This window comes from Marinilabiliales bacterium, from assembly GCA_007695015.1.
Lineage (GTDB): Bacteria > Bacteroidota > Bacteroidia > Bacteroidales > PUMT01 > PXAP01.
The window spans coordinates 1-57,157 of record REEN01000075.1 but is presented as its reverse complement, the minus strand read 5'-3'; the positions used below and the strand labels follow the sequence as shown (position 1 = coordinate 57,157).

42 protein-coding genes are annotated in these 57,157 nt (G+C 49.4%); 20 read left to right on the top strand and 22 right to left on the bottom strand.

What is annotated here, in order from left to right; genetic code table 11:
* Positions 1 to 169: 169 nt before the first annotated feature.
* Positions 170 to 2,593: a tetratricopeptide repeat protein gene (locus EA408_11340; GenBank protein TVR70488.1), complete on the bottom strand. Its 2,424-nt coding sequence runs from the start codon at positions 2,591 to 2,593 to the stop codon at positions 170 to 172.
* Positions 2,594 to 2,746: 153 nt separating this feature from the next.
* On the opposite strand from EA408_11340, the gene EA408_11335 reads away from it, so the two are divergent.
* From EA408_11335 to EA408_11310, 6 genes are all read left to right on the top strand, one after another.
* Complete coding sequence (locus EA408_11335; protein TVR70487.1) at positions 2,747 to 3,982, top strand: dicarboxylate/amino acid:cation symporter; 1,236 nt, start codon at positions 2,747 to 2,749, stop codon at positions 3,980 to 3,982.
* Positions 3,983 to 4,164: 182 nt separating this feature from the next.
* Entirely contained in the window at positions 4,165 to 5,190 is a 1,026-nt protein-coding gene (locus EA408_11330) for a hypothetical protein (protein ID TVR70486.1), read from the top strand.
* A gap of 202 nt (positions 5,191 to 5,392) precedes the next feature.
* Positions 5,393 to 6,682: an AmmeMemoRadiSam system radical SAM enzyme gene (gene amrS / locus EA408_11325; GenBank protein TVR70485.1), complete on the top strand. Its 1,290-nt coding sequence runs from the start codon at positions 5,393 to 5,395 to the stop codon at positions 6,680 to 6,682.
* Positions 6,630 to 7,982 (top strand): AmmeMemoRadiSam system radical SAM enzyme, encoded by a 1,353-nt coding sequence (amrS, locus tag EA408_11320; protein TVR70484.1) that lies wholly within the window; start codon positions 6,630 to 6,632, stop codon positions 7,980 to 7,982. The genes amrS (EA408_11325) and amrS (EA408_11320) overlap by 53 nt, the downstream gene beginning before the upstream one ends.
* 22 nt (positions 7,983 to 8,004) lie before the next feature.
* On the top strand, positions 8,005 to 9,210 hold the full coding sequence (gene amrS, locus EA408_11315; GenBank protein TVR70483.1) for an AmmeMemoRadiSam system radical SAM enzyme: 1,206 nt from the start codon (positions 8,005 to 8,007) through the stop codon (positions 9,208 to 9,210).
* 143 nt (positions 9,211 to 9,353) lie between these two features.
* Positions 9,354 to 11,807, top strand: coding sequence for a spermine synthase (locus EA408_11310; protein TVR70482.1), 2,454 nt, complete (start codon positions 9,354 to 9,356; stop codon positions 11,805 to 11,807).
* Here EA408_11310 and EA408_11305 read toward each other — a convergent pair.
* Together EA408_11305 and EA408_11300 are read right to left on the bottom strand one after the other, a co-directional pair.
* On the bottom strand, positions 11,797 to 12,882 hold the full coding sequence (locus EA408_11305; protein ID TVR70481.1) for a site-specific DNA-methyltransferase: 1,086 nt from the start codon (positions 12,880 to 12,882) through the stop codon (positions 11,797 to 11,799). The two genes, EA408_11310 and EA408_11305, sit on opposite strands and share 11 nt — an antisense overlap.
* Positions 12,883 to 12,887: 5 nt before the next feature.
* Entirely contained in the window at positions 12,888 to 13,580 is a 693-nt protein-coding gene (locus tag EA408_11300) for a hypothetical protein (GenBank protein ID TVR70480.1), read from the bottom strand.
* Positions 13,581 to 13,800: 220 nt separating this feature from the next.
* On the opposite strand from EA408_11300, the gene EA408_11295 reads away from it, so the two are divergent.
* From EA408_11295 to EA408_11280, 4 genes are all read left to right on the top strand, one after another.
* Positions 13,801 to 15,351 (top strand): hypothetical protein, encoded by a 1,551-nt coding sequence (locus tag EA408_11295; protein TVR70479.1) that lies wholly within the window; start codon positions 13,801 to 13,803, stop codon positions 15,349 to 15,351.
* A 23-nt stretch (positions 15,352 to 15,374) separates the two neighbouring features.
* A complete protein-coding gene (locus EA408_11290; protein ID TVR70478.1) occupies positions 15,375 to 17,006 on the top strand; it encodes a sulfatase in 1,632 nt (543 codons plus the stop codon).
* 2 nt (positions 17,007 to 17,008) lie between these two features.
* Complete coding sequence (locus EA408_11285) at positions 17,009 to 18,370, top strand: quinonprotein alcohol dehydrogenase (protein ID TVR70477.1); 1,362 nt, start codon at positions 17,009 to 17,011, stop codon at positions 18,368 to 18,370.
* 171 nt (positions 18,371 to 18,541) lie between these two features.
* On the top strand, positions 18,542 to 19,663 hold the full coding sequence (locus EA408_11280) for a hypothetical protein (protein ID TVR70476.1): 1,122 nt from the start codon (positions 18,542 to 18,544) through the stop codon (positions 19,661 to 19,663).
* A gap of 36 nt (positions 19,664 to 19,699) precedes the next feature.
* Here EA408_11280 and EA408_11275 read toward each other — a convergent pair whose 3' ends face one another.
* From EA408_11275 to EA408_11265, 3 genes are all read right to left on the bottom strand, one after another.
* On the bottom strand, positions 19,700 to 20,635 hold the full coding sequence (locus EA408_11275; GenBank protein TVR70475.1) for an NAD(P)-dependent alcohol dehydrogenase: 936 nt from the start codon (positions 20,633 to 20,635) through the stop codon (positions 19,700 to 19,702).
* Between the two features lie 292 nt (positions 20,636 to 20,927).
* Positions 20,928 to 21,857, bottom strand: coding sequence for a glyoxylate/hydroxypyruvate reductase A (locus EA408_11270; GenBank protein TVR70474.1), 930 nt, complete (start codon positions 21,855 to 21,857; stop codon positions 20,928 to 20,930).
* Positions 21,858 to 21,927: 70 nt separating this feature from the next.
* The gene (locus EA408_11265; GenBank protein ID TVR70473.1) at positions 21,928 to 22,800 is read right to left on the bottom strand and encodes a tetratricopeptide repeat protein; all 873 of its coding nucleotides are present in this window, start codon (positions 22,798 to 22,800) and stop codon (positions 21,928 to 21,930) included.
* A 99-nt stretch (positions 22,801 to 22,899) separates the two neighbouring features.
* On the opposite strand from EA408_11265, the gene EA408_11260 reads away from it, so the two are divergent.
* From EA408_11260 to EA408_11250, 3 genes are all read left to right on the top strand, one after another.
* On the top strand, positions 22,900 to 23,688 hold the full coding sequence (locus tag EA408_11260; protein TVR70472.1) for a carboxypeptidase regulatory-like domain-containing protein: 789 nt from the start codon (positions 22,900 to 22,902) through the stop codon (positions 23,686 to 23,688).
* Between the two features lie 132 nt (positions 23,689 to 23,820).
* On the top strand, positions 23,821 to 24,672 hold the full coding sequence (locus EA408_11255) for a deoxyribonuclease IV (GenBank protein ID TVR70491.1): 852 nt from the start codon (positions 23,821 to 23,823) through the stop codon (positions 24,670 to 24,672).
* A 165-nt stretch (positions 24,673 to 24,837) separates the two neighbouring features.
* Positions 24,838 to 25,938 carry a Fic family protein gene (locus EA408_11250; protein TVR70471.1) on the top strand — a complete coding sequence of 367 codons (1,101 nt, stop codon included), beginning with the start codon at positions 24,838 to 24,840 and terminating at the stop codon, positions 25,936 to 25,938.
* A gap of 269 nt (positions 25,939 to 26,207) precedes the next feature.
* Here the strand turns inward: EA408_11250 and EA408_11245 are convergent, their stop codons facing one another.
* Together EA408_11245 and EA408_11240 are read right to left on the bottom strand one after the other, a co-directional pair.
* On the bottom strand, positions 26,208 to 26,684 hold the full coding sequence (locus EA408_11245) for a hypothetical protein (protein ID TVR70470.1): 477 nt from the start codon (positions 26,682 to 26,684) through the stop codon (positions 26,208 to 26,210).
* A gap of 302 nt (positions 26,685 to 26,986) precedes the next feature.
* Entirely contained in the window at positions 26,987 to 28,390 is a 1,404-nt protein-coding gene (locus EA408_11240) for a TlpA family protein disulfide reductase (protein ID TVR70469.1), read from the bottom strand.
* A 187-nt stretch (positions 28,391 to 28,577) separates the two neighbouring features.
* Here EA408_11240 and EA408_11235 point away from each other — a divergent pair, with 187 nt between their 5' ends.
* Entirely contained in the window at positions 28,578 to 30,077 is a 1,500-nt protein-coding gene (locus EA408_11235; protein ID TVR70468.1) for a hypothetical protein, read from the top strand.
* Between the two features lie 107 nt (positions 30,078 to 30,184).
* On the opposite strand, the gene EA408_11230 is transcribed toward EA408_11235, so the two are convergent.
* The 3 genes from EA408_11230 to EA408_11220 all read right to left on the bottom strand — a co-directional run bounded on the left by EA408_11230 (position 30,185) and on the right by EA408_11220 (position 34,356).
* On the bottom strand, positions 30,185 to 31,399 hold the full coding sequence (locus EA408_11230) for an MFS transporter (protein TVR70467.1): 1,215 nt from the start codon (positions 31,397 to 31,399) through the stop codon (positions 30,185 to 30,187).
* A gap of 187 nt (positions 31,400 to 31,586) precedes the next feature.
* Positions 31,587 to 32,828 carry a PQQ-dependent sugar dehydrogenase gene (locus EA408_11225; GenBank protein ID TVR70466.1) on the bottom strand — a complete coding sequence of 414 codons (1,242 nt, stop codon included), beginning with the start codon at positions 32,826 to 32,828 and terminating at the stop codon, positions 31,587 to 31,589.
* A 157-nt stretch (positions 32,829 to 32,985) separates the two neighbouring features.
* Positions 32,986 to 34,356 carry a TlpA family protein disulfide reductase gene (locus EA408_11220; protein ID TVR70465.1) on the bottom strand — a complete coding sequence of 457 codons (1,371 nt, stop codon included), beginning with the start codon at positions 34,354 to 34,356 and terminating at the stop codon, positions 32,986 to 32,988.
* Between EA408_11220 and EA408_11215 the strand changes: the two genes are divergently transcribed.
* Both EA408_11215 and EA408_11210 read left to right on the top strand, forming a co-directional pair.
* The gene (locus EA408_11215; protein TVR70464.1) at positions 34,268 to 34,432 is read left to right on the top strand and encodes a hypothetical protein; all 165 of its coding nucleotides are present in this window, start codon (positions 34,268 to 34,270) and stop codon (positions 34,430 to 34,432) included. The two genes, EA408_11220 and EA408_11215, sit on opposite strands and share 89 nt — an antisense overlap.
* Positions 34,433 to 34,570: 138 nt before the next feature.
* Positions 34,571 to 36,772 carry a DUF4954 family protein gene (locus EA408_11210; protein ID TVR70463.1) on the top strand — a complete coding sequence of 734 codons (2,202 nt, stop codon included), beginning with the start codon at positions 34,571 to 34,573 and terminating at the stop codon, positions 36,770 to 36,772.
* A gap of 118 nt (positions 36,773 to 36,890) precedes the next feature.
* Here EA408_11210 and EA408_11205 read toward each other — a convergent pair whose 3' ends face one another.
* Complete coding sequence (locus EA408_11205; GenBank protein ID TVR70462.1) at positions 36,891 to 38,546, bottom strand: GDP-mannose dehydrogenase; 1,656 nt, start codon at positions 38,544 to 38,546, stop codon at positions 36,891 to 36,893.
* Between the two features lie 214 nt (positions 38,547 to 38,760).
* Here EA408_11205 and EA408_11200 point away from each other — a divergent pair, with 214 nt between their 5' ends.
* Entirely contained in the window at positions 38,761 to 39,732 is a 972-nt protein-coding gene (locus tag EA408_11200; protein TVR70461.1) for an aldo/keto reductase, read from the top strand.
* 99 nt (positions 39,733 to 39,831) lie between these two features.
* Positions 39,832 to 40,968 carry an endo-1,4-beta-xylanase gene (locus tag EA408_11195; GenBank protein TVR70460.1) on the top strand — a complete coding sequence of 379 codons (1,137 nt, stop codon included), beginning with the start codon at positions 39,832 to 39,834 and terminating at the stop codon, positions 40,966 to 40,968.
* A gap of 93 nt (positions 40,969 to 41,061) precedes the next feature.
* On the opposite strand, the gene EA408_11190 is transcribed toward EA408_11195, so the two are convergent.
* The 6 genes from EA408_11190 to EA408_11165 form a co-directional block, all read right to left on the bottom strand.
* Positions 41,062 to 41,781, bottom strand: a complete 720-nt coding sequence (locus EA408_11190; protein TVR70459.1) for a DUF1080 domain-containing protein — start codon at positions 41,779 to 41,781, stop codon at positions 41,062 to 41,064.
* Positions 41,782 to 41,804: 23 nt separating this feature from the next.
* Complete coding sequence (locus tag EA408_11185; GenBank protein ID TVR70458.1) at positions 41,805 to 42,032, bottom strand: hypothetical protein; 228 nt, start codon at positions 42,030 to 42,032, stop codon at positions 41,805 to 41,807.
* Positions 42,033 to 42,061: 29 nt separating this feature from the next.
* On the bottom strand, positions 42,062 to 43,063 hold the full coding sequence (locus tag EA408_11180; protein TVR70457.1) for a hypothetical protein: 1,002 nt from the start codon (positions 43,061 to 43,063) through the stop codon (positions 42,062 to 42,064).
* A gap of 115 nt (positions 43,064 to 43,178) precedes the next feature.
* A complete protein-coding gene (locus tag EA408_11175) occupies positions 43,179 to 45,947 on the bottom strand; it encodes a carboxypeptidase regulatory-like domain-containing protein (protein ID TVR70456.1) in 2,769 nt (922 codons plus the stop codon).
* A gap of 2 nt (positions 45,948 to 45,949) precedes the next feature.
* On the bottom strand, positions 45,950 to 47,011 hold the full coding sequence (locus EA408_11170; GenBank protein TVR70455.1) for a DUF4249 domain-containing protein: 1,062 nt from the start codon (positions 47,009 to 47,011) through the stop codon (positions 45,950 to 45,952).
* Between the two features lie 30 nt (positions 47,012 to 47,041).
* Positions 47,042 to 49,735 (bottom strand): TonB-dependent receptor, encoded by a 2,694-nt coding sequence (locus EA408_11165; protein ID TVR70454.1) that lies wholly within the window; start codon positions 49,733 to 49,735, stop codon positions 47,042 to 47,044.
* A 290-nt stretch (positions 49,736 to 50,025) separates the two neighbouring features.
* Here EA408_11165 and EA408_11160 point away from each other — a divergent pair, with 290 nt between their 5' ends.
* Positions 50,026 to 50,844: a methyltransferase domain-containing protein gene (locus tag EA408_11160; GenBank protein ID TVR70453.1), complete on the top strand. Its 819-nt coding sequence runs from the start codon at positions 50,026 to 50,028 to the stop codon at positions 50,842 to 50,844.
* Entirely contained in the window at positions 50,841 to 52,187 is a 1,347-nt protein-coding gene (locus tag EA408_11155; GenBank protein ID TVR70452.1) for an amino acid permease, read from the top strand. Before EA408_11160 ends, EA408_11155 begins: the two co-directional genes overlap by 4 nt.
* A 184-nt stretch (positions 52,188 to 52,371) precedes the next feature.
* Here EA408_11155 and EA408_11150 read toward each other — a convergent pair whose 3' ends face one another.
* The 4 genes from EA408_11150 to EA408_11135 are packed head-to-tail and all read right to left on the bottom strand — an operon-like array spanning position 52,372 to position 57,042.
* Positions 52,372 to 53,994 carry an NAD(P)/FAD-dependent oxidoreductase gene (locus EA408_11150; protein TVR70451.1) on the bottom strand — a complete coding sequence of 541 codons (1,623 nt, stop codon included), beginning with the start codon at positions 53,992 to 53,994 and terminating at the stop codon, positions 52,372 to 52,374.
* A 19-nt stretch (positions 53,995 to 54,013) separates the two neighbouring features.
* Entirely contained in the window at positions 54,014 to 55,609 is a 1,596-nt protein-coding gene (locus EA408_11145; protein ID TVR70490.1) for an NAD(P)/FAD-dependent oxidoreductase, read from the bottom strand.
* Positions 55,610 to 55,617: 8 nt separating this feature from the next.
* Positions 55,618 to 56,580: an SDR family NAD(P)-dependent oxidoreductase gene (locus EA408_11140; GenBank protein TVR70450.1), complete on the bottom strand. Its 963-nt coding sequence runs from the start codon at positions 56,578 to 56,580 to the stop codon at positions 55,618 to 55,620.
* 9 nt (positions 56,581 to 56,589) lie between these two features.
* Positions 56,590 to 57,042, bottom strand: coding sequence for a nuclear transport factor 2 family protein (locus EA408_11135; GenBank protein ID TVR70489.1), 453 nt, complete (start codon positions 57,040 to 57,042; stop codon positions 56,590 to 56,592).
* Positions 57,043 to 57,157 lie beyond the last annotated feature (115 nt).

Sequence of the window (57,157 nt, the reverse complement as noted above, 5' to 3'; positions counted from 1 at the left end):
ACCCTCATGCTTTATACATGTTATTTTGTCTGCCGAAGGTTGATGCGGGTTTCATACGCCTGGAATTTAATGTGATGCAATATTGCCGATAAGTTAAGGCATTTTCATTAGATTCCAGCGGTTTTTACCGGTTAATTGCAGCTTTTTTTGCCGGGATGTCCGTTGACGGTTAACCTGAAAGCAAATACCTGAGCTGGTCGAGCATGATGGGTATGTCATCACTGTCAACTCCCTGGTTCACCAGGTGTGGAATATCTTCCTCGAAAACCGCCAGGAACTCGGCCTCAGAAAAGGTTGCGGGCGGACTTATCCCGGCTGTTCCGGCCGCCTGCTGTTTTGCCGGTCCTGCCCCCCGTCCCGTGGTCTGTTCCGCCTGCTCTCTTGCCGGTCCTGCCCCCCGTCCCGCGGTCTGTTCCGCCTGTTCTGATGCCCTCCCTGCAGCCTGCTCCTTCATGGGTCCCTTAGCCGGTTCTCCAGGCCCGGCATCTCCAGGTTTTGCAATGGCCCTCCGGTAATATTCCAGGGCCTCACGGCGCCGTGCCAGGCTCCACTGCACGTGTCCCATATTGACAAGGTCATGCGCCGTTGGCTGCTCCTCCATCAGTTTGAGGAAGTATTTCTCTGCCTGTTCTTTCTTGCCCGTGAGGAAGGAGCACCATGCTATCGGCCTCCACACCTTGCTGTTGCCTGGCGTAAGGTACTCAACCCTGAAATAGGATTGCAGCGCTTCATCATACTTGTCAAGCTCCAGCAGGCAGTGCCCTATGCTGAGATGGACAGACAGGTTTTCGGGGTCAAGCTTTTCTGCCTCCCGGTAATACTCAAGGGCTTTATCAGGTTTCTTAAGGTGACGGTAGCAGAATGCTATCTTCCTTGTGTTCCATATCTTGTTTACCTCGTATAGCTCCGCTTTCAGGTAGTTGTCGAGCGCAATCCTGAACTTGCCCCTCTTCTGGTTACACCAGGCGACCTTCTGGTAAAGCTCACCGTTCTTTTCCTGCTCAAGCAGGCTGGTGAATATCTCTGCCGCCTCCCTGTAATGATCTTTCGCAAAATAGTATTCGCCTATGTTTCTCAGCACTTTGTCATCTTCCCTGAGAATGTCGCCCAGCACCAACTTGTTGTGAAAATCAAGCCGCCAGCCGAAAATATCCTCGAAACCGGCCTTTCCGGGAAACAGTTTATAGAACCTGTAAAGGTCCTGTATATACTGGTTGGATACAAACTCCTCCCGCCTGCCCGGGTCAAGGAGCTCCTCATCCTCCTTCAGCTCTTCCACCTGTTCCATCTCTGCCTTCATAGCCTGTGTCATGAATTCGAGGTTCTCCCTGGGTATCCTGCTGATGCTGAAGCAAAAGGAGTATTTGTCGGAGTTACACAGGATGGGAGCCTTCCCTATAGACTTTACCATCTGACGTATTACAGGATCGCCTGAGTCAAGATTGCCGGCCAGATCGGTATTGCCTGAAAAGAAAGGTATAAACCAGTTGGACATTTCATTAAAGAAGGGGAAAGATTTGAGCATTGAAAATGATCCCATAAACACATCCGAACCTTTCATCTGCATCTCAGAAAACTCCTCCATCTTGTTGAGCAGTCCGGGAGAATCCTTTAATATATCCTCCCACTCGGGGTTCTTCCCTTCCGAAAGGCCCTCCTCCATCAGGCTGTCGAGGTTGATCTTGCTCCTGAGGTTGGGGCTTATCTTTATCATTTCAGGCAGGATCTCATCGCGGATACGCTTTTGCAGCTTCTCTGTCTCCTTGCTCCTGACAAGCTGGATGATGATACGTTCAAGGTTTCGCTTGAAAGCGGGGTTTTCATTGAATATTTTGAGCCTGCCAGTTATCTGCGGGTAGAAGGGCATCCTCTCATCGTACCGGTAAAGACAGACAAGCAGTCCGACCAGTCCCCTCTGGCTTATACCGGCGTCGCCCGATTCATAGCTTTGAAACAGCAGTGTGAACTTTTCGGGATCAAAGAACCGTTGAAGGCTGAGCATTATCGCCGTGACCATGAAGGATCTGTATTCGGACGGCACCATGGGGTTTTGCAGGAATTTCCCGTACCGGCCGGTCTCTTCGGGTGACAGTTTGTCACTGTACCAGATGTGGTAGAACAGCCCCTGCATTTTTTTATGTTGTTCTGACGCTTTCGCGGAAGGATTCGTGCCCGGCACCGGCTCCTCCTCATCCCGGGATGACTGGTCATTCTCAACATAATAGTTCTCCAGCTCTGAAAGATATTGCCCGGTATCAGTGATTGCCTTATGTCTCAGGGCCCTCTTCCCATTGTATTCGGCCGAGGTTGAAAACCTCATGCGAAGCTCTTCATTGACCAGGTCTGCCAGTTCAAAGGCCGACACAATCAACTTATGGTAAACCTTTTGTCTTTCCGGGTCGGATACGCCTTCGACCGTGTACCTGAGCATGTACTGGTAGGTCTCTTCCAGGTTCCTTTGCCGGTCGTGCAGCACCCCCAGTCCGTTTTCCGATATGAGGATCCCGAGCCGGTCGAAAGCAGGCTTGAGCTGGCGGCCGGCAATACTGCCGGTCACCTCGCCGTATATCTTTTTCAGTTCGTTGTCGGTCATTTTTCAAAGATAAGTCAAACAGATCATTCCCGGTAAACAGATCAGCAAAAACCAATCCAACTTTTAGGTTATCTTAAAAACCAGTCCGTTTTGCCCCAATAATATTTTTTTTACTTTTAAGGTTCCGTGAACACTAAAAACTGACAATTCAGCATGGCCCCAAAAAAAAGGTTCACCCTCACAATATGGATATTTGCCGGGTTTTTCCTGGGGATCCTGACCGGCGCCCTGGCCGGCGAACCGGTTCTCCCATACACTGATGTGCTTGCCGATATCTTTCTCAGGCTCCTGAGGATGGCCATACTGCCCCTGGTCATCACCTCCGTTATAAGTTCAATAATTCAGGTGGGTTCGGCGGGGGGACTGGGAAGGATGGGGTTGCGCACCATGGGGTATTACCTGTCTACCAGCCTGCTGGCGATCTTTACCGGGCAGATACTGGTCAATCTCTTCAAGCCCGGTGAAGGTGCCGGAATAGTACTCGAAGAGAGCCCCGAAACAATTGCTGCTGCGGAGCGGGGACTTGGCCGGCTGTTCCTTGAGATCATCCCCGAAAACCCCTTTGCCGCTGCAGCTTCGGGTGACGTTTTACCGGTAATTTTCTTTTCCATACTGTTCGGCCTTTTTGTCACGCAGCTTAAAGCCGACCAGAGAAGCCTGCTGGGCGGATTTTTCGAAGCCGCTTTCGAAGCCATGATGAAGATGACCTCCTTTATCATCTGGTCGGCGCCATTCGGAGTGTTTGGCATTATCACGGGCATTGTCGCCACCTCCGGGTTCTCAGCGTTCAGGTCGCTGGGTTTCTACTTTTTGATAGTGCTGGGGGGACTGGCAATTCATATGTTTTTTACACTTCCCCTGCTGCTATGGACTCTGGGCAGGGTGAGCCCGGTAAAACATTACAGGGGCATGATCCCGGCGCTGCTTACGGCATTCTCAACCTGCTCCACCATAGTGACGCTTCCCCTGACACTCAAAGCGGTAACTGAAAATTCGGGAGCTTCCCGCCGGGCGGCCGGTTTTGTGCTGCCGATAGGCGCCACGGTCAACATGGACGGCACGGCGCTTTACGAATGCGTTGCCGTGATCTTTATCGCCCAGGTTTACGGATTTGACCTTTCCCTGGGAGGACAGGTTACAGTGGCGGTGACAGCGGTGCTGGCCTCGATCGGTGCGGCAAGCATACCCATGAGCGGGATGGTGATGATGTCGATAATACTTGGTGCGGTCGGACTTCCTCTTGAGGGAGTCGCCATCATACTTGCCGTAGACCGGATACTTGATATGTTCCGTACCACGGCCAATGTTTTCAGCGACAGTTGTGGTGCAGTCATAATCTCGAGGTTCGATAAACGGGATAGCAGCACCCCTCCGGTTCAGTCCGGCTGACGGAACCTGATCCTATGTCGAGGCGCCATCAGCCCCGCTGATTTTAATGATCGGCATTAGATCTCTGCACAAATAACGCCGGGTAATTTTAAATTTCTCTGCTTATAGTATGACGCGTTATTATTACTTATATTCGCAAAAAATTTCCGGATCTGAAATAATAATAACTTTAATTATCTGCGATGAAAAACAGGATTATTCTTTTTATTGCTGCCTCTGCTGTCTTGACAGTATCTGCGGGCAGATGGACCCAGGCACAGGATGAGCCGCTTGCCGGGCAGATAAGGGACCTGGTCCAACACGAGGCGTTCAGGCTGAACCTTCTCGTTCAGTCCGGCTTCAGGTACTCTCTTTATGATGACGATTTCCAGGGTGGCAGGACCTTTGAGGTGGCCAATGCAAGGGTCAGTCTGAGGGGTGAGATCGACAACAGGTTCTACTACCGGATATTTGTCAGTATGGGAAGGGAGCCCAACCTCCTTGATGCCTATGCTGGCTACAGGCACAGTGATGCACTGAGGATAACAGCCGGTGCGATGAAGCCAAGCCAGACGGCGGACTTCATACCGGGGCCTCATGAGACAGATTTTGTCGACAGGGCAAGGATCACGGGACAACTGGTGCAGTCGCGCGAGATCGGACTGGCCGCCGAGGGCGACATCAACGGCTTCTACTACTATTCAGGAATATTCAACGGCAGCAGGCTGACCGACAACAATAACAACAAGTTTTACGGTATCGGGAGGCTGCAGTACACCTTTGAGGATATTGTCCCGGGTACGCTGCAGGTTGCTGTTTCAGGGTCACATGGCAATTCGCGGGGTATAAGGAGCGGCAATGCGGGTCCGGTACTTAGGGGCGAACGATCAATTTACGGCGCTGACGTGAGGATGGAGACGGCCTCAATACTGCTTGCTGCAGAATACCTTGCAGGGAACGTGGAAATAGCAGAGTTTCCTGACAGGAAAGAGCATATAAGCGGGTATTACCTGACCGGCGGGTATCGGTTTATTGAAAGCACGATGGCCCTTGTACGCCTGCAATCGTGGGGATACAGGGAGAGGGACTTCCGTGACAACCAGCTTACATTCGGCATAAACCATGATTTTACGGGAATAACGAGCTTCCAGGCAAATATTGATGCCTATTTCCCTGACGTGGGCGACAACCGTTACGGACTCTCGCTGATACTGCAGGTCTACTTCTGATCTGCCCGACCTGCCAACTTCGGTCCCGGGTTGCTTTATTGCCCCGGGCCTGCTTTATTTGATCGCGATCCGTACTCCATGATCATGGCCCGTTCTCCCGCCTGACGGCAGTGAGTTGGTTTTACACCAAACCGGCCGTTTGCCCGTTGTAAAATAGTGAACCGATTATTATCTTGCAGATTGTAATCGTTGAAATTCAATTATGAACTGTCAGCGCCGGCGTAGTTTTGTCAAAAAAGCTTTTATCGGGTGTGCAGGGTTTATCTCCCTGGGGTGCCTGCCGTTCGTCAGGGGTGTTGCAACGGCAACCGGCAATCCGGGACCTGGCAGGGGGGCTCCGGGTAGCAGCTCAGGAAGCTCTTTAAGGGCACCCGGGGAGGGTGGCCTGCAGGGTGATTTTGCTGGCGGGGACATGGGGCGTGGAGAATCAGCCGGTGGGCACAGCGGGCGCGGTGATGTGCAACAGGCGCAGGGCACCGGTGGCACTGAGGCGATGTTTTACCGCAAGCTTGACAATAACTTGGTGCAATGCCAGCTTTGTCCGCACCGTTGCAAAATTGAGCCCGGCAACAGCGGATTCTGCAGGGTGAGGCAAAACAGGCGCGGCACATTGTACAGCATGGTTTACGGCAGGCCCTGCACGGTCGATACCGGTCCGATAGAAAAGGCGCCCCTGTACCATTTTGTGCCCGGCCACCGGCGATTGTGCCTTGCCACGGTAGGCTGCAACCTCAGGTGCAGGTACTGCCATAACTGGCACATTTCGCAACGGGCACCCGGCGAGGTGAGGGAGCTGCGGATGAGCGCTTCACAGATTGTCGATGAGGCAGCAAGGCATGGAGTGCGTTCCATCTCGTTCACCTATACAGAGCCAACAATATTTTATGAATATGTTCATGATATAAGCAGGCTGGCAAAGGAGAGGGGACTCAAAACAAGCATAGTATCCAACGGGTACATAAACCCCGAACCGATGCGAAGGCTGCTGCCATACCTCGATGCGGTGAAGATAGACCTGAAGGCGTTCAGCGATTCGTTTTACCGCGAAATCTCGTCGGCCAGGCTTGATCCCGTGCTGCAGACACTAAAGTTGCTCAGGGAGGAGGATGCTTTTTTTGAGATCGTGTGCCTCGTGGTGCCAACGCTCAACGATGATCCGGGTGAGATCAGAATGATGTGTGAATGGATAGCCGGCAACCTGGGAAGGGACGTGCCGGTCCACTTTACCAGGTTCGCTCCTTCATACCGGCTCACTAACCTGCCCCCGACCCCGGTAAGGACCCTGGAGGCTGCAATCGGCACCGCGCTCGGAAGCGGCCTGCAGTACGTGTATATAGGCAATGTTCCCGGCCACATGAATAATTCAACGTATTGCGGGCGGTGCGACGAAAGGCTTATTCACCGCACCCATTTTACGGTGCTGGAGAACAATATTGAAAATGGTAAATGCAGGTACTGCGGTTATGCGATACGCGGTATCTGGGAAGTATAGAAACCGTTGCCCGGGTACCAGGAGGCCGGGCACACTGATCTGCTGGTTTATGACAGACAGGAGCCGCAGGAGGTTTATTGCAAAGGCTGCCAGGGGCTGTGCTGCCGCGATGGCTGCCGGCTGCATTGTGCCGGGGGGTGCGAATCCCTTTCTGCAGGGAACAGTGGATTCGCTCCTGGAGACTACCGGGTATTCCCACCTGCCCGAAGCCGCTGTTTCTCCGGGGGTGAAAGGACCGGCATCAGGGCGGGTTTCGCGGGACTCTTACAATTCCGGCATTTCAGCAGGCAGGGAAGCTATGTTCTATACCCGGCTTAACGGCAACAGGGTGAGGTGTGAGCTGTGTGCCCGCAGGTGTGAGATAGGGCAGGGCAGGAGGGGGTTCTGCCGGGTGAGGGAGAACAGGAGGGGAACGCTGTTCAGCCTGGTGTACGGCAGGCCGGCCGGACTGCAGGTTGATCCGGTGGAGATGGAACCGATGTACCACATGGTGCCGGGACACAGCAACCTGTGCGTCTTTACCGCTTCATGCAACTTCAGATGCAGACACTGCCACAACTGGCACGTTTCACAGAGGGGTCCTGAAGAAGTTGCATCATCTGAGATCACCCCGGCAGGCGTGGTGGGCGAGGCCGTAAGGCGCGGGTGCAGGTCGGTTTCGCACAGCATAAACGAGCCCACTATCTTTTATGAATACATGTACGATATAGCCGGGCTTGCAAAGGAGCGGGGACTGATGACCCTTTTCCATACCAACGGCTATATCAGTCCCCAACCCCTGCGGAGGCTGCTGCCGTTTATGGACGGGGTTACGGTCGACCTTAAAGGGTTCAGTCCGGATTTCTACCATGAAGTGTCGTCGGCTGAACCCGGCCCGGTACTTGAATCCCTCAGGATAATAAGGCAGGAGAGGGTACACCTCGAAATAGTGAACCTGGTCATACCCACCCTGAACGATGACCGGGGCCATATTGAGGCCATGTGCTCGTGGATTGCAGAAAACCTGGGCGACGACGTGCCGCTCCATTTCAACAGGTTCTCTCCTTCGTACCGGCTGACGGGACTGCCGCACACTCCCGTTGAAACACTGGAGGATGCGGCCGGGATTGCTAACGGACGGGGACTGAAATATGTGTATATCGGTAATGTGGCAAAACACAGGAACAGCTCCACGTGGTGCCCTCAATGCGGGACAAGGCTGATACACCGCACCCACGTGGCGGTGCTTGATATCGATATGGTGAACGGGAGGTGCGGTGGCTGTGGTTTCCGGATAGCAGGCATTTGGGATGAACAATGACAACGACATAAAATGAATCATTATGACAAAGAGCCGGCGTGAATTTATTGTCAAGGCAGTGCTTGGCGGCGCTGCCGCCGTATCGGCGGGATGTATGCTGCTGAGCGGTGTACGGGGCAGGTTACGTGATGGTCCTGCCCTGGCGGCTGCAACCCTGCTGCCGTCTGACAGGGGTGGCGCGGACTTCCGCGAAAGCGAAATTATTAATGAGAATCCGGAGGGAATAGAGGCGATGTACTATTCGGTGGCCGACAGGAACAGGGTGCGATGTGAGCTGTGCTACCGCAACTGTGTTATTGCCCCGGGCAGAAGGGGGTTCTGCCGCAACAGGGAAAACAGCGGGGGAAGCTTGTATAACGTGGTTTACGGCAGGCCGTCGGCGGTTCATGTCGATCCGGTGGAGAAGGAGCCCCAGCACCACCTGCTGCCGGGGGCCGAGATGCTGAGCATCGGTACGGCGGGGTGCAATTTCAGGTGCCTGCATTGTCATAACTGGCACCTGTCGCAGCGGTCGATCGAAGAGATAGGACGCTACCATGACCTGCCTCCGCGCGATGTTGTAAATACCGCCCGGGAACTTGGTGTGAGCATTATCTCGTCCACCTATAACGAGCCGACTGTCTTTTATGAGTATGTACTTGATACGGCCAGGATAGCAAGGCGGGAGGGGTTTAAGATACTGTGGCACTCAAACGGCTACATGAAGCCTGAGCCGCTGGTTGAGATTCTGCATCATACCGATGCGGTGACGATCGACCTGAAGGGTTTTTCGAAAAGGGCCTATGACAACTCGTCGGCCGAGCTTGAGCCGGTGCTGGAAACGCTGAAGATCATCAGGGAGGAGGGCGTATGGCTCGAGATAGTTAACCTGGTGATACCGGGAGTGAACGATTCGATGGCGGAGATAGGGGAGATGTGTACCTGGATAAAGGACACACTTTCGCCTGAGGTGCCGCTCCATCTTTCCCGGTTCTTCCCCAATTACAAGCTTACCAACCTTTCGCCCACACCTGTGGCAACCCTTGAAAGGGCTTTTGACACTGCAAGGAGGGCCGGACTTGATTATGTTACCCTGGGTAATGTTCCCGGACATGAATATAACTCCACATTCTGTCCCAGGTGTGACGGGATGCTTATTAAGCGGGTCCATTTCAAGGTGACTGAGAACAACATAAGTGACGGCAGGTGTGCATCATGCAGCCATCCAATTCCCGGGGTGTGGAGCTGAGGGGGGAGGTTAATGGCAGGAACCGGGAGGTGTCAGGGAAAATGGCTGGTGTGCCGGTTTTGGAGCTTGTCACCGGCCCTGACCGGGTACCCGGGAAGAGTGCGGGCTGGTAAAGGATATGTACGGCAAAATCTTCAGCAATAATGAAGCGAAAAATTGTTTCTGCAGTTGTGTTGATGGGGTTTAGCGGACTGGTAGCGCAGATAGTGCTGCTGCGGGAGCTTATGGTGGCTTTTCACGGTAATGAGCTTTCCATTGGCGTGGTGCTGGCCAACTGGATGCTGCTTGAGGCGGCAGGTGCTTTTTTCCTTGGCAGGAGGATCGCGTATTCGCCTCAACGGAGGTTGCTGTTCATAGGTGTGACCGTGCTGTTTTCGCTGTTTTTCCCTGCTGCCGTTTACTGTGCAAGGGTGTTCAAGGAGTTCCTGGACCTTGTGCCGGGAGAGGGCCTTGGCATAATGCCTATGTTCTACGTTTCGTTCCTTATTCTGCTTCCCGTGAGCGTGATGCACGGGGCGCTCTTTACCGCCGGATGCAGGCTTTACTCCCAGCTGGCGTTACCCGGCAGAGAGGGGGAGACTGGCGGGCAGGGGACCGTTCAGGGTGAGGTCAAAAACGGGGAGCAGGATGCCGGACACGATGCCGGCCGTTTTGGCGGACGGGGTGATGACAGCTGCGGCGATAATGATTCCGGGCACGAGGCGGGAAGCATTGCCAGTGTCTACATCTATGAGACGGTGGGGACGCTGGTTGGGGGACTGGTACTGACTTACCTGCTGATACCTCATCTTCACTCCGTGAAAATAGCCGTTCTGACCGCCCTTTTTAACTTCGCTGTTTGTGCCTGGTTGCTGAAGCCGTTCCGGAGTCCGGCAGCATCTTTTGCAGACCGGGGGGGATGGGTGGTGCTTTCTGCCCTGATCCTCCTTTCAGGTAACCTGGTGTTCATGGGAGGAGCCGACCGCCTGCATGAAAATTCGGTCAACAGGCAATGGAGAGGGCAGAACGTTGTGCATTACCAGAATTCACATTACGGCAATATCGTGGTTGTGGAGAGTATGCAGGAGTATACCTTTTTTTCGGACGGACTGCCGGTGATAACCACGCCCAATCCGGATATTGTCTTTATTGAGGAGTTCGTGCACTTCCCTATGCTGTCACATCCTGATCCGCGGGAGATCCTGGTGCTGAGCGGCGGAGCCGGCGGTGTTGTGAGCGAGATACTGAAGCACGGTGTGCACAGGGTTGATTATGCCGAGGTTGACCCGCTTATTCCCGAGGTTATCGGCAGGTTCCCCACTTCGCTTACCAACCGCGAACTTGGAGATGAGCGTGTTAAAGTGAGGTATGCCGACGGACGGTTCTTCCTGAAACGTACTGAACAGAGCTATGATCTGATATTCAGCGGATTTACAGATCCCTCTTCACTGCAGTCGAACAGGTTTTTTACCCGTGAGTTTTTTTCTATTGCTGAAAGCAAGCTTTCGCAGGAAGGACTTTTTGTGCTCGCCCTGCCGGGGTCGCTTACATACATGAGTCCGGAGCTTGCTGTGCTTAACGGACTGGTGCTTGCAACACTGGAGGATGTATTCAATGTTGTGAGGGTTATACCCGGCGACGGAATAAACCTCTACCTTGCTTCATCTTCGGTTACCGGCGACATTGTTGATGCCGGAACTATGATGGAGAGGGCGACTGAACGCGGCATCACATTCAGCTTGATAACCCCCGGCTACCTTGAGTACAGGCTGCATGAGAGGTGGCTGGAATGGTTCAGCGACAATCTAGGGCATGCCGGCAGCATCATTAACCGTGATTTCAGGCCGCTGGGTGTTTTTTACAGCCTTGTCTGGTGGAACGAGAAGTTCTCGCCGTCGTTCAACAGGATTTTCAGGCAAAGTGAAGGGATAAGCGTTTGGATGATGTCAATTGTTTTCCTGGTGCTGACCGGTTTGGCACTGGCTTACTCTTCACGCCTGAAGCAACCTTTGAGGCCCGCGCTGTCGGTCTGTATCGTCTCAACCGGTTTTGCCGGCATGCTGTTCGACCTCATCCTGATCTTTGCCTTCCAGGTGATGTTTGGCTATATTTTTTACTGGCTCGGACTGCTTGTTACGGCGTTTATGGCAGGTGTGGCTGCCGGTGGAATATGGATGGCACGGCGTCTTAAGAGTATGGATAGCGCGCTGCCCGGCATCATCAGGCTGGAGATGTTGATTATACTTTTTGCTTTGGTACTCCCTTGGATATTCATATTTTCTGCACCACTCCTGGTTCATCCCTGGTTTGATCTCCTGCTCAGGATCGTATTCCTGGTACTCTCCTTTTTGTCGGGTCTGCTCGTGGGGGCTGAGTTTCCACTTGCCAACAGGGAGTACATGAAGATGTCGGGCGACCTGGGTGGTACCGCCGGATTGCTCTATAGTGCCGATCTTTGGGGAGGATGGATAGGCGGTATCCTGGGCGGGGTGGTATTGCTGCCGGTACTCGGACTGGTACAGACTTCGCTGGTGATTGTGATGTTCAAGGTGAGCGGACTGGCAATGCTGATGTTTGCAGTTCGGAGGAGCAGCAAGGCTGGCTCAGCTACTTTATAAACTGCCTGGCGTATTCGTCGCGAAGTTTGTCAATAATGACCAGCTCGCCGTTCCGTTCCACATACCAGTAATTCCAGCCGTTATTCTTTTCCCTGTTCAGCAGTTCAGCGCTGACTTTGTGAATGGAGCCTGCTATGCCGTTGCACAATACAGAGGCGTCTGCCAGCACAAGGGCACTGTATTTTCTGTCGGCGGAGTAAAGCGGTTCGCCGATGGCCACAAGCCCCTTTTCAACGAGACTGCCAAAGGGCACCCTGGGTCTTTTTCTTCCGACATGGTATTCGAGCAGGGGGCTGTCAAGCGGTTCAACCTTTTCAAGACGGTCATTTGCTATCTTTATGTATTCCTGCTCACGCTCTAAGGCGATATATCTCCTGCCCAGCCTTTTGGCCACTGCTGCTGTTGTGCCGCTGCCTGAAAAGGGGTCGAGCACCGTATCTCCCGGATTGGTTGTGGACAGTATCACCCTTTGCAGCAGCTCCTCCGGCTTCTGGGTGGAGTGCGCCTTCCGGCCGTTGGCCTTGATCCTCTCGCTTCCCTGGCAGACAGGTATGAGCCAGTCGCTGCGCATCTGCAGGTCGTCATTCATCACCTTCATTGAGTGGTAATGGAATGTATACCTGGAGTTGGCCGACCTGGCGGCCCAGATAAGGGTCTCGTGTGCATTGCTGAACCTGGTGCCCATGAAATTTGGCATTGGGTTGGTTTTGACCCAGACTATATCATTGAGTATCCAGAACCCAATGTCCTGGAGGATCTTTCCCAGCCTGAAAATATTATGGTAAGTGCCGATAACCCAGAAGCTGCCTGTATCCCTGAGAACCCTCCTGCATTCAACGGTCCATGCCAGGGTGAATTTATCGTACTCCTCCAGTGAACTGAACCTGTCCCATACATCGTTCACTGCACTGACCTTCGTCTGATCGGGCCTGTAAAGGTCACCTCCCAGCTGAAGATTATATGGCGGATCGGCAAAAACAAGGTCTACTGAACTGTCAGGCAGCTCTTTCAGCAGTTCAACACAATCTCCCCGGTGGATCCTGTCCAGCCAGGACCGGCCTTGGTTATCGGGCATTATTTTTATTTGCCTTTTTCTTCCAGTTGCGGGAGTTCGGGCATACCTTCATACTTTACAACGTTCCCGGGTTTGCCGCAATAGACGAAGCTGTTGTTCATATGATCGCGCTCATCAAGACCTATCCTCCTGAAAACATCGCCCCAGTTGTCAAAATCGCCGTACTGCCTGACAAGTTCCGATTTTACAGGCTGTGAATCAAGCTCGGGGTTATCTTCAACGAACTGAGCGTAAATGTGCTCAGCATGATCTTCAAACTCGGCATTGAAAAGGAATGCCCTTTTAATATTGAAGAACGCCATCATTCTCGACATGACTGCCCATGTGCCCACCATGAAGCACCTTACGAACCCGCAAAGGTACCAGGCGTCTTTCATGTTGTCCTCCTTCATCTTCTCGTTGATGACCAGCAGGTGCCAGTACTCATTGTCCTGTGCCTCCCTGCCCCAGTGCACTATATCCTGGGCTGAACCGACAAGCTTCTCATTTTTATACTTGCATGTCAATCGTTTATACTGGCGGGTTTCCCATGCACGGTAGGGAATGCTCGCAAGCGATTCAAGCAGCTTCGCTTTTGACGGGGTGGTTTTCCTGCCGGTAACCATATCCATCATGAAGAAAAAGAATTTGGATGCGAAAGAATACTTGTAATGATCACGTGCGAGGGTTGCCTTTTGTTCCTTTTTAAGATCGACCATAATTTATTATTGTTAATTAATGTATTGGTAGTGTATGGAAAAAGCTGAGTAAATATATAACTAAATAAAAATAATTTAAGCAGTTGATTGCCAAAAAAAAGTTATTTATAAAGGAATTAAGTATAAATAAAAAAGAGGATGCTGATGCAGGCAGAAACTGTTGCGGCGTGTCTGTTTTATTCGGATATTTGACCTGACGCATCTGGTTAATAGTTTAATATTGATAAACCTGTTGGTGATGAGACTGATAGTTGTAATGACGGCAGCAATAGTTATGGTCGCCGCCTCTTGTGGGAGCGGAGAACCTCCCCTTCCTGAAAGGGTATATGTATCTGATGACGGCCATGCCATCCTGTTTGATACTGAAAAGGAAGATTCTGTGGTGCTAACAGGCTGCAGCGATTACGTTTTTGCTGTTTTTTATGAGAGCAGTACCAGGGAGTGGATCATTGCTGAAAGGGCCCCTGCCATAGCCGGGCCGGGAAGGGTTGAGACGGAGCACCTTCTCTTTAATGTACCCCGCCGCCTGCTTGTTGATGTAACCGGTTATGACGGTGAGCTTAGCGGCTACGGCATCTTTTTTAAAATGGATGAAGGGATGGAGGTACTGGTTGCCCTGAACAGTGAAACATGGGAAGAGGTCACTATCCCTCTTGAAGAGTTGCTGAGCACAGACGGTGATTATATAAGGCCTGCAATGGCCGGCGAGGATGTGGCCAGTCCGGCAGCCGGCCGGGTTACTGATCCGGCTGATCGGCATCATGACGACATGCCACATGATTTCGGTGGGGTGACTGGCTCACCGGAAGGCAGGTGTGAACTGCTGTTTGAACTGGTTATTGAACTTGGTGAAGATGATGAGCAGATTGGACAGGGGGTTACAGAGAAATGGCTTGAGATGGGACGCCTTATCTACGCTGCACCCTCATTTGCTGTTCATGACGGCATTCTCTACCTTGTTGATGCAATAAATTTCAGGGTGATGGTATATGATATTCCCGCCGGTGGCGAATTGTTGCATTACATGTATTATCCGGACAATAACCGGGAAGGCAGCATAATGGTGATGAGGGATATTGCTGTTGATGACCGGTTTATATACCTGCTTTCGGTTTATGATTATGCAGTATATGTTTTTGATGCAGTATCACACAGCCTGGTAAACATTATTGACGGCTCCGGAACTCCGGCCGGCACTTTTGGCGACTTGAGGTCTGTTAATGTTGACCATCACGGGAACCTGATCATCTTCGATGCTTATGACAATATGCTCTATACATACAGTGAAGGACAACAAGTTCCTGCGGCCTCTGATGCATCAGTTAAAGAACCGGCTTTTGTATTTAGCAGAGCTGTTCCCATTGAGCATGGTGGACAACTGGTGGCAGGGCCGGATGGAACAGTTTTCAGGGCCATGCCAACGGTAAATGGTTTTGAGGTAAGCAAAGAAGATGGTGTAACGGTTGGTGTTTTTGAAACCGTCAACATGGCTGAGAATGCTGTTGTTGCCGGCACCTGTATAAACGGGAATATTTACGTGCGGGTGGCAGAGAACGGTATGTCGCAATATGGGGGCACGGTGTTTCTCTATGTTATTTCATCAGGCGGAAAGATGCTGCGTAAATGTGAACTTGAGGGATGGACCGGGGGGCCGATGCAGAGAAACCTTGTGGTGACCCTGGAAGGAGAGGTCTGGGAAGCGCTGTTCGATGGCGATTCCGGTGATCCCGACAAGCCGCCTGCAAGTATTGCCGTAAGAAGGATATTTTAACAGTCAGCAAGCTTATTCAGAAGATGCGGGTTTCAATAACCTTTAATTATATTGCAGTGAAATCAACCAATATACCAGCCATGTCAATTACTCTGAGAAAACTTCCTTTAGGTGTCATACCTTTTGCAATGTTCTCATGCAGTGAGGCAGAGCAGGATAAACTACCTGAATTCCGGAATGTTGTCGTTATAATAAGTGACGATCATGCCTGGCACAGCCAGGGAAGCTACGGTAACGAACATATCCGGACTCCGCAGCTGGACCGGCTCGCCTCCGAAGGTATCTTGTTCACAAATGCCTATTGCAACTCCCCGATCTGCTCGGCCTCCAGGCAATCAATGCTTACCGGCAAGTATCCGCAGGCTACAGGTGTAACACTGCTGTTCACCCCATTCAGGGAAACCGGGAATACCACTATTGCTCATCACCTGGGTAATCATGGATTTAAATCAAAGCTTATAGGTAAAACTCATTTTAACCACTGGATATGGTATCCTGTCTGGGAAGAGTGGCCGAAAATGGGTTTTGATTCGATCATGGAAGCCGGGGTACACCGCAACTGGCTGAGTGATAAGGAAAGGCAACCCCTTCCTGAAGGAATGGATTTTTATGAGAGGATCAGTCCCCTGATCGATCCTGCTGGTTTCTGGAATGCCGGCAACCTGCCGCATCCTGTTTATGACGGGGAGTCAGAGGGAGTGTTCTTTGCACGTGAAGCAATTGAATTTATGGAGGCAAATAAAGATGGACGGTTCCTTCTATGGCTTTCCTTTAATGAACCACATGCGCCGTTTCACTACCCGGTTGAATTTGCCGGAAAATATGACCCTTCGGAAGTACCCCTGCCGGCAGGCAGTCCGGAAGACGAGAGATGGGTGCCGGAGATTTTCCGGGACCTGACCGAAGATGAGCGCCGCGGTATCATGGCCGCCTACTATACCTGCGTGGAATACATGGACAGGAACATTGGAATGGTGATAGATGCTCTTGAAGACATGGGTATAAGGGAAAATACCCTGATAGTTTACCTGAGTGACAACGGCTACCTGCTGAACCATCACAGTCGGTTTGAGAAACACACCATGTGGGCCGAATCGGTAAAGATACCATGGATCATTTCCGGCAACGGGCTTCAGCAGGGTGTTGTGAGCGATGCCATTATTGAAGGAGTTGACCTTGTTCCCACCATTTGCGACCTGCTCGGTCTGCCCCCGATTGAGGAAGCGCAGGGCATAAGCTACCGCAGCCTCCTCGCAGGCAGCCGTGAAGAACTGAAGAAGTATGCCTATTCAATATACCTGGAAGATAATATGGCAATGGTAAGCAGCAAGGAGTGGAAATATGTGTTTATGACAGGCAAGCGGGATCTGGGTCTCGAATATGCAACCGGGTATGGCGCCCCGGGTATCACTCATTTTCTTTATGACCTGAAAAATGATCCTGGAGAAACCAGGAATCTTGCAGCCGAACCCGACCGGCAGGAAATCCTTGCTGATATGCAGAAAGAGCTGCTGCGATGGTTTCTTGAAACCCACCCGGATGCCGGGGTAATGCCGGAAAGGCTTTCCATGGAAGGCAGGCTGGCCTGGTTCTGTGAACCAAGGGATGTCGGTGCCGAACACGGCGGCACCCCGCTGAGGGTTTTCCGGGATTAACAATGTTAAAATTGCTCTTAAAGCATAAAAAGCAGATCTTGTTTTTTAATTTAGCGGTACTCACCAATACCCAGGCAGCAATGAAAAGGCTCTCATTAAGAATACTGATTTTGATATTCCCGGCAATGTTATACTCATGCAGCGGACCAGTCAAACAGGAAAACTGGACCCATTTCAGGGGCAGCGATCTCAGGGCCATAGCCGCTGTTGAACATGTTCCGGTAACCTGGGACGAGGAGACGAACATTGCATGGAAAGTACCAATTCACGGCAGGGGATGGTCATCTCCCGTGGTTTACGGAGACCAGGTATGGGTGACGACTGCCAACAGGGAAGGCACCGAATTGTCGGCTGTTTGTGTAGATTTCGGCAGCGGCAGGATAATTCATGACATTCTTGTGTTTTCATTTGATGATGCGATAAGGAAACATGACATAAACAGCTTTGCCTCACCCACTCCTGCAATCGAAGAGGGATTCGTTTATGTTCATTACGGAAGCATGGGTACGGCATGCATCAATACGGCCGACGGGTCGGTGGTATGGACACGGACCGATCTTGAATGTAATCACATACAGGGGCCGGGCTCATCGGCATTCCTCTACAATGATCTGCTCATTCTGCACTACGAAGGTGTTGATGTCAGGTTCCTGGTTGGACTGGACAAACGCACCGGAGAGACGGTATGGAAAACACACCGGCAGGAAGAGCCATACGAGGCAATTCCATGGATAGGCACCAAGGCTTACGTAACTCCCTTACTGGTAAATGTTAACGGCAGAGACATGATCATTTCCAACGGTTCTGCCATTATCAATGCTTTTGATCCGGGTACAGGCGAAGAGATATGGAGCATAATCAGGGGTGCCGAGTCAACAGTTGCCATGCCTTTTGAGGAAGACGGAATTGTCTATTTCGAGACCGGGTTCAAGGTTCATGAGGGAAGGGACAGGTTCTCGGAGATGTGGGCAGTCGATCCTGACGGAAGGGGAGATATTGCCGAAACCAACGTGTTGTGGAAAAAACGGATTCCGCCAATGCCTCTTTCCACCCCGGTGATAATTGACGGACTGATCTATACTGTTGATGCCTCAAGGGTTATGAGATGCTTTGATGCCAGAACGGGCGATGATGTATGGGAGCACAGGCTGAGGAGCCAGTTCAACTCTTCCCCGGTTTATGCTGCCGGAAAAATCTATTTCAGCTCGACAAGAGGTGAAACCATCGTAATTGAGCAGGGAAGAGAACTCAATATTGTGGCTGAGAATAAACTTGACGGCGAGATATGGGCGACGCCCGCATTTTTGAGGAACAGCATAATTTTGCGGACTGACTCACACCTGTACCGGATTGCAGAGATCTGATGGCCGGTTGATAATCAGTGATCAGTGACTGTGGGAATGTAACCCAAAGAGGGGCTCTGGTTTTTATGATTTTAAGCCCAGAAATGATAACTTTTGGCCCGTAATTTGATAATATGGGTTTAAATTGCACTCAGTCCAGTTGGTGTACTAAACCTCTAATTATCAGATTAAATGAAATCCAAATCCTTAGCCGGTGGAAGAAAGGAAAAGATTTTTCCTGTTGCCGCACTGCTCCTTGTTTCCATAATACTGTCCGGAGCCTGTACCCGTAACGTGTACGTACCTGTTTTGATGCCTGCGCCGGTGGATATCGGAGCACATATTCAGACTGTTGCTGTTGTTGACCGAACCACCCCGGGTGAAGGTGCCGGCAGCAAACAGGGCGAAAGCCAGTCCGCCCGGCAAAGCAGCCTTCACAGGGAGGCTTCTCAGAAGGCTGTTGAGGGACTTGTGCGGACACTCGAGGTTTCACCCAAATATACTGCTGTAACCAGGACTGCTGAGAGGCTGACCACCCCGGCTGAAAAGGGAAGCTGGCCTCCTCCACTGAGCTGGACCGAGATTGAGAGTCTGGCCGAGAGGTACGACAGTGATGTAGTTCTGGTGCTTGAGACTTTTGACACGGACTTCATGATTACCGATGGAGGCATTATGTCAGCATCAACGGGAACTCCGCGTTCGGTAAGTAATGCGGGAGACGGATCCCGCAGCAGGGACAGGGGAGGCAGTGACTTATCCGGCAGCAGGGTCCGTGCCGGCGGCATGGCCGGTATAAAGCTTGGTTTCAGGGTTTATGATCCGGTCAACCGTTCAATTGCCGATGAGTTCATGTTTAATCATTATGCCAGGTGGGAGGCTCAGGGAAATCCCCTGCAGATGGTCGTAGGGGGTATTATTGACCACCGTATGGCCGTTATTGATGCCAGCTACGAATCGGGAGCAATATACGGAGAACGTATCAGTCCCCTCTGGATAACCCTTGAAAGGGACTTTTTCACCAAGGGGGGAAGGAACACCGATTTCAATACCGGGGTAAGAAGAGCCACTGTAAACGACTGGGAAGGCGCCAGGCAGGCCTGGAACATATCGGCTGATGACCCTAAAAGAAAAACCGCCGGCCGTTCTGCATACAACCTTGCGCTGATGCATGAGATTGACGGCGATCTTGACCTGGCCCTGGAATGGGCACGCTATTCCTACAGCGATTACAGGATCCGAAGGGCCCGCGATTATGCCCAGAGACTTGAAGTACGGATAAGAGAGCGGCAGATTGCCGGCGAGCAGTTCAGGTAAACGGCAGTAATGCCGCTTGTGGCCGGCAGTATCGCCTCAGATGACCGACAGCACAAGCTTGCCACGCACCCTCTCTGTTTCGATCAGTTCATGGGCGGCGGATCCCTCTTCAAGCGGGAATACCTTCTGCACATATGTTCTCAGCAGCCCCTGCTCAATAAGTCCGGCGATAAACCCCAGGTCGCTGCCGGAGGGTTTTGCCATTATGAAACCCGCTTTCTTGCTTCTGGTGAAGTTGAGGGACTGGAAAAAGAACAGACCCTTGTTTGGCACCGTTGTAATATATCTTCCGCCTTTTTCAAGAATTTTGCTGCATTTGTAAAACGAGCTTTTCGCAACTGCATCAAAAACCTTTTTATACCTGGTCCTGCCTTTTGTAAAGTCTTCAGAGTTGTAATCGATCACCTTGTCTGCTCCCAGGGAACTTACAAATTCGGTATTCCTTGCACTGCAGACAGCAGTAACATGAGCCCCTTCAGCCTTTGCTATCTGCACTGCAAATATTCCCACTCCGCCTGATGCTCCGTTCACGAGTACCCTGTCGCCCGGCTGGATATTCCCGCCCTTGCGCAATGCCTGCAGGGCTGTTAGAGCTGCCAGAGGTACGGATGCCGCATCGGTCATGCCCAGCCCTTCGGGAATAAGGCATACCTGGCTCTCTTTCATTGTCACAAATTCGGCATACCCTCCTCCTTTAAGGGATAGCATTCCAAACACCTTATCACCGGGCCGGTATGATGATCTGGGGTCAGCCTGTTCAACCACACCGGCAATGTCGCCACCCAGTATACGCGGGAACCTGCTCCCGGTAATAAATTTCATTGAACCGTTCCTTATCTTGAAGTCCACCGGGTTGACACCCGCAGCGTGAATCCTGACCAGCAACTCGCTTTTACCCCTTTCGGGGATGGCAACTTCCTCGGCCCTCAGTTGTTCCGGTCCGCCATACTTATTAATTACCAACGCCTTCATCTGTATAAAGCAGGTTAATAAAGTTAATAATCAATTAATTATGTTAAGCAGGTAATTCATATTCAGTGTTTCAATTCCGATGGAACCCGCATGGTTTGTACATGTTATTTTGTCTGCCGAAGGTTGATGCGGGTTTCATATCATACTGGGTTTTTAAATGAGATTTTTTTTACAGCCGGTTCCAATCAATTTTTAAGTGCTTTGAACAAAATTACGAATTTTCCCCCGACATTTAAACACTCAGGGTAATCTTATTGCACCAGGATTGAGGGATCATATCATTATCCCGGTATCAGTACCCTCTGTTCCGGTCCACTTTATTCAGAAGCGGTTTGTTATTCAATGTACGGTGGTAATTGTCAATTATCTGGGGCGCTACCGAGGCCGGCAATGGCAGGCTGGCCATGTGAGGGGTTATCTCTATTTTGGGATGGTCCCAGAAGGGATGGCTTGCGGGCAGCGGTTCTTCCCTGAAAACGTCAAGGTTTGCACCGTCAAGATGTCCTGAATCCAGCAGTTCCATCAGGTCGTTGTCAACCAGGTGGCCACCCCTCCCTATGTTGATCAGCCATGATCCTTCCGGCAGCTTCTCCAGGGTTTCCCTGTTCAGGATGTTCTCTGTTTCAGGGGTGAGCGGGAGCAGGCATATAAGTATGTTCGTTTCACCAAGGAAACGGTCCATCTGTGACTTCCCGTGATATTTTCTGTAAGGGGCAGGTTCGCCTGGTGTTCTTGACCATCCCGCTACCCGGAAACCGGCATTATGGAGCTGTGTTGCAATATGGTTCCCAATGACCCCGGTACCCATTATACCGATAGTGACATCGGCTATGCGCATGTACCGTTTCCGTTTCCAGATCTTCTGGCTCTGCATATCCCTGAATAAGGAGAGCCTTCGCATCCTGCTCATTATTACTGCCAGTGAGAATTCGTAGATATCCTGTGAAAGCAGTGGGTCGACAAGACGCACTACGCTCACCTCCGGGGGCAGGAGGGGGTCGTTCATAAGATGGTCAACCCCCGCACCCATAGAAGAGATGGTTTTCAGTTCAGGGTATTGTTCGAACATTCCGTGCGGGTAAGTCCACGCCAGTACAAACTCAACAGACGACTTGTCTGTAACATTGTCAATGGTTACAACTTCAACCGAGCTGTCAGCGTTTTTCAGGGCCCTTACCCAGGGCTCAATATTCTCAAGGTCACAAACTACGTGTATTGCCATAAAGCTTAAACAAGTATGAGGATTTATAGTTTAATTTTCAGGCAATAATATAATACTTTTTTGAAATGTATTATTGTTTACCGCAAAGTTCATCAAGGGTAACCATTGCATCAGGAGCACCGAGTCCGGCCGCCACATGCCAGTCCGCGCAGGCTTCCGCCCTCTTGTCAAGCATATAGAAAGCAAGTCCCCTGTTATACCAGGCACCGGCAAACCTGTTGTCGATCTCCAGGGCACTGGTAAAATCATCTACGGCACCGGATACATCGCCATTCAGGAACCTTGAGATGCCCCGCTTGTACCATGCTTCAGCATAGCCGGAATTTAATTCAATAGCAGCCGAATAGTCCCTTATGGCATCGCTGTGCAGGCCCAGCGCATCCCGTGCCAGTCCGCGCAACAAATAAACCTCTGCATATGAGGGATCTATCTCTGTTGCCCTGTCAAGGTCAGCTATTGCCTCCTCGTACATTGCCATTGCATACCTGGATCTGCCCCGCAGGATGTACCCTTCCGCGAAAGCGGGATTCATGTCAATAACAACCTGGTAATCGTCAATTGCACCTTTGTGATCACCCGTGGCATCCCTTGCCCGGCCCCGCAGCATGTAAGCCTCGGTAAATTCGGGGTCAATCCTGATAGCATTGTTCAGGTCGGTTATTGCCCCTGTGAAGTTGGAAAGCAGGTATTCGGAACGCGCCCTGAGCACGTATGCCTCTGAAAATCCGTCGTCGGTTGCTATGGCCCGGGAGTAGTACTCCGAGGCGCCTGCATGGTCGCCTGCAGTACTCCTTGCAAGTCCGCTCCGCACAAGATCTTCGGCCGTTTGCCCCATGCCGGGTACCGGTAAAGCAAAAAACAGTATGCACAGCATGGCTGCGAGCTTTAACAGCGCCTGAACAGGAGTTAAGGATTTTTGCATGGTGCCGGCTATCAGTGTCATACAATAATAACTGCTGTGCAGCCGGATAATTGTATTCGCTGGTCCCTTATATTTCTTTTCAGCTATTGCATTTTGTGCAGGCTTGTTTAAATTTGAGTAATGATACTGCGGCCAAAATATTTCTGTTTTCTGGGTATAATAACATTTGTGGTTTTTAATCCAGGTAGCAGGGCTGCCTACGGTGCCTATACAACTGAAGATATCCGGAAACTTACAGGAGCGGTCGTGCAGCAGGAGGATTCATCTGCCATTCCCAATGCGCATGTAATTAATATTACAATGAAAACCGGGGTACCTTCCGGTTCTGACGGCATATTTGCTATTAATATAAGACAAGGCGATAGTTTGTATTTCCAGGCCATAGGTTTTGAAAGCCGAACTGTATATGTGTCAGAGGAGTTTTTTAACAGGCCCGGTAATGTGATTATTGTGTTGGAGAAAATGGTGTATGATATTACTGGTATCGACATCTACCTGTTGCCCAGATCATATGAAGAATTCAAGCAGCGATTCATTAACCTGGACACCCTTCCCGATTATTCCAACCTTCTGGATTCTCCTGCCAGGGCTCTGCCTGATGAGCACCCAACCGGAGTTCCGATTTTCAGTCCGGTCACCTTTTTTTATAATCTCTTCAGCAGAGAGGGAAAGGAGTTGCGGAAATATAAGGAAACACTTGAACGGGAAGCGCTGGCCCGCAGGATAGAAAAGGTTCTCAACCATGATGTTGTCAGGAATCTGACAGGGCTGGAGGATGAGGATGAGATAATGCATTTTCTGAGTTTTTGCGGACTTTCTGTTCAGTTTATTCTGGATTCAAAGGAGTATGAAGTTTATGAAACCATTCTTGATTGTTACGAACGGTATAAGGATGTGAAGCCTGAGTAATTATGTTAATTTTATATACCTGCATCTTTGTTCTTTTGCTTATGTTAAATTTCTATTTTAGAGGCCATTTTCTGAGCGTGTTAACGCCAGTATGGTTAAAGCTATTTGTTGTTGTATTTTAAATTGCGAGAAATGAAGTATATAGGAGCACACGTAAGTGCAGCCGGTGGCGTTGAGAACGCTCCGGTCAATGCACACGAAATAGGGGCGAGGGCTTTCGGACTTTTTACAAAGAATCAACGGCAGTGGGTGGCAAAACCCCTTGAGCAGAAGAGCATAGATGCCTTTAAGGAGAACTGCGAAAGGTATGGTTACAAGCCTTTCCAGGTACTGCCCCACGACAGCTACCTTATAAACCTCGGCCATCCCGAAAAGCCGGCTCTTGAGAAATCCCGCGCCGCATTTCTTGACGAGATGCAGCGGTGTGAGCAACTCGGACTCGACCGGCTGAATTTCCATCCCGGGAGCCATCTGAACATGACTGATGAGGAGACCTGCCTGCGCACAATTGCCGAATCGGTAAACATTGCCCTTGACAAAACCAGGGGGGTGACCGCCGTGATCGAGAATACCGCCGGCCAGGGCACCAACCTGGGACACACCTTTGAGCAGATAAGGTTCATAATCGGCCATGTGGAGGACAGGGAGAGGGTTGGGGTTTGCATCGACACCGCCCATGCCTATTCGGCGGGCTATGATATTAAAACGGCCGAAGGCTTTGATAAAGCTTTCGCGGAATTTGACGCCGTGATCGGCTTCGGCTACCTGAGGGGGATGCACATCAACGATTCAAAGAAGGAGCTGGGCAGCAGGGTCGACAGGCACGACCTGATTGGGAAGGGAACACTTGGCGAGGATGTTTTCGTGCGCCTGATGAACGACCCGCGGTTTGACAACATACCGATAATACTCGAAACCCCCGACGAAACCCGCTGGAAGGAGGAGATCGCCTTTCTCTACGGGTCATTAAGGGAAAAGGGGTAAAACTCCGGTTGTTTTTTGGGATACTGTAACAAAAACAATGTTAGCAACAAGGGCAAGAAAGACCTTATTTTATCATAGGCATTAAGTTATTACGCTTATTCTATGGTTAAAATAATATTTGCGGAGAATAATTTGTATATTTAACGCAAATTATGCGGAGAATAAATGGCGTATATCTATCAACATACTGATTGGCCTAACTTTTACTGGCAGAATGAAAAGCTTTTACATTTATTAGGTAAGGTTAGAAACCTTCAAGGGAAAATAGTTGGCAGAATGAATGCCCTTGGTTTTGATCTTGTCAATCAGGCTGTATTAGAAACTCTGACCATGGATGTAATAAAATCATCAGAGATTGAAGGAGAAATATTGGATTTTAAACAAGTCCGCTCATCCATTGCCAGGCGATTAGGTTTGGATATTTCCGGACTGGTCCCATCAGACAGGAATGTAGATGGAATTGTTGATATGATGATGGATGCATCTGGCAATTTTGATCGGCCTCTGACGAAAGAGAGGTTATTTGGGTGGCACAATTCCCTTTTTCCTTCTGGATATAGCGGTCTTTACAAAGTACTGGCCGGCAAATGGCGGGATGATTCTACCGGACCGATGCAAGTAGTTTCTGGTGCTCCGGGAAAAGAAAAGGTGCATTTTCAAGCACCAGAAGCTTCGAATCTTGAAGCAGAGATGGAATGCTTCCTTGAGTGGGTGAATCAAAATCCAAAATTAGATTTGGTTGTAAAAGCAGGATTAGCCCATCTTTGGTTTATTACCCTGCATCCTTTTGAGGATGGAAATGGACGCATTGCAAGGGCAATTACTGATATGATATTAGCTCAATCCGATGGTCAGCCTCAAAGGTTTTATAGTATGTCTACGCAAATAAGGAATGAAAGAAAGGCATATTATGAAAATTTAGAAAAATCACAGAAGGGGTCATTAGATGTAACAGACTGGTTAGACTGGTTTTTAAATTGCCTGTTACGTGCTTTGGAATCATCTCAAATAATCTTACAAAAGGTAATTTTCAAGCACGATTTTTGGAATAAAAATGCCCTGCTTCTTGAAAATGACCGGCAAAAGAAAGTATTAAACAAGCTTCTGGATGGCATTGAAGGTAAATTAACTACAAGTAAATGGGCAAAGATGAACAAGTGTTCGCAAGATACTGCATTAAGGGATATTCAGGATTTAATTGATAAAGGTATATTGATGAAATCAGAGAGTGGTGGCAGGAGTACAAGTTATGAAATTGCAAATTAATTCAGGCCGGCAAAATGCCCCAGGGACGATGAAAATGAGAAGTGATAAAAATGCAAAAGAATCAATTTAAGTTAATCATTTATTTATATAAGTGCCGTACAACCCACAAGTCTTTTTAGCTTGTGGGATGTAAGGCACAAAAAATCATTAAGATTTAATGCACTGCCGGATTTGCTTTATGATGTCAGGCTGTTGCCAGGCTTTATGAACTGCGCAAAGCCAGTCCGGTCCATATTGCCCCCAGCAGGTCAATGACCCCGATTACCAGACTACTGAATCACCCAGTCGGTATAGGAAGTGCTGTGGTCCGCCAGTTTGTCACGTTTTTCAGTTACCGGTTGCATCTTTTCATTGGCTGCTTCACCCACTTCGGTCAAAGTACCATCGTCGTTCCAGTACCTGTCCCTTACCTCATCTGATTCAATAAAAAACAGAAAACCGATGCAGCCGGCGCATTCTCCCGTTCTGCCCTTTAAAATAAATCCTTTTGTCCCGGGAAAATGCTCTTCCCATGCAGGTGCATACTCATCCTTTAAGAAATCGAAATACTCATCGAATGTAACGCCGGGGGCAAGCTCATAGCTTATCGTATGAAGCCCCAGCAGGTTACCCGTCTGCAGAACAGTAGCGGCTGGCTGCTCAATTTCCGGTGCGGGTAGCTGCTCAGCTTCCTGCTCTGCCGGCTGCCGCTGACCGCATGCCGTTGCCAGTATGACGATTGTTGCAATAAAAATCATTTTTTTCATAACATTAAGGTTTTGGTGTTTAGTAAACGGTAGCCCGGAAAAACCCGGGCGTTCATATAGCAGAACCCGATAGAACTATTTATAAAAACCCTGAAACAGAGAAGTGAGACGATGATATGCTGAAATTATGACGCGATAAGATCAGAAGCTGAAACTGAGAAGTGAGAAAACTTAAGAACAGTAAGTTTTTGGTTAACACTTATTCTGTTTGAACAGGCAAGTTACTGAAATAACAACCAATAAATCAAGTTTTTCACTTTATTTTTTTAAAGTCATGGGGTAAATACTGCCCTGATAAATCTCTAAATATGCTGATCAAGCAATTCGCTGATATTGCCTGAGGGCCTGCCTGCATTCGGATCTATTATCCTTCTTTCCCGGTCAAGCAGGATAAACCTTGGTATTCCCCTGATAAGAAAATGGGTTGCGATTTCTGACTGCCATGCATTTTCTGCATACCAGTTGTAGCCTTTCATTTCCTTCTCTCTCACCATCTTTTCCCAGGGTGCGGGTGATTCGTCTATGGAAATTGCAAGGAACGCGATATCATTGTCACCGTATTTTTCAATCAGGCGGTCCCAGTGAGGATGCTCAGCAATGCAGGGACCGCACCATGTTGCCCATATATCGATATAGATAAGCTTCCCCGAAAGGTCACTAAGCCTTACACTGTTTCCGTCAATATCGGTGAAGGTAAAATCGGGCACAAGGCTGCCTGGTGAAAGCATATCCCACTGAGCCATGGCTTCGTTTAGCCTCTCTGTATAATAGGGGTTTTTATTCATTGATGTAAAAAGCTCAACAGACCGCCGGGCACCGACCGGACCCGAAAATCCAATATTGGCCCTGAGCATATCATATATCATAAAATCCCTTATTTCAGGAACGAACAGTGAGTCAGCCGCCAGCACTGTATATATCATACTACTGTCAGGGCCGATCTCACCGGGATTAATCCCATGCATCATTTGCTGCCTTAACTCGTGCACCTTCCTGTTGGCAAAATTTCTGAAAACACCGAAGCGTAACAGTAACGGATCGCTGTAATCCAGGCTCTCCAGCCTCTGTTTTGTCTCCTCCTCGGGAAAATCGATCGGTGCATCACGGTCTATATTGTTACGCATCCTGTAGCTCATCGGAAAATTCAGATCCAGCTGAAGTGATCGCAGCTCGATGTAAGCCTTTTCAAGTTTCAGAAAATCGGGATCCAAGTTATTCTGTTTTTCAAGTTCGTTCACCAGTTCTATCAGCGGGGTCAGGAACTCATTTTTCTTCTCAAAATATTCATCCAGGCCGGCCGACATAACCTGCACTTCGGGTCCAAAGTCAAGTGGCTCTTTTCTTACCATGAATTCAGCTTCGACCGATTTATCGCCCGATGCGCTGAATGTATTGCTGAAATCATCTATATGGGCCGAAATATAGATGCTGTCGCCCGGATCCAGGTACAGCCAGAATCCCTGGTCGGCAACCCTGAACTGGAAATAATAGTTGGCATAATAACTGAAGGGCAGGTGAAAAGAGCCGTCAGGATGTATATCGGCAGTTGCCAGTACATCGTCTCTCCTGACGGAGATGGTTCCCTGGTCAAGTCCGTCGATCTTTCCGGCAACAATTATCTGGTCACCCCGGTCTGTGCCGGGACCGCTGCATGAGATGAAGGCCATGCAGACTGTAATAATCAGAAGGGCAGGTAATTTTTTCATGATTACTCAAAGGTTTAAGATTGTGTATAATGGTTAACAGCAGTACAAGTTATAAAAAATTATATAAAATTAGTTGTAAAACTAAATAATACGTTGTTAAATTTAAAATTCCTGCTTCGGGCATTAATTGAGAAAGCCGGCAAAGCCGGCCTTTTATGCACAGGTTTACTAAATTTCATGTACTTTTATGCGTATGGTAAAAATTACTTCAGGCAAGTTTGAATTATTTTACAAACAGGTTGCACTGTTCATTGTCCTGCCCGCGTTGTTTGTTGCTTCATGCACCTCACCCCGTCATCTTGGACGGACAGCAGTGCCGGGCAGGTTCCTTGATGATCCCGCAATATCTGATACCCATACAGGCATTGCAATTTATGATGCAGAAACCAGGGAGTACATTTATACGCACAATGCCGAAAAGTTCTTCATACCGGCCAGCAACACCAAGATTGCCACCCTTTATGCAGGGCTGAAGTACCTGGGCGGGTATATTCCCGGCATTCACTATCTCGATCACAATGACACCCTGTTCCTTATCCCTACCGGCGATCCGACGTTCATGCTGCACGATTTTCCTGACCAGCCTGTGCTGGATTTTATGCAGAATGCCTGTAAGCCCCTTGTCTTTGTTGAACCTGTATGGCAAACCGGTGCACTGGGTTACGGATGGCCATGGAACTTCTACCTCAACTATTATATGCCCGAGCGAAGTCCCTTCCCGGTATACGGCAATGTCGTGATATGGGCCCAGCGGGATATCGGCGATTATGGTGAAGATGTAAGGATCACTTATGCCTCCTCCCACCCGGTGCATAGCTGGCCGGTAGAGGTGCTGGAATCTCCCGATCTGAGATTTAAAGTGCACAGGCCCCTGAATGAGAATGTGTACAGTGTGTATCTCGGATTTGAGGGAGAAAAAGATCTGTTTGTTCCTTTTGCAACCGGCGGTATGGAGGCTGCACTGGAACTGCTGGCCGATACTCTTGACAAGGATATTGTTGTTGTGCCTGCAAGGCCTGGGTTGCCGGGTCGGGCAAAAGCCGGCAGGGCGGGGGTGGAAGGTGTGGAGGTGCCTGTACCTGGTGTGGAAATGCCTGTTCCCGGTGCTGAAATGCCTCCGGCCCAGGATGGTGTGGCATTGACGGAACCCGGCCATTTGAGGACGATCGTCTCGGGTGTTTCCGATACGTTGTTCAGAATGATGATGGTGCACAGCGATAACTTTTTTGCCGAGCAGGTACTCATAATGGTTTCCAATGAGCTTTTCGGGGTTATGGATGAGATGCAGGTTATTGAGTATCTTATGGACAACGACCTGGCCGGTATGCCTGGCAGACCAAGGTGGGTTGACGGCAGCGGACTCAGCAGGTACAATCTCTTTTCGCCACGGTCATTCGTATGGATTCTGGAAAAGATGAAGGATGAATTTGGTTTCGGGAGGGTTAGCCATCTGCTTCCAACGGGTGGCGAAGGAACCCTTGACAACCTTTACCTGGAAGAGAGCGGGCGTATTTTTGCCAAGACCGGAACCCTGGGTGGCAATGCCGTTGCACTGAGCGGATTCCTGGTCACAGAAAAGGGCAGGACACTGATATTCTCAGTGCTGGTGAACAATCATAACAAGGACTCCAACGATGTGCGCAGGGCCACTGAAAAGTTTCTCAGGGAGATAATATACAGGTACTGATCAGACCTGACCACTTTGTTTTCGGCCGGTTTCAGGTGAAAACCGTATCAGCCTTCGGCAGACAAAATAACATGAATCGACCGAAGGTCAACAAACCATGGAGGTTTTCAGCCTGTTTTGCGAAGCTGGTTTACGATAACGGCCCCTCCAAGCAGCATAACCGCTGAAATTATATATGACAGGTTATAGGATCCGGTGATATCGGCTGCCGCACCTCCTATAATGGGTCCCACTATGCCTGCTGCTCCCCAGCCGGTGAATATTATGCCGTAGTTTACTCCAAGGTTCCTGAGTCCGAAATACCCTGCTGTTGCGGCAGGAAAGAGGGCCAGCAGAGACCCGTAGGCAAAACCGGCAATGGCAGACCCTGCCATCAACGCCGGTACGCTACGGTAAAAGGTGAACAGGAAGATATTTACCGCCTGTATCATGAACATCAGCAGAAGGGCGCTGACCGGACCTGAACGGTCTGATATGTAACCGCCTGCCAGGCGTCCGAGTGTATTGAAGATGGCAAGTATTACCACGAGCACAAAACCTGCCTCCCACTGTGCCTGTACAATGGCAATGCCGGCGAGATGCCCCACCAGCATAAGTCCCCCAGCGGCACTCAGCAGGTAGGATGACCATAATATTATGAAGGTCCGCGTACGGATCATCTCACGCCAGGGGATGTCGGTGATTATTACTCGGGGATCAGCTGTTACGTCAGTGCCGGCATTTTCATGCCTGGCCGGTGGATTGGCAAGGACAAGGGAAAGGAGCAGCAACCCGGCAAGGGCAATTATACCCAGAACAAGGAAGGTTTGCTCGATAGTGTAAGCTCTCAGCAGCGCCTCCGTAAGCGGGGCTGTGTATATTGGCGACAGTCCAACTCCTGCAACTACTACCCCGGTCACAAAACCTTTCCTGCCGGGGTCAAACCATTTGATCGCCGCCGGGGTGGCTGCCGAAAAACAGAGGCCTATCCCAATGCCGCAGGCTATTCCGAAGGTTACCATCATAAGGGCCGGGGCAGGGGCAAAGGCCGACCCTATAAGTCCGCCGCCAAACATAATGCTTCCAAGAAGGGCAACAGGGCGTGGCCCGTACCTGTCCTGGGCCCTGCCGGCAAAGATCATTGTTAATGCGAATGTGGCAATGCACAGGGTGTAGGGGAGTGATGCCTCTGTATTGCTCCATCCCCAGTTGACCACCATGGCCCTCTGTATAATGCTCCAGGAATAGAGTATGCCGATCAGCATGTTAATGCCGAGGGCTGCTATTGTTACGGTCCATCCCCTGGCCGTGCCCGGAATATCAGCTGTCTGTCCGGTTTGCATGAGTTCAGTAAAACATAAAAGGTGCCGGGAAAGATAGGAAAAACATCCTGCAATTGAAAAACCGGGCGTCACCCTGATGCACGAAACCTTAAAAAAAGTTCAAAGCGAACGCAAGGTTTTCAGAAACGGAAGAACGCGGTTATAAACCGCGGCCTTCCTGAATATTTGAGTTGATATGGCTGCATTGTCACCTTACCGGCTCCAGCCTGTAGATGCCGCCGTCGCCCTCATCTGTTGCAATGTATATGAATCCGTCGGGCCCCTGCCTGACATCACGTATTCTTCCTATCTTGCCGGTTATCAGGGTCTCCTTGTGAACAACCCGGTTGTTATCCAGCACCAGCCTGTAAATCTCCTGCCTGAGAAGAGATCCGGCAAAGAGGTTGCCGTTCCAGTCCGGGAACTGATCACCGTAATAAAATGCCAGTCCGGATGGCGCCATTGATTCTTCCCAAATGTAGTCAGGAGCTGTCACACCAGGCGCTTCCCGGCCTATTCCTACAGGCTCACCGGTTGAGTACTCCACGCCAAAGGAGACGTTGGGCCAGCCGTAGTTGTGACCTTTCCGGACCCTGTACAGAAGGTCCCCGCCCCGGGGTCCATGGTTAGTGGCCCATATCTCTCCGGTGGCCGGGTCCTGTGCAAGTCCCTGATTATTTCTGTGGCCAAAGGAGTATATCTCCGGTCTCAGGTTGCCGGGAGCCATCCCGACAAAGGGGTTGTCAGGCGCTGCTCCGCCATCCTCAAGCAGCCTGATCATTGAGCCGGCAGGGTTGGTTAGGTCCTGTGATGGATAACGAAGTCCCCTGTCCCCTATCGAGAAGATCACCGTCCCGTCGCCGGGAAAGACAATCCTTGACCCATAGTGCCTTCCGGGCTGGGTGCGGGGGATCATGGTGTAAATGGTCTGCAGGTCAACCAGGTCGGTGCCTGAAGCATTCAGCCGCGCCCGTGCCAGTCCCGTCCCCGTCCCGAGCCTTGCTGGCACTCCGTCGGCGTCGCCCGGACTCGAATAGGTGAAGTATATCCACCCGTTATTGTTATAATCAGGATGCACCGCAACATCGAGCAGTCCCGCCTGGCTGCCGCCCTGGGGCGCTGTCCTCTGGTCCTCCTGGTAATGTATTGGTGGAAGGTTTTTCAGTTCGGTGACCGATTCACCGTCAATCAGATGCATTCTTCCGGGCCTTTCGGTTACGAGCATCCTGCCATCAGGCAGCCAGCCTATTGCCCATGGATGTTCCAGGCTTTCGACCACCCTTACAATCCTGAAATTTTCGGCTTCACTGTTAACCCGGGTTTCGATGACTGTTTCGCTGACCCTGACCTGGGCCTGTGAGATACCAGTTATTGCCGCGGCAATAAAAAGTATTGCCAGTGTTTTGAGATTAACCGGTTTTACCTTGAAGTTTTTCCTGTTTCTTTTCATAGCTGCTGTTTTTGTTACACATCAATTATATAAAGAAACATGTACAGGAATTGTTTAAATAAACCGGGGAAAAAATCCGGGGTTTCCTGATGATCATGGATCAGGATTGCTGACCGGGCGGTTCCCTTATGATTCCCGGGGACTGTCAACCTATGGATCAAAGATGCTGATCCAGTGTTTCCCTGATCCTTCCCGAAGGCCGTTCGGCCGACGGATCTATCACCCTCCTCTCCCTGTCAAGCAGCAGGAACCGGGGTATCGCCCTGATGTTGAAATGCTCTGATATTTCAGATTCCCATGCGTTCTCAGCATACCAGTTGTAGCCCTGCATATTCTTTTCAGTCACCATTTTTTCCCATGGCTCCCTGGTGTTGTCGGTCGATATGGCCAGGAAGGCAACATCCTTCCCTTCATACTCTTCCATAAGGGTGTTCCAGTGAGGGTGCTCGGCAATACAGGGGCCGCACCATGTTGCCCATACATCGATGTAGATAAGTTTCCCCGAAAGGTCACTGAGCCTTACCTCGTTGCCTTCAATATCGGTAAAGATGAAGTCAGGTACCTCGCTGCCAGGGGAGATATGCTCCCATTCGGCAATAATGTTATTGACCCTTTCTTTATAAGCTGGAGTGCTGCTTTCGCCAAGGAACCTGGTATAGAGTTCGCGGTACCTTGCAGGGCCCCTGTAGTTCATATCCCTGTCAAGTGCACTGAACATGACGTGATCGCGTACTTCAGGGTTGGAAAATTTTGATCCGGCGACGTCGAAGGTGGCAGATATAAAGGCATTATCAACGGTTCCGGCTTCAGGATTGTTTCTCATAAATTCAGACACGGCATCCCTGATGTGAATGTCAAGCAGCTGTTTTGAATAACGGTCCTTCAGTATCAGCGGATCGTCAAAATTGAATGCGGCAATCCTTTCATTGGTCTCATCTTCGGGGAAGTCAATGCTTTCATTCCGGGGAATATTGTTCCTGTTCCTGTGTACCATGGGGTACATGTAATCCAGGTAGAGGTCGAACGATACCAGTCCGAGTGCCTCAAGCTCAATGAGCTCTTCTGATATCCCTTCTTCTGCTTTAACCCGGTTAAGCAACTCCTGCAGCTCCTCTATTACCGGCTTTTTGACGTCAAAATAGCTTTGGGCATCCAGCACCATCAGCTGGTTAAAGTTGCTGATTCCGCTTGTTATCCTGCTCTTCTCGGCGAGGTATTCAGCTTCGGCAGCCCTGCTGCCCGTAGCCTGGAATGTGCCATAAAGATCTGATGCTTCATATGTCACCCATAAGCTGTCGCCCGGATAAAGGAATACTATGAATGCATCACCTGGCCTGCTAAGTACTGTGTAATACCTCGAATCATCAGCAGTATGTTCGAGATGGAAGGTTCCGTCCTGCCGGAGCTCGGTTTCATGCAGTACAGCATCGGTAACCAGCCTGACGGTGGCCTCTGTCAGCCCTTCTATTTTTCCGGCAATTACAATACGGTTGTCTGGTTCCTGTGTGCTGCAGGAAGAAATGACCATTGCGGCCAGCAATAATATGCCCGGGATAATTCTCATCTGGTTTAGTATTTGGTTAACAGTGCTTATTGAATTGTAAATATAATTAAATGTTTCTATACAACAGAAATTTTCAAAATGAATTTAAAAAATATTATATGAAATTAAGTATTTCTTGTAAATAAAGTATATTTACGGCCTTATTTAAAAACTATGTTTTAAATATAATACTTATATAATGCAAAGAGTTGCAGTGCAGGTCCCTGAAAGTCTCGGGCAGGATTTTGTTCCCGGCGAATTTCTACCTGAAGGAGCCGGACAGTATGATATCAGGAATATGCAGTCTCAATGGCCGGAGGACCGGTGGCGTAACCTCAGGTCTGATGAGATAGAAGTGCTTGTCAAGAACCAGAACACAGCCGACAGCTGGGATGAGATATTGGTAACGGACTGCTTTGATCCTTCGCTGGTGCGCAATAACAGGTTTTTCGGACTGATCCGGATCGGTGCCGTCAGGGATATAGTACTGCGTCACCATGACCTGAAACTATCGGTAGGTATTACCAACAGCCTGGTGATAAACTGTGATATAGGCGATGATGTTGCCATACACAACGTACACTACCTGTCCCATTATATCATTGGCAATCGCTGCATACTTTTTAACATAATGGAGATGAACACCACCGACCACGCGAAGTTCGGGAACGGCATAATCAAGGATGGTGAACCGGAATCTGTCAGGGTGTGGATGGACATAATGAACGAGACAGGGTCAAGGCAGGTATTGCCGTTTGACGGGATGATTCCCGCCGATGCCTGGTTATGGGCCAAATACAGGGATGACACCCTTCTCCAGGAACGGCTTAAAGAGATCACCCAGGGGATGTTCGATTCGCGAAGGGGGTATTACGGTACGGTGGGAAATGAATGTGTTATAAAGAATTCCCATACCCTGAAGGATCTTAAGATCGGGTCGGGCTGTTATATAAAAGGTGCAAACAAGCTCAAGAACCTGACCATCAACTCCACTGAAAAAGAGTCCACCCAGATAGGAGAGGGGGTAGAAATGGTCAACGGCATTATCGGATACGGCTGCCGCATATTCTATGGCTGCAAGGCGGTGAGGTTCATACTCGGCAACAACTCTAACCTTAAGTACGGTGCCAGGCTTATAAACTCCTTCCTTGGCGACAACTCCACCATATCGTGCTGTGAGGTTCTCAATAACCTTATCTTTCCGGCCCACGAGCAGCACCACAACAATTCGTTCCTGGTGGCTGCCGTGGTCATGGGGCAAAGCAATATAGCAGCCGGAGCCACTATAGGCTCAAATCACAACAGCCGTGCAAACGACAGCGAGATTGTTGCTGGCCGTGGCTTCTGGCCCGGACTATGCATCAGCCTTAAACACTCAAGCCGGTTTGCTTCATTCACGCTTATTTCGAAGGCCGACTATCCTGCCGAACTTGACATTCCCCTGCCATTCTCGCTGGTAAGCAATAACATTACTCATGACAGGCTGGAAGTGATGCCTGCTTTCTGGTGGTTGCACAATATGTACGCTCTTTCCAGGAATTCGGGTAAATTCATAGCAAGGGACAAAAGGCTCAGCAAAACCCAGAACATTGAGTTTGAAGCGCTGGCTCCCGATACTGTCGAGGAGATGTTCAGGGCAATCAGGTTACTCGAAGAGTGGACAGGAAAGGCATGGATGAGGAAAAACGGCGATGACACAGAAAACCCTGAACCTGATGAGCTGGCAGAGAAGGGAAGAAGCCTGCTGGGAGATGGTGCAGATGCGGTGGCAGACCTCGAGATACTCGGCGAGGGGATGGAGAGGTCGCGGCGCAAGGTGTTAATACTTAAGGCATGGCAGGCATATCATGCATACAGGGATATGATACACCATTATGCAGTGAAAGTTCTTGTTGGTTATAACGGCATGCTTCCTGCCGGTCCGTTATCACAAATGGCTGACAGCCTTTCGGCGGAAAGGGAGACCAGCTGGGTGAATGTCGGGGGACAACTGATCCCTGAAAGGAAGCTGGACCAGCTGCGTGCAGACATAGGATCGGGTATATTGAAAACATGGGAGGACATACACGCCAGGTACGACCTGCTCTGGGAGGAGTATCTGGCTGACAAGCGGAACCATGCCTGGGCAACTTTGTGCACCCTGTACGAAACTGACAGTCTGAATGCCGGACAATGGAAGAGTGCCCTTAAGAAGGATATAGAAATTCAAAATCATATATCCGGGCAGGTTTACCTTTCGAGAAAAAAGGATTATGACAACCCGTTCAGGATCATGATTTACCGCAATGAGGATGAGAAGAAGGCCGCCATGGGTGATATTGACAACAATGATTTTATAAAAAAGGTCAGGGAGGAAACTTCTGAATACAGCAGTATCCTTGAAAAGGCCATACAGGCTTAATTTGATAAGACCGGCCGGCCGGCACCAGCCTGCTCAGTTTGCCGGCCTTCAATTTCCGGCCTGTATCCGCCCGCCTGTGACTGCCGGCTCATTCTGCCGGCCCGAACTTTGCAGCCTGTTATTCCCCTGTCTGCACCTCCTTTTTCAGTCTCTGTATGTGGCCGCGGCCAAGTGCTTTTACCTCACAGCCCAGCCTGAAATACTCTCTTATTTCATCATCTTTGAGGATGCCGAAGCAATCGATGATGGCCAGTGTCTGCCCCGCCCACTCCACGATATCAGCGGGTTTAAGATTCAGGTAATCGCTGTGGGGCACTGCAAGGATCATGGCTTCCGCATTCCTGAGCGTTTTCTTCAGATCTTTTTCGATATGCAGGCTGTTAAGGCCCTCCTGGTTCCTGAAGAATCTCGACCATGATTGTCCGGGTGCCGGATAGGTGTCCTGTTTCTCAAATTCGTGCCAGTGATCCACGTATGGATCATGCACCCTTATCTCGGCACCCATTTCGGCAAGTTTCCTTACCACCAGTTCACTGCCGCTGTAACGGGTATCACCCACATCCTGGCGGTAGCTGGCCCCGCATAACACGATATCGGCCCCGGCAATATACCTTGACATGTTGCGCAGTGCGTCCCTGGTAAGTCCTGCCACATGCAATGCCCTGGTATCATTGATGTCAATTGCTTCAGGGGTTATCCTGAAGATGCTGTCGCCATCCTCAAACCCGAGAATGTGCTTGTATGCCCAATAACCCAGTCCCCCATCCTTGGGGAGGCAGTAACCTCCGATACCAGGACCCGGGAATATGATGTTGCTGTGCGTCGGCCTCATACCGATTGCCTTGATCACCTTTATCAGGTCTACCCCGTTGCGTTCGGCAAACAGGCTCCATTCGTTAAGAAAGGCCAGGATTGTTGCCCGGTAAGAGTTTTCAATGATCTTTGTGGTTTCCGATTCAATGGGGCGGTCCATCACCGTGAGGGGAAATTCACCGGTATTGAGCACTTCATGAAGGAATTTTTCTACCCGGTCCCTGGCTTCCTTGTTGCATCCCGAGCAAACCCTCCAGAAATCCCTTATGCTGGCCACATACTCTTTGCCGGGCATCACCCGTTCGAAGCTGTGTGCCAGCAGTGGCTCTGAATCTATTCCACGGTTGGCGAAGGCTTTCTTCAGAATAGGCCAGGCAACGAATTCAGTCGTTCCGGGGGCCACGGTCGTTTCTATCAGCACCAGGCAGTGCGGCTGGATCTTTTCTCCCAGGGTACGTATGGTAGCCTCAAGGGCATGCATATCTGTCTGCCCCGTCTTCATATTGCCAAGATCCCTCTTGACAAAATCACACTGCACGTCAACCACCACACAGTCCGCCAGCGACAGGCAGTCGCTGTTATATGTGGCCACCAGGGTTTTTTCCTGTTTTACGCACCTGGTTATCAGCTCATCTACCTCAGGGTCTTCCGCCTTTACAGGAGATTCTCCCCTGTTAAGCATCGGTATTTTCCAGTATGAGCGTGTGCTTGGCCGCTGGCATACTATTACAAATTTGGAATATTTTCCGTTCTGGTCGCGGGTATCGGCCACAACGGCAGCCATGACCGCACCGACAAATCCGGCTCCCATTACGACCACGACCTCACGGCCCATGGTGCGTGCGTCATCTGTCAGTTTTTTAATACGTTCCAGTTCTGCCGGATACTCTTCATCTTTTGGAAGAGGAAACTTTTCGCCGGCCGGGTTTACTGACCAGGAGTTTTGTTCATTCTGAGACATAGGATGTTTTGGTTTATAGTTCGTATTCGTCAGGCAATTTATTGAAAATAAGCAATATGTGTTCAGTCTGTGTAATTACGGCGATTAAAGATAATTTTTTTTCATTAACAGGTGGCGGTTCCTGGTTATGTTTTTCAGTTTTATATTACCCGGTGAATTGTTACATTTATCCTTTTGTTTGCAGTGTAAATTATTGATCTAAAACCTGAATATTATGAAATACAGAAGATTTGGAAAAACAAACTGGCAGGTAAGTGAGATAGGTTACGGCATGTGGGGCATGGCCGGGTGGACCGGTTCAGATGATGCAGAGTCAATGGAGGCACTGCAGCTTGCCGTAAATAACGGCTGCAACTTTTTTGACACAGCATGGGGTTATGGCGCCGGTAAAAGTGAGTCACTGCTTGGAAGCCTGGTAAAGGCCAACAGTGACAAAAAGCTTTACACTGCCACCAAGGTGCCCCCGAAGAATTTCAAATGGCCCAGCAGGCGTGAATACAGTTTGGATGACTGTTTCCCACCCGGCCATATCGAAGAGTATGTTGAGAAAAGCCTTGCAAATGCGGGCATCGGTTCATTTGACCTGATGCAGCTTCATACCTGGGAGGATCATTGGCTTGATGATGACCGGTGGATAAAAAAGATGCAGGAGCTCAAATCGCAGGGTATGTTCCATGCAATAGGAATTAGCATTAACAGGTGGGAGCCGTGGAACGGGGTCAGGGCCGTGAAGAGCGGACTGGTAGATGCGGTGCAGGTTATCTATAATATTTTTGACCAGAATCCGAAGGATGAGTTGTTCCCGGCGTGCCGCGAGCATGATGTTGCCGTGATAGCCAGGGTGCCTTTTGATGAGGGTACCCTTACCGGCACACTGACAAAGGATACCACATGGCCGGACGGGGACTGGCGGAATACATATTTTGTTCCGGAAAACCTTGAAGCGTGCGTAGACAGGGCAGACACGCTCAAGCCCCTGGTGCCTGAAGGGATGACAATGCCCGAAATGGCACTTCGCTTTATACTGGGTGAACCGACGGTAAGCACGATAATTCCGGGAATGCGTAAACCCAGGCATGTTAAGGCCAATATTGCAACCAGTGATGCCGGACCGCTTGACGGGGCACTTATGAAGAAACTTGAGGTCCACAGATGGGACAGGGAGCCCACAGAGTGGTCACAGTAACCTTGTCAGGTTTGGCTTCAACGGTCTCACACGCTTCGCAGCTTCGGTTACCCGGCCCTTCGAACGGATTTTATTTATAAACCTCTAAAAGTCAAAAATATGAGAAATATAGTGTTTTCTCTTCCGGCATTATTCCTTGTCTTTTCATCATGCGGCAGTCCGCCTGATGATTCATTACCCCGGCTCAAGGAGCTTTACAGCGATGCTTTTGTTATTGGTACTGCCATGAACAGGTCGCAGATATACGGGAGAGATACCGCCAGTATAGAACTGATAGAAACCCACTTCAATACAATTACTCCTGAGAATATAACCAAGTGGCAGCATATCCAACCTGAACCAGGTGTATTCAATTTTGAGCCGGCTGATCTTTTTGTTGAATTCGGCGAAAGGAATGATATGTTCATGGTGGGTCACACACTTGTCTGGCACAGCCAGACTCCCGCCTGGGTTTTCCAGGATGAGTATGGGAATCTGCCTGACCGGGAGACGCTGATTGAGAGGATGCGCGATCATATTCATACGGTTGTGGGGCGGTACAAAGGAAGAATTCATGGTTGGGATGTTGTTAATGAAGCATTGAACGAAGACGGCACCCTGAGGGAGTCAGTATGGTACCAGGTCATAGGGCCTGAATACCTGGTGAAGGCATTTAATTTTGCACGTGAAGCTGATCCTGAAGCAGAACTCTATTATAACGATTACAACCTTGAGGATCCGGTAAAGCGTGCAGGCGCTGTGAAGCTTGTTAAGTACCTGCAGGAGAACGGTGCTCCTGTAACAGGTATCGGCACCCAGTCTCATCTTCATCTTACAACTCCTCCTGTTACGGAGATCGAAAAGACAATAACTGATTTTGCCGCACTTGGTATCGACGTTATGGTTACAGAGCTGGAGATAGATGTGCTTCCGTATCCGTCGGGCTACTTCCAGGGTATCGACAGAGCCCTGATCGATCAGGAAGAGGAGGGTATAAATCCCTTTACTGATAAGTTACCCGATGAAGTGCAAGAGGAACTCGCAGAACGCTACAGGGAGGTATTCGAAGTGTACCTTAAACACCGGGATGTTATTACCAGGGTAACTTTCTGGGGAGTAAATGATTTAAATACCTGGAAAAATAATTACCCCGTCAGGGGGAGGACCAACCATCCCCTCCTTTTTGACCGGGAATGGCAACCCAAACCTGCATTTTACGAGGTGGCCGGGATTGCCCGGGAGGTAATACCGGAATGACTGTAACGTTACCGGCACCCTGAGCCGGCCAGAATAGTGAGCCCCGTGCAGCAATAGCCTCAGCTGCCGTTATGCCTGATTTACGGATGGTCCTTATAATTCCCTGAACCGGATATCCCTGACTGCACCGGTGGTAACCCAGGTGGCAATACCAAGGGGCCTGGAAAGGTTCACTTCCGACCTTACGGAGAAGGAGTGATCCTTAATGGATACTGTTACCAACTCTTCTCCGTCTATAAAGCACCTGATATAGTCATCGAAGACCCTGATCCTGACATGGTACCACCGCCCGTCCTCAAATGGGAAACCTGTACGTGTGAAGTTTTCGGAAGCATCGGATCCGTCAATGCTGCTTATCCCGACCAGCGAACCTCCCCATCCTCCCACAATGAGGGTGCAATGTTCATCCGATACGGGGAATGTAACTGAACTGAAGAAATCATTGCCGTCAACGCGCATGGCCAGCAGGCTCAGTTCATAGTCCATCACCGGGAACTCCCTGGTCCATGTAATGCCTGTGGGACCATCACCAAATGCCATTATAATGGAGGAATCCCTCACCATGACAGGTCCCTGTGGCCCAAAGTTTGTCTTTTCCCATCCGTCAAGGGTCACACCGTTGAACAGGTGTCGCCATCCCTGGCTGTCGGGCTCTGCCTCCATTCCGACAACCGTTATCTTTTCAGTTTCAGTAATTTCTTCCTGTTCCGCCGAAAGGCGGTCAAGCATGTAGAGCATTACCAGTGCGAGTATAATTACCAGTGCTCCGCCGATAATCAGAACGAATGGATAAAGGTCGCGGGGATGTCTCATGTTGAATTTTTTTGTGAAATGATTTAAAGTGGTTTAGTTGTGCCGCTGATCCTGATCTGTACCGGGACACCTTCGATCTCGGCAGGAAAAACATCCCGGGTGGCGGGAATGTCTTTTTCGAGGGAGATTATGATCGTTGTTTTTCCCTCATCTGTTTTTCCAACTCCTATCGAGGTGACACTATCAAGTCCCATCCAGATCTCTCCGTAACGGCTGATTATCATTTTTGCCTGTTCATCTGAATTTTCCATAATATCATTGTTTAAATATCGGTTAACGGTCACGGAAGCGTGATATCAAGCAAGTTGAAAACGTTCTGTATCCTGTTGATAATGGTCGTGTTGCTGCTGCCTGCAAATAGCAGCCCGACTATTTCATCATGACTGTTCAGTATCACTGATCCGCTGTCGCCTCCCCGGCTCATTGCGCCCGCAATGAGCTGGTCGGTGAACAGTGCTGTTTTTCCGGCGCCAAAGTTAACCCTTACTGTGGCATCGGTTTGTTCAATAATTCCTGTTGTCAGTCCCGTGGTACGGCCGCTCTTCTTTATTTCCATATTGAGTTCACCGCCGGCAGTGCCGGCAATGGTTCCAATACCCAGTATCTCGTTTGAAACCTCTCCTTCATTGAAGGGCTCAGCTATGGCGCAATCGACCAGGTTCTTTCGGGCGTTCACCTTCCGTGCCTCAAGCCTGGTCGCGCTGCCTGAGATACGTGCAAAAAAATTGAAGATACCGGTGATTGTATTTGCAAGGAGGGACCTGCCTTCTTCCTGTTCGAAAATGATTGGTATGAACCTGGTGAGCCTGGCTATCTGGTCGTTATCTGGCGTGCCGCCGTCGAGTGGTGCGGGTTGCAGGACCATATCGCCGGTGCCAGCCATATTTGAATTGGCAAGCACATGGTTGTTGGACAGTAAATGGATCCTTCCCTTGCTTCTTACCAGGCAGCCGAGGGTTCCTGCAGTTACACCGACATGTCCCGCACTTACGCCGCCCGGAGCAGGGCGAAACCTTCCGGTTGGCCTTCCAAGCGCATATATTGTGCCTGTGGGCTGTACATCCGTGGGTATGCCGTCAATTACAGCTGGTATTTTATCTCTTTCCGGGAGGTTTGCTATTGCAACCTTGTTTTCAACCGAGCAGATTATGCAGAGATCTCCGGTCTTCCTGCCGGCTGTACGCTTATATCCGATTCCTGTACCTGTCACATTGAGTTTAGACAGTATCCTGTCGCTTATCCGGGAATGCAGTTCCTTTATTTCGTGAAGGGTTTGCGACATTGTTTTCAATGGTTATTGTAAAAATGACGGAACATCAGTCCGGACCGGCCGGAAGCGGATTGCTTTATAAAAGTATGGCTTTTTGGCGACAGAAAAAAATGGAGGCTGAACCAGTTTATTCTTTAAGGTAATCTTCAAGAATAACAGCCGTTTCAACAAGATCCTGTTCGGTTACGGGTCTCATCCGGTGCTCTCTCAGCAGGCGTCTTATCTCCCTCCTGTTTTCGGGGAACATGTCAAGGATACGCCTGCGGCTGATCCTCCTTGTGGTGTGAACAGTTTCATCGGGGAGCCTTATAATATAGATGTGAGCGGGCTTAATGCGCATTCCTCCGTAAATGATCTCCCCGATCCTCTGGTCACCCCTGCCCGTCTCAATTATCCTTCGCCAGGCATATACTGAAATATCACCATCATGGAGCAATTCTCCGAAAATGTCATCAGTTCCGGCAAGAACTGGTGCATTTACACTTATTTTCCTGTAAACAGAGAGTTGTCCGGCAGGGCCCGGGATACGGAACTCCTTTATCATATCCCTGTCAACCTGTACCTGCTGGTAATCTCCTTCGTAGAGCCAGAATAGTCCGTCAAGATAGCCGTTGTACCTCAGGAGCTTGCCTTTTACCTCTGTTCCGCTATTAAGAACGACGCTGCCCCTGTGCCACTCCTCGTCAGGGTAATGCTGGTTGCCGATTAAGCGGCGGGGGGGATTTGTGACCCGGCCGGAGAGCCCCTGTTCAAAGAATCTTTCGGTGTCGTCGAAGTCGATCTCATTTGCCGGGGTAACGGGTGGCGTGCCATCACGTTCTTCTGCAGTGAGCGGGGAGCCTTCGGGGGTATTAAGGGCAGGTGGCATCGCATTACCAGGCTGCAGTCCGCCATCCCGGCTGTCACCCGGGCCATTGTTCATCGAATTCCGGGAGTTCGGTGTGCCGGTATTCTTATCGTCTGAAACAACAAACCGGGCCTCCTGTGAGATTAACTTGCCGTTACCGGTTGAACCGCTTACTTTAACGGTGAATTCACCTTTCAGATCGCCCGTGAAGAATTTGGCGGTTCTCTTTGGCTGTTCCGGGCCGATAATGAAAACAGGGTCCCAGAAAAGAAGCTGCCTGAAGTCCGGCCTTGACCTGCGCATCTCAACTTTAGCATGGTCGGGAGGGTCATAGGATGAGTAGCCTGCTGCCGGACGCTGGAAGGTGGTGGCAGTGGGTCCTGCGACCTCAATCTCCCTGTATTGGCGGCCAGTACTGAAGAGGGCTACAATGCCAGGGAAGAGGATGTTCCCGTGGCGCCAGTTGTAGTTATGCAGCTCGATTCTCTCAATGGCATCGGAATCGAGATGTACAAGGCTGTTGAGATCACCGGCGTATATACCGTCAATAAAGTATGCAGGGGTGTCCTGCAGGTAAGTGTCTTCGTACCTTAGCATCATGGTCGATGTGTACAGGTCGCCCTGCCTCCTGATCCTTAAAAAAGGAAGAAGTTCGCGTGCGATCTCCTGCAGGTTCTCAAGGTACTCGTATTCTCTCATTGTTTCGAGGGTGTAGGCCGGAGCGGAATATATAACCGGACGGTATCCGTGGCCTGCCCTTTCCCTGTGCAGGTTATGATCAATACCCAGGGTTTTGTTCACCCTCACTATATCCCTGCTGGCAAGAATATGCTCCCGGCCGGGTATCATATGCCGTCCGGTTTCGGGAATAAAGGGGGATCGGAGACTGTAACGGTTGTCAATCAATATCTCTGCATTGTCTGAGCTATTGTCACCGTTATACAGGGAAAACCAAAGCTCTCTGCCGTCATGGTAATCGTTGAGCCTGAAGTGGAATGTTCCGTTATTGTCAGTTATAGCATATAGCAGGTTTAGAGTGGTATCGGTTACCGATAGAATAACTGTGGCTCCGGGGATCCCTTCTCCATTAATGCGGTTTTGGACCCTTCCCGTTAAAACAGGCCCGTTGGTCTCCTTGAAAAACCGGGATGAAACGGCAAATCTGCTGCCGGCTATGGCAGTACCGGTAATTTCTGTTGTGCTTGCACCAGTTGTGCCTGCATTAATGCCGGGGTTTCTGTCAGGCACCCTGCTGTCGCTGCCGCCGGCACCATAATTACTCTGACTGTCTGCAAAAGAGCTGCTCTGTGCCACAGAAACGGTGAGAATGGCCGGAGTACCCTCAGGTAGAAGGGACTCTATTTCCAGCTCGAACATCTCACGTGTTCCGGCTGTTGTGACGGGCATTGATATTCTCAAAGGTTCATTGCTGGGACTGCCTGTTGTCTTGTCCCCGGAAAACCTGTCGCCGGGGTCAGAAGAGCTGCCCGACGTAGGCTCTGTTTTGGCCCGACTGTAAGGGATGTCCCCTGCATCATCGGCTGGCCCTTTATTGCCGGGGTTATCAGGGGGGTGTCCTGTCCGGCCATTATTTCCGGGTAAGAGGCTTTCATAAGCGGTGTCGTCAAACCGGTTTATTGCAACTATCTGTTTGAAGGCATAATACTCTTCCGGGAAGTTCCTCATCAAATTGGTAAATGCCACAAGCTGGTAATACGAGGTGCTGAGGGTGTCGGGCAGGTAGATGCTGCCTTTTGCCATGTTATCCTTAACGATCAGTGATGCCCTTTCGATGACCTCATTGCGCTGGTTCCTGATTACCAGGTAGGCAATGCTGCTTGCCGGGGCACCATACCTGTTGCTTATATCGAGCCGGAAGTAAACCCTTTCGCCTGCGATGTAAAAATCCCTGTCGGTGTGAATATTAATCGTTTCTGCCCGGTATTGACCATGGTCCGGTCCGGCAACACCCGCCAGCACCAGGATGCCGTGATTCAGAAGTGCGCAAAGTAATATCGACATAATGTAAAACCTGTGCATCATTCTCATTTTTAGTCTTTCCAGAAGGCAGGTTTAACGTTAAGCATAGATCCTCTTGGAGGGATATGCTCAAGGTCTTCTATTCTTATGAAATTGAATATATTGTCGTATGACTGGTCAACCAGCATATGGGTTTCCGAGCGTGTTGATGAGGCCTCAAAAAAACCCACTGCCAGCCTGCCGGGATCGGTAATGCATGTTATGTTGGAAGGCAGTTGTGATACCACCGGGTCAAACAGCTTGTTCTCGGAGGTCATTTGCCTGTGGGCTTCGCGGTGGAACCGGTAAGCCTCATTATTAAGGGTATAATACCTTATTATCAATATCTTCCGGTGCATGTACTCCTCCGGATTAAGTCCGTAATGAGTCTTTTCCGCGGGCAGGAAACAGAGTGAATGGCCTGACACTGTCTCGTAGTCACCATCAAACCGGTGGATGTTAATGCCGGGCTCATCATTCAGGCTCAGCTTTTTCCAGCGGTAATAAACATCAACGTCGGGTATCCTGAAGTGATAGTAATTGTACAACAGCAGCATGGTGACCTCTGTCCGGAACCTCAGAATCGTCCCCTCCATACCTGTCAAATCGGAGTATACATTTGTGCCCCTGATGCTTCTGCGAACAGGATTTCCCTGCATATCTTCATATAGAAACTCCCTGGTGGTGCGGTGGGGGTGAAGTGCGTCCAGCTTTGCCGCAGGCACGATCTGCTGGGGTTCTGACCTGTAAATATCTCCGTTCTCCGTCTCAATGTGCAGAACATAGCTTTGACCCTCAATTCCCCTGAAACCGCTGGGTGGATAATATTTTTCCCCGGATATGGTGAACGGGTAAACATCACCGTCGTCATCGCTCAGGTATACGGTTGCGCTTCTCAGAGGCAGAAGGTTTCTGACCGGGGTCAGCTCCTGGTAAAGTATACTGATATAGCTCATGCCCGGCTGGTCGGTAATCAGGCCGTCCACAACCAGTATGTCGTCAAAGCTATCTGTTTCAGGGTAATATAGCTCCCTGCACGAGAAAAGGGCCGTAAGAATTAATAAAACTGCCGTATATGATTTTATGCTGTTCATCTCCCTTGATAATACCCGGTTTTGTTTTCCTCAGAACCTGAAATTATATGTCAGTGTCGGGACCGGGCGTCCGATTATGTAAAGTTTATATAAATTAAATTCTGAAGTCCTTGTTCCGGGCGAGGTGCGTTCCTTTTCATAAAAAACCGAATAGGGGTTTTTGCGCCCGTAAACATTCAGTAACGAAAACGTCCAGTACCCGCTGCGCCTCTTGTTAATGCGTATTGTTTCATGCCGTGAGATATGCAGGTCCAGCCTGTGGTACGAGGGCATCCTGTATTTGTTCCTGTCGGAGTAGTACACCAGCTGTCTCTCCCCATGCGGGAACACGAATTCGGGCAATGTTACGGGACGTCCGCTGTTGTAATTGAAGGTGGCGCCAATTTGCCATCTTCTTGATATGTTATAGCCCGTATTGAGTGCAATCTCATGGGGCCTGTCGAAGTTTGACGGGAACCATCTGTTGTCGTTGATCTGGTCTTCCGTAAAGGTGCTTTCTGACCTTAACCTGGATACAGCCAGGGTGTAACTTATCCATCCGGTAAACCGGCCTGCATTTTTTGCCGCGTAAAGTTCCAGGCCGTAACTGTATCCCCGCGCGTTGATAAGGTCTGTCTCAATGTGCGGGTTCATCACTATTTCAGCTCCGTCCCTGTGGTCGGTAAGGTTCCTGAGATCCCTGAAATAGAGCTCGGCAGATGTCTCGATCATGTTGTCTGCAAAGTTCCTGAAGTATCCGGCTGCGAACTGGTTGCTGGTAAGAGGTTTCACGTGATGGTCGCTCAGTTTCCATGTATCTGCGGGAGTGATTACAGCCGTATTGGATACCAGGTTTATATACTGGTTGTTCCTGGTATAGCTTGCCTTTACCGAGCTGGATCCGTCAATGCTGTACCTGAAGCTGACACGGGGTTCAAGTCCGCCATATGCCGCCACAGTCTCGTTCCTGCCGAAAGAGAGGGTGTCGGTTATGAACTCCACCCTTCTGGGTCTGGTTTCATCATAGATGTAGGTTTGGCGCGGACCAAGATAGAGGTAACGGGTGTACCGCAGCCCCACTTCGGCGCTCATGCGGCCGGTTATTTCAAACTCATCGCTTGCAAACAACGACAGTTCAGCACCCCGTTCCCTGTCTATCTGCATGGGTTCAATCCGCGAGCCTGAACCGGCCGGAGAGAGGTTGCCCGGGTTTATTCCGTATCCTATGGCATTCAGACCGAACTCAACCCTGTGGTTACCATCAGGGAACCACAGCAAGCTGGTCCGCATACTTCCGTAATCAATTGATGAATGTAAGTCATATGATTCGGTGTCGATCAGTTCGCCTGTTTCCGATACGGTATAATCATAGAGGCTGACACCACCTGTAACGTTCATCGAGAATGTCTCGCTCAGTACCCTGTTGTACCTTAACGAGGTCAGGGTATTACTGTAGCCGTAGCCGGTTATGCCGCCCCTGGAAAAGTTGTCATCGCTGTGGTAGGCAAAAAGCGAAATTGTGGTGTTGCTGTTCGGGGTGAATGACAGGGAGGCGCTGATATCGTAAAAGCCTGCCGAGCTGTTAAGCAGTTCATCTGCCGGTATCCGGTCCAGCAGCCAGTCCGAGTAAGAGGTCCTTCCCCCGATGGCCAGGTTTACCCTGTCAGGTATTATTGGTGTTTCAAGGTGCATTCGCCCGTTGATAAGACCGATACCTCCTGTTAGCCTGAACTCATCAATATTGCCGGGATTCATACGCAGATCGGTTACCGATGATACCCTTTCACCGTAACGTGCAGGTATTCCGCCCTTGTACATGGTCATTTCGCTTACCATATCGGGATTGACCACCGATACCAGTCCGAACAGATGAGAAGGGTTGAAAAGCGGCATACCCTCAAGCATTACCAGGTTCTGGTCATTGCTGCCTCCCCTTACATGAAATCCACTCCCGAATTCTCCGGTGCTCTGAATTCCCGGCAGAAGGGTCACAGCCTGAAGGATGTCCCTGTCGCCTAAACCAGAAGGCAATTGTCTCAGCACCCGGGCATCCATGGTTATTACGCTCATCTGTGTACGGCTGATATTCTCTTCGGCCCTCCTGGCCATTATGGTGACCTCATCAATCCTTTGTGTCTCCTCAAACATGAAGAAGTCATGTTCGCCCGGCCCCAGAAGGTTTACCCTTCTGTACTGATCCTCATACCCCACAAAGCTGAGCCGGAGCATCAGCTCACCCGTGGGAAGCGTTAGAGAGAATTCACCGTCCCTGTCTGCCGGACTTCCGGTGCCGGTTGTTTCCGAATATATCACCGCACCGGGAAGCGGATCGCCGGTCGTGCCGTCCAGGACCCTGCCGGAAAGATTGGCCCTGCTAAATCTTCCATATTGTGAAGGGTCGCCTATGGTAAGCAACAGCGTATCGGGGTCACGTCTCGTCTCTGTTATGTCGAGGGGCAGTATCACCAGGTATCCGTCAATATCAACCAGGGTAAGTCCCCTACCCCTGATGATATTCGAAACGGCCTGTTCAACCGGCAGCCGGGTGATAGTTAGGCTGAATGTTTCATTTTCAAACCACTGAGGTTCGTAGAATATCCTTACGGAGTGCTTCTGCTCCAGTATTTCAACTATCTCAGCGATACCATACCTCTTGTCATCCTGTGCCCCGGCAAAGGCAAAAACTCCGGTCATGGATGGAAGAAAAGAGATTATTACCGTAAGGATCCTTACGTTTATCCGCATATCAGTGCTAAGTGGCAGTTATTTGACCGTTTCCGGTGTTGCTGGTAATCCTCTGGTGTCAACCAACGAAACTAACAAATACTTTTATCAACATCGGTGGTCTGTATTTAAAAAATGTTAATTCATTTATCTGCATATGTTGCGAACATAGAGTTATATGTTAACATCTTTTATGGAGTTTTATTTTCATGCTTCGTTAAAATGGTTTATTTTGCTGTCTCTTTTGTTCAGATATTATCATAATATGTCTTTTCAATAAGTTTTGAAAGACAACCCAATAAACAATAATAATGAGAAGATTACTGCTATTTATCCTGCCGGCTGCAGCCGCCCTGTTTGGTATTGCAGGCACGACGGGCGCCCAGCACCTTGATGTGCCCTATGTTCCCACACCATATGATGTGGTTGATGCGATGCTTGATGTAACCGGAGTCGGCCCCGGCGATTACGTTATTGACCTCGGATCCGGTGATGGCAGGATTGTCATCGCAGCTGCACAGAGGGGAGCATTCGGACACGGTATCGATCTCAACCCGGTGCGGGTAAAAGAGGCCGAAGAAAATGCATCTAATGCAAGGGTAAACGACAGGGTGGTGTTTATTGAAGGAGACCTTTTCGAGGCTGACATAAGCAATGCAACAGTAATAACGATGTACCTGCTGAGCTCCGTCAACCTTCGCCTGAAGCCCGTGCTCCTGGAAGTTCTGAAACCGGGTACCCGGATTGTTTCTCATAGTTTCAGCATGGGCAGGTGGGAAGCCGATGAGCACCTGGTGATAGATAACCGCCATGTATATTACTGGGTGATCCCGGCCAATGCCAGGGGCAGATGGGGCTGGAGCACCAACGGCAGGGGCTTCTCCATGGAGGTAAACCAGGAGTACCAGAAAATAACCGTCAATCTCAGTGCCGGCGGCCGTCCGCTAACAATTGAAAACCCCAGCCTGAACGGAGAGAGGATCAGCTTTACCGCGCTTGACCGTAGCAGCGGAGAGCGTTATGTCTTCAGCGGCAGCGTCAATGATGGCACGATTGACGGTAAGGCTCTTATTCGCGGCACCAATTCGCGGATAGTTGAAAACTGGTCCGCTACCCTGACCGGACGATGACACAGTCCGCCGGCGGTTCGAGACCGGCTCCCACTTTCACCACGCTCAGCTCAATGGCTGTAGTGGTCGGCATCGTTGTTGGCATAGGGATCTTCCGTCTTCCGCCGATCGTGGCGCTCAATTCTGCAGGCGAGCTTCAGTTCATCCTTTTCTGGGTTTTCGGGGGACTCGTCTCACTGATGGGGGCGCTCTGTTATGCCGAACTATCTTCTTCCATGCCCGATTCAGGAGGCGAGTACTATTTCCTCAGGAAGGCATTCGGTCCCGCGACAGGGTTCTTCCTCTCCTGGGGCAGGATGACGGTCATACAGACCGGCTCGCTTGCCCTGATAGCCTTCATTCTGGGCGACTATGCCTCGCTGCTGCTGAACCTCGGCCCCTACAGTCCGTCGATATATGCCGCGCTGGCTGTGATGGCGCTTACCGGCCTGAACATCATGGGCACCATCCATTCAAGCCGCACCCAGAGCATACTGGCATCGGTAATTGTAGCAACAATTATTATAATAGGTGTTTCTGCACTGCTTTTCACTTCCGGCGAGGCCGTTTCCGGGATCACCCTTTCGGGGAAGGGAGGGCAACTGTTTTCGGGCGGGGCTCCCGGCGCTGCAATGATATTCGTATTGCTCACTTATGGAGGATGGAGCGAGGCCGCCTATCTTACCGGCGAACTGCGCAACGTCAGAAGAAGCATAGTGAGGGCGCTTGTCTTTGGAATTGTCATAATTACCGGGCTCTATGTGATGATAAACCTTGCCTACCTTCATGTGCTCGGTTTTGAAACTTTGCAGGGATCATCAACGGTAGGGTACGACCTGACTGAAAGGGTGTTCGGCACCGGAGGCTCAATCCTTGTGGTTATCATTGTCATTGTTGCCGCCCTTTCAACCGCCAATGCAACAATCATAACTGGGGCGCGCACCAACTATGCAATAGGGCGCGACTTCAGGCTGTTCGGGTTCATGGGCAGATGGAACCACCACCGTAACAGTCCCCAACCCGCCCTCATCTTCCAGGCATCGATCGCCATGGCACTGGTCGTTGCCGGAGCCTTTTCCAAGGAGGCGGTGAGCACGATGGTAGACTACACCGCGCCGGTTTTCTGGTTCTTCCTGGCCCTCACCACGCTAAGCCTGTTTGTTTTCAGACTCAGGAAGGAGGGCCTCAGCGGATCGTACAAAGTTCCACTCTACCCGCTGCCGCCGCTGCTGTTCCTTGCGGCATGCATCTACATGCTCTATTCAAGCCTTGTTTTTACCGGGATCGGCGCCCTGGCAGGCGTCTCCATCCTTGCTGCCGGTATTCCCGTATGGTTCCTTGCGGTGAAATTCCAAAAAAAGTAAACCGTTACTTTACGAATGTGGTTATACCATTTGTGTGCCCGGCATATGAGCATACACTTGTGATGTAACTATTTTTATGGGGCTATTTTCCAAACAAACCCATAAAGAACTGAGTAGGACTTATGGCAATACTTGATGGAATTTTATTGTGGCAAACAACGTTGCTCATCGAATTTTAGGTTGGTTATCTGTTTTTGGATAAACCTGAGATTGCCCTGTCGGCTGAAAGCTTTCCGGTAACAATTGACATTGGAAAACCAGAGGGACTATAGGTCCATTGGCCTGCCTGAAATACAGAGGGTAATATGGTTCTGACTGAATCGTTAACCTTCAGCATCTGATTTACAGCAGGTATAAAGGGGTTTGTAAACGCCCAGCCCGTAAGGGCGCCATGGGTGTTACCTGTCAACATTTCAATGGTTAATGGCGATGAAGAGAACCGGTCACACACCTTGTCCTTTAAACCAGGGAAAATGGTTTCGTTCAAAATATCAATTGTGATAACTTCCATATAATCCCTTATTTCTTTAGTCCAGCCATGCTCATCAATCTTTTTATCCAGTTCATAATCCAGAAACAGGCTCACCTCAAGGCCAACCTTTCCCGCAGGGGCTAAATCGGGATCGCGCAGAACGGGAATGGCAATCTCAAATGTGTTCATTTTGAAGTACTCCAGAAGATAATTCTTAATCCTGCTCTTCAACTCTGAATTATCAGATTGAATTTCACGGGAATTCAGGAAGGTTTCAATGTCTTTGGTTGATACTGTTGATAATCCCCTTTTATCAGGGGTATAGAAAAAATGCCCTGTGCAAATTCTTTCAAAATAATCTCTGTTTTCGGTTACTGTTAAATACAGGGTGAATACGGAATCGCCACCCTTCAACGGTTTTAATTTGGCTCGTTTTTCTTCAATCCCACAGGCTAACTCCTTGCTTTTTAGATCCTCAACGGGAATGATATTGTAGAGCTGTTTAAGATCGCACGCCCAAATCAAGGTGGAATAATCGGTGCGGTTGCCATTACTGTCGGTAATATACTTCTGTTCCGGGTTTAAGTTCCTTACTGATACTCCGGTATTAATTACTCCTCCTTTTTCGATTATAAAATTGGTTACACCATCAATTACACTTGCAGTCCCCCCTTTTGGATAGTGGTAATCCAGGTACAGGCTGAAATAGCTTAATGCAAAAGATGTTGGTGTGTTTCTGAAGAAATGCTGGGCAATAATATCAATCAGCGCCTGACTATCAGTTAGCCTTTTAAGGTAATCCTCAACCGGCTCATACAGCTTATTTATTTTGCGCATGGTAAACAGGAAGCGGAATAGCCACGGAAGAAGCTCCATGAAAAGGTACTTTTTATTCCTTGCAAAATCCATTAAAGCCGGATTATCGATGCCGTAAAGAACATCCATATACCCCATTATCTTAATAATCTCCTTTATGATGGCTGAGATATCGCCGGCATTTTCGGGAAAATGGGATTTCAGAAAGGCTTCATAATCATCAATGCTATTCTTGTCAATAACCTTGATTACCTGATCTTCAATGCCAATAGAAACAATAGATTTTTTGAATTCAATATCAATGCCCAACTGCTTCAGCATGGGGAATACAATACCCGAATTCTCAATTGACCGTAATCCGGTATCGAAACAGACACCATTTCGCTGGAAGGTTTGCACCAGGCCTCCCGTTTTTGGCAGCTTTTCAAACAGTGCAACCGACCGCCCCGATTTGGCAACATAGGCAGCAGCTGTCAGACCGGCAATTCCTCCACCAACTACTAAGGTATCATATCTCATTTTAAATCAAGAAATGAGGTTATTTTGTTTTTAAGATTTTGTTCGCTGCCAGTTTCCCGGTGAGTATCGACATGGGAACACCAGCAGGACTGTATGCCCACTGGCCAGCCTGATAAACCGATGGCAAGGGAGTTAGCACTGAACGGTCAGCGATCTGGATCTTGTTTATCACGGGCATCTCTTTCTGAAACTCCCAGCCAACAATTGCCCCCTCTGAGCTGGCTGTTCTGTTGTGGATATTTAAGGGCGAGAATGAGAAACGATCAATTACCTTATCCTTTAAAATGGGGTAAATCGATTCTGAGATTACCCTTAGAACCCGATTCTCAACTTCAGAGATAAATTGCTCAATCCAACCTGCATCTTCTATCTTTTTGAACAGCTCATAATCTGCAAGGAAACTGATAATCATACCAGTTTTACCGGGGGGGACCAGATCTTTATCCTTCAGACCAGGGATTGATATTTCGAAAGTATTAAGGGATAAAAATCTATCGAGCCAGTCTAAAACCTGCTGCCTGGTGGTACTATGAAAACTATTTAACAGCTCGCCAAGCTCTTGCCGGTGGGTTTCTCCTAAACCATGTCGCGATGGAGTATAGAAAAAGTGACCATTTGCAATCTTGCCAAAGCTCTCAAGGGGTTCGTCAATCTGAAGAAAAAGAGTAAAAACAGAATCTCCACCCTTATTCCTGAGCATTCTGGCCTTAACATCTTCAAATTTCATCTTGATATCTGTTGCAAGATTCTCAGTGTCGGCTATTCTGTATAGCGTTTTAAGATCGGCAGCCCAGACTAAATTCTTATACTTGTAGCTAATATTATTATCGCCGGTAACCGTTTTATTATCAGGCGATAAACCAGTAACCATTATTCCTGTTTTAATCTCGCCACCCAGCTCAGCAATTTTGTCATTTAAAGCTTCAGACAGCTTGCCCACACCTCCCCTGGGATAAAAATAGTCCAGGTAAAGGGAGAAGTAACTCAGGGCAAAAAAGGTTGGTGTATTCTTGAAAAAATGCTGGGAGATAATGTCCCGGAGCGATGGGTTCTTTACCACAGAGTTCAGGTAATCCTCAACCGGTATCTGCATTCGGTTAATTTTACCTATGGTTAACAGGAATTTTGGAAACCAGGGGATCAGTTTTTTGAAGATAAAGGATGTGTCGCGCTTGAGATCTTTAAAAAGGGGATTTTCTATCCCGTACAGCACATCCATATGCTTCATAATCCTTCGGATGGTTTTCACTACCTCATCAATCTCCTGACTGCTATCGGGGTAAAGCTTTTTTAGTAAATCTTTGTATTCTGCAAGGCTTTCAAGATTTTCGATGTTCAGGATTTCATTTTCTATCCCAACTGAGACTGGACTTTTCACCACTTGAAGATCAATCTTTAAATCCTTTAGCATGGGAAGGATGATCCCGGCATCTTCAATGGCCCTGACGCCGGCATCAAAATGAAACCCATTGCGCGAAAAGGAGTTAACAAGTCCCCCAGGTTCCCGGTTCTTTTCTATCAGAAGTACTTTTTGTCCCTCACGGGCAAGGTATACGGTGGCGGTTAAACCTGCAATTCCTCCTCCAACAATTATGGTATCATATGTATCCTTGATCATATCTTCTAAACTTCGTGTTCTATTAAGCCGGTCATTTCAAGCGTTTTCTCCCATAGTTCACAGGCAACCTCTTTATCCATAGCAGGTGGTGCCGGCTCCTCCTGAGTGGTCAAGTTAAAAAATTTTCCACTAACACCTTCAATCTCTTTTGAAACGCCCAGATAATAAAGTGCTTCTGCTGATATTTCCGGAGATTTAAGGGTTTTATCGAAGATATTTCGCTTAAACCACCGGTAAACCGGGCCGTTTTCCTGTCCTGTTTCAGTTTTTACCGCTCCCGGATGCATTGTGTTTATGGTAACTCCTGAATCTTTAAGCTTATCATCAAATACAATCATTGAAAGAAGTTGTGCTGTTTTCGCAGAGCCATAGCTTTTTAATCCGGAATATCTTCTCTTTTCCCAGTTCAGATCATCAAGTCTCAACCCCCAGGCAGCAAAGCGGTGCCCCTCTGAACCCACCATGATAATGCGTGCCTTCTCCTGCGCTTTTAGCTTATCCATTAAAAGGTAATTCATTATGAATGATGACAGGTAGTGAACCACAAAAACCTTTTCAAAACCATCGGGCGTTAGTTCCCGTTTGGTGAGATAAACTCCTGCATTGTGAATAAGCACATCAATGGGAGTCTCTAGCTGAGCCAGTTCATTGGAGGCAAGGAGAATATCATTAGAAACACTCAGGTCGGCTATCTTATAATCGCATCTCACACCAAACTCCTGCTCAATTTCTCTGCTAAGATTTTCGGATTTTTCCTTGTTCCTATTCACGCACAAAAGGTTTGCTCCCCTGGATGCGTACTTTCGGGCCGTAATGTAACCAATGCCTGATGTGGCACCGGTTATGACCACAAGTTTATCCCTGAAGTCGTCTCTGCATAATTCAGGGTCTTTGCGATTATTCCTGATCATCGCAAAGATGTTAGACCATTTGTATTCACGAATGTATTGTGCTGTCTTCTTTCTCATAGGATGCGGTTAACCAAACTTTTTGATCAGGAACCTGCGGTACATTTTTCCAAATCGGGGGATGTTATTAAAAATATCGCCCCACAAATCGTAGTAGTCGCGCTGTTCCTTTATCAACCCATCCTCGCTAAGCACCAGTTTTGTTGCACCGTACATAGGTGTACTGGGATATTTCTTAAACATCATGGTCATCACCCAGTCGAACATAATCACATTATCGTTTTGGGTAATAGCCAGGATTTCCATCTTAAGTTGCCTGGTACGTTTGGTAAGCCGGTTGCACATAGCGATAAAATTGTCCAGTCCCTCAATCCGTTGGATAGTATCCTGAAAAACTATATCCTTATGATAGTATTTGAATATATGCGACCAATCAGGTTTTCCTTCACGGTTATATGTTTGGGACCACAATTCCTTGATTGTGTCAATATTCAAAGGCACCTTTTCTGGTTCTTCATCCATTGTTTGCTGTTCCTGAGAATTCATATCAGTTTAAAAGTTTTCTGGTTTACAATAACCGTTAACTCCCGGATAAATGTATTGCGAATTGTTTTTTATTGAGATGAAGATATGAAAA

What these genes read in the sequence shown, in the direction of transcription:
- EA408_11340 (TVR70488.1), bottom strand. Translation starts at nt 2,593, where the DNA reads ATGACCGACAACGAACTGAAAAAGATATACGGCGAGGTGACCGGCAGT.
- EA408_11335 (TVR70487.1), top strand. Translation starts at nt 2,747, where the DNA reads ATGGCCCCAAAAAAAAGGTTCACCCTCACAATATGGATATTTGCCGGG.
- EA408_11330 (TVR70486.1), top strand. Translation starts at nt 4,165, where the DNA reads ATGAAAAACAGGATTATTCTTTTTATTGCTGCCTCTGCTGTCTTGACA.
- amrS (TVR70485.1), top strand. Translation starts at nt 5,393, where the DNA reads ATGAACTGTCAGCGCCGGCGTAGTTTTGTCAAAAAAGCTTTTATCGGG.
- amrS (TVR70484.1), top strand. Translation starts at nt 6,630, where the DNA reads ATGGTAAATGCAGGTACTGCGGTTATGCGATACGCGGTATCTGGGAAG.
- amrS (TVR70483.1), top strand. Translation starts at nt 8,005, where the DNA reads ATGACAAAGAGCCGGCGTGAATTTATTGTCAAGGCAGTGCTTGGCGGC.
- EA408_11310 (TVR70482.1), top strand. Translation starts at nt 9,354, where the DNA reads ATGAAGCGAAAAATTGTTTCTGCAGTTGTGTTGATGGGGTTTAGCGGA.
- EA408_11305 (TVR70481.1), bottom strand. Translation starts at nt 12,882, where the DNA reads ATGCCCGATAACCAAGGCCGGTCCTGGCTGGACAGGATCCACCGGGGA.
- EA408_11300 (TVR70480.1), bottom strand. Translation starts at nt 13,580, where the DNA reads ATGGTCGATCTTAAAAAGGAACAAAAGGCAACCCTCGCACGTGATCAT.
- EA408_11290 (TVR70478.1), top strand. Translation starts at nt 15,375, where the DNA reads ATGCGGGTTTCAATAACCTTTAATTATATTGCAGTGAAATCAACCAAT.
- EA408_11285 (TVR70477.1), top strand. Translation starts at nt 17,009, where the DNA reads ATGTTAAAATTGCTCTTAAAGCATAAAAAGCAGATCTTGTTTTTTAAT.
- EA408_11280 (TVR70476.1), top strand. Translation starts at nt 18,542, where the DNA reads ATGAAATCCAAATCCTTAGCCGGTGGAAGAAAGGAAAAGATTTTTCCT.
- EA408_11275 (TVR70475.1), bottom strand. Translation starts at nt 20,635, where the DNA reads ATGAAGGCGTTGGTAATTAATAAGTATGGCGGACCGGAACAACTGAGG.
- EA408_11270 (TVR70474.1), bottom strand. Translation starts at nt 21,857, where the DNA reads ATGGCAATACACGTAGTTTGTGACCTTGAGAATATTGAGCCCTGGGTA.
- EA408_11265 (TVR70473.1), bottom strand. Translation starts at nt 22,800, where the DNA reads ATGACACTGATAGCCGGCACCATGCAAAAATCCTTAACTCCTGTTCAG.
- EA408_11260 (TVR70472.1), top strand. Translation starts at nt 22,900, where the DNA reads ATGATACTGCGGCCAAAATATTTCTGTTTTCTGGGTATAATAACATTT.
- EA408_11255 (TVR70491.1), top strand. Translation starts at nt 23,821, where the DNA reads ATGAAGTATATAGGAGCACACGTAAGTGCAGCCGGTGGCGTTGAGAAC.
- EA408_11250 (TVR70471.1), top strand. Translation starts at nt 24,838, where the DNA reads ATGGCGTATATCTATCAACATACTGATTGGCCTAACTTTTACTGGCAG.
- EA408_11245 (TVR70470.1), bottom strand. Translation starts at nt 26,684, where the DNA reads ATGAAAAAAATGATTTTTATTGCAACAATCGTCATACTGGCAACGGCA.
- EA408_11240 (TVR70469.1), bottom strand. Translation starts at nt 28,390, where the DNA reads ATGAAAAAATTACCTGCCCTTCTGATTATTACAGTCTGCATGGCCTTC.
- EA408_11235 (TVR70468.1), top strand. Translation starts at nt 28,578, where the DNA reads ATGCGTATGGTAAAAATTACTTCAGGCAAGTTTGAATTATTTTACAAA.
- EA408_11230 (TVR70467.1), bottom strand. Translation starts at nt 31,399, where the DNA reads ATGCAAACCGGACAGACAGCTGATATTCCGGGCACGGCCAGGGGATGG.
- EA408_11225 (TVR70466.1), bottom strand. Translation starts at nt 32,828, where the DNA reads ATGAAAAGAAACAGGAAAAACTTCAAGGTAAAACCGGTTAATCTCAAA.
- EA408_11220 (TVR70465.1), bottom strand. Translation starts at nt 34,356, where the DNA reads ATGGTCATTTCTTCCTGCAGCACACAGGAACCAGACAACCGTATTGTA.
- EA408_11210 (TVR70463.1), top strand. Translation starts at nt 34,571, where the DNA reads ATGCAAAGAGTTGCAGTGCAGGTCCCTGAAAGTCTCGGGCAGGATTTT.
- EA408_11205 (TVR70462.1), bottom strand. Translation starts at nt 38,546, where the DNA reads ATGTCTCAGAATGAACAAAACTCCTGGTCAGTAAACCCGGCCGGCGAA.
- EA408_11200 (TVR70461.1), top strand. Translation starts at nt 38,761, where the DNA reads ATGAAATACAGAAGATTTGGAAAAACAAACTGGCAGGTAAGTGAGATA.
- EA408_11195 (TVR70460.1), top strand. Translation starts at nt 39,832, where the DNA reads ATGAGAAATATAGTGTTTTCTCTTCCGGCATTATTCCTTGTCTTTTCA.
- EA408_11190 (TVR70459.1), bottom strand. Translation starts at nt 41,781, where the DNA reads ATGAGACATCCCCGCGACCTTTATCCATTCGTTCTGATTATCGGCGGA.
- EA408_11185 (TVR70458.1), bottom strand. Translation starts at nt 42,032, where the DNA reads ATGGAAAATTCAGATGAACAGGCAAAAATGATAATCAGCCGTTACGGA.
- EA408_11180 (TVR70457.1), bottom strand. Translation starts at nt 43,063, where the DNA reads ATGTCGCAAACCCTTCACGAAATAAAGGAACTGCATTCCCGGATAAGC.
- EA408_11175 (TVR70456.1), bottom strand. Translation starts at nt 45,947, where the DNA reads ATGAGAATGATGCACAGGTTTTACATTATGTCGATATTACTTTGCGCA.
- EA408_11170 (TVR70455.1), bottom strand. Translation starts at nt 47,011, where the DNA reads ATGAACAGCATAAAATCATATACGGCAGTTTTATTAATTCTTACGGCC.
- EA408_11165 (TVR70454.1), bottom strand. Translation starts at nt 49,735, where the DNA reads ATGCGGATAAACGTAAGGATCCTTACGGTAATAATCTCTTTTCTTCCA.
- EA408_11160 (TVR70453.1), top strand. Translation starts at nt 50,026, where the DNA reads ATGAGAAGATTACTGCTATTTATCCTGCCGGCTGCAGCCGCCCTGTTT.
- EA408_11155 (TVR70452.1), top strand. Translation starts at nt 50,841, where the DNA reads ATGACACAGTCCGCCGGCGGTTCGAGACCGGCTCCCACTTTCACCACG.
- EA408_11150 (TVR70451.1), bottom strand. Translation starts at nt 53,994, where the DNA reads ATGAGATATGATACCTTAGTAGTTGGTGGAGGAATTGCCGGTCTGACA.
- EA408_11140 (TVR70450.1), bottom strand. Translation starts at nt 56,580, where the DNA reads ATGAGAAAGAAGACAGCACAATACATTCGTGAATACAAATGGTCTAAC.
- EA408_11135 (TVR70489.1), bottom strand. Translation starts at nt 57,042, where the DNA reads ATGGATGAAGAACCAGAAAAGGTGCCTTTGAATATTGACACAATCAAG.